Here is a 57,001-nt window from a genome sequence, read left to right as displayed (position 1 = left end):
GCTCACCGCCCGCCGCCAGTGGCACTGCGAGCTGCCCGAGGGCGGCGCGCAGATCTTCTGCGGCGGCACCCACCTGCACCACCTCGGCGAGCTGGCCGAGCTGCGCACCGAGCTGCGGCTGTCCGAGGACGGCACCGAGCTGGTCGCCGTCACCAGCCCCAAGCGGGCCTGAGAACGCCGCGGGCGGCCACCCCTCGTCCGTCCTCGGATGGGGGTGGCCGCCCGTCGTGCGTGCGCTCCGTCGGCCCTGCGGGTCTCGCCGGCCCTGCGGGCCCTGCGGTCAGACCTTCGTCTGGTGGAAGTTCAGGTACGAGCGGGACGGCGTCGGGCCGCGCTGGCCCTGGTAGCGCGAGCCGTAGCGCTCGGAGCCGTAGGGGTGCTCCGAGGGCGAGGAGAGCCGGAACAGGCACAGCTGCCCGATCTTCATCCCCGGGTACAGCTTGATCGGCAGCGTCGCGACGTTCGACAGCTCCAGGGTCACGTGGCCGCTGAAGCCGGGGTCGATGAAGCCGGCCGTGGAGTGGGTGAGCAGGCCCAGCCGGCCCAGGCTCGACTTGCCCTCCAGCCGGGACGCGACGTCGTCCGGCAGCGTGATGACCTCGTACGTCGAGGCCAGCACGAACTCGCCGGGGTGCAGGATGAACGCCTCGTCGCCCTCCGGCTCGACCAGCCGGGTCAGGTCCGGCTGCTCCTCCGAGGGGTCGATGTGCGGGTACTTGTGGTTCTCGAACACGCGGAAGAAGCGGTCGAGGCGCACGTCGATACTCGACGGCTGGATCATCGCCGGGTCGAAGGGGTCGATGACGACCCGGCCCAGGTCGATTTCGGTCCGGATGTCCTTGTCAGAGAGCAGCACGCTTCGAGGTTACGTGCAAGAAAGGGCCCCGGACGAATCCGCCCGGGGCCCGTTCCGTCCTTCCGCGACCGTCAGGCCAGGAACTCGGCGGCCTCCAACCGCATCGCCCGCGCCAGTTGCGGCTCCGACAGCTCCCGCACGTCGGCCAGCACCGAGCTCCGCATCCGTCCGCACTGCGGACAACGGATCAACCGCCCGGGGCCGAGCCGACCCGGACCGAGGTTCTGCATCGGGAACGTGGTGGTGCTGAACAGGTGCCCCTCGGCACAACGAACGACGGCGCGCTGCTCCATCGATCCCCTTCCCATCCCTAACCCAGTACTCACCCGTACTCACCGCCCCGGCGATCGAGCCCCGGGACAGCGTCACATTAGGGGATGTTCCGGACATTCCTCACCATGGCTCGCCGCCTCGGCCCCCACCCACCGGAGCACTCGCACGCGGCCCAAACAGTACGCCTCCGACACCCGCCCCACCCCGCTCCGCCACGTCCCCCGGCCCCCTGTGCAACCACCGTCGCAGATGGGGTATAGTGACACTGGATCGAGCGGTCTCTGACGGCTCATCAGGCGGGCGTAGTTTAATGGTAGAACATGAGCTTCCCAAGCTTAGAGCGCGAGTTCGATTCTCGTCGCCCGCTCCACAGAGAAAACCCCAGGTCAACGGCCTGGGGTTTTCGCATTGTCTAGACCAATCTGACCCCGCCATGCCAGATCCGTGCCAGAAGGTCGATCGGTGCGGTGCGCGGGTGGCGAGTGCCGGCTCGCTGGCCGGGTTTCCGGGGGCGTGAGTGGCGATCGGCGACGCCAAGGGCTCCGGTGGGGTGGGCTGTGATCTCGGGCGGAGAATCGGTGGCCCTGAGTGTGCCGGCGACGGTCGTGGTGGCCCGGTTGGCAGCTTGACATCGCCGAGGGTGCTCGGCGGCCGCAGTGGCCGAGTGTTCTGATCGGCGCTCCCCGGTTCGGGGTCGGGATGCCGGGCGAAGTGCTCCGGTTTGCGTCAGGCGAGCCGGGGTCGAAGCGATGCCCCTCGAAGCTTCCAGTCGTTTCGGATCTTGTGGTCCATCCCGTCCCTGAACTGCGGCATTGCGAAGGCCGCTGCAAATCACGTTTTGGCGGGGCCTGTAGCTTCCGCGGACAGAAGCCTGGCAAGGAAAGCTCATCCGCAGTCGCCCTTATGGCGAGCTCTACTCGGCCGCAGTTTGAGATTTTCCGGCTGCGGTGGAGTCGAGTAGATGGTTCCGCAACCGCAGTTGACTATCTGATGAGGCGTCAACTAGCGTCCTGCGAAACGACGAGACGTCAGAGGGGCGCTCGTGCAGGGGAGGGAACCCGTGTCCATCACCACGTTCACGAAGCCGGTCACCACCGGCTTCCCCATCCAGCTCTCGATCGTCCGCGAGGGCGTCATGGTGAACGCCGTCATCGACGGCGAGAACCTGCTCTACCTCGTCAATGACCCGGCGAAGGTGGAGGAGGACGCCAAGCGTGCCGTGAAGGCCGGCTATGAGATCGACCCTTACGCCCGCTTGCGCGCCGAGGTGCAGCGGCCCATAGGTACGGCAGGCAGCAAGAAGGCCAAGAACGTCGGCGAGTACGCGGACTACATTGCAGCTGGCTTGCGGGGGGACTTCGACAGTGCGTGGTCGGTGCCGCAGATCACCCTCTGGTCCCCGCGCCCGCTGAGCCGGGACGAGAACGGTATGTGGCACCTGCCGATCCGTGACGGCCTCATCGCCCTCGACGCCGAGACCCAGGTCACGGCGCTGCACCGGATCAAGAAGAACCCGGCGGCGTACGACCTGGAGGACTTCGACTTCGGGGAGCTGAAGCTCTCCATCGAGATCTTCCACGGCATCAGCGTCATGGCCGCCCGGCAGATCTTCCACGACCGCAACCTCAAGGGTGTCCCGGTCGACAAGTCCCTGGCCATGTCCATGGACGGCCGCGACTTCGGCACCACGGTGACGCGCAAGCTGATGGAGTCGTTGACCGTGCCGTTCGGTGAGGGCACGGCTCCGCTGTCCAGCCTGATCCTCACCGGCAAGCGCCAGGTGTCGGACAAGGCCGCGGAGTGGATGACGATGTCTGTCTTGAGGACGCTCATTTCCACGGCCATGCTCGGCAAGGCCGGCATCCATGCCGCCTCGACCGGCATCGAGTACGAGGACATCCCCACCGACAGCAACAACGGCCGCCCCGACCAGGCCGTCGTCCAGCGCGAGCTCATGGAGACAGTCGGCGACTTCCTGCAGCAGAACGCTGAGCTGTTCCACGCCAAGACCGCCATCACCGCTCCCGCCATCGTGGCCGGCCTCGGTGCGACCATGAACCGCACCATGTCCTGGTCCACCGACCCGATGCCCGAGGGCGTCACCCTGGATGCCCTCCTGGAGAACGTCCAGTGGGAGCGCGAGGCGAAGTACTGGAGCGGCATCGCCGCCAAGCTGACGCACACGGGCAAGGTCAGCTGGGCGGGTGGTGCCCGCGACTCCGGCCACAAGGTCTATGACGCGCTGAACAACCCGGACAGCGACACCGGCATGCAGATCCGCGGTCGTTTCTAGCTTGCAGGTAGCGGCGGCCCCTCCCCAATCGCAGTGGGGGGAGGGGCCGCTTGGCATCTTCGCAGCTTCTATGCGGATCGTCGGCGGGTGCGGATGTCGACGACGGCGGCGCTGATGCCGTCGGAGATCTTGGTCTGCTGCTCCTCGGTGGAGTGCTGGTAGATCAGCGCGGCACGCGGGGAGTTGTGGCCCATGAAGGCCATGAGGTCCCGCAGGCTGGCGCCGGTGCTGGCGGCGAGGACGTTGCCGGTGTGGCGAAGGTCGTAGAAGCGGAGGTGGCTGAGCCCCAGCTTCTTGCGGGCCTTGCGCCACTTGCGGCCGAAGGTCGAGCGGCGGAACGGAGCGCCGCGCTCGCCGACGAACAACAGGCCGTCCTCCCCGTCCTGCGCGTACCAGCGCAGGTGCCGCTCGAATTCCGGGAGGAGTTCGGTCGGGATGCGGAGCGCGCGCTTGCCGGCCTCGGACTTGGGGTCGCCCACAGCCCGTTCGCCGGTGCAGAGTTCGGGTGCCGCGCGGCGGATCCACACAACTCCCTTCTCCAGGTCGACGTCGCGACGGCGGAGTTCGGCCTGCTCCTCCGCTCTCGCCGATCGCCCTCGGCGGGGCGGTCCACCTCTACATCCTCATTGCCCGGCACATCCCCGACGGTCCGGTTGCTGATGGCGGACCGTCCAGCGGGACTTCTGCCGCCCCCCTGCCGCTGGCCGTCGACGAACCCGGTCCGGTCGTGACCGGACCGGGTTCGGCACCGCGTGATGCCGACCGCCAGCCGTCCGCTGGGACGGACGGTCTCCAGGCGGAGGGGGCGGCGGAACTGCCTGGCCCCGAGATGCCGGCGGACGGTCACCCCTCGGACGACGGCGAGGAGGTCCGGACGCGGCGGACCGGGCGGCCTCCGGGCGCGTCGATGGACCGGCTGCTGGAGGTCAGCCGTCCGGCGGTCCGTGCGCACGGTCGCCCCAGCCGTCCGGTCGTCGAGCGCGCGGTCCGCGAGGCCAACCTGCCGCTCGGCAGTACGCGCTTCACGGCTTTGATGGACGAACTCCGCAAGGAGTTCCCCGACGATCAGGTCCGCCAGCACCCGCCGGTCGACTGACCGGACCGTGGTGACCGACCGGCCCGGTCCGGTCGGTCACCACGACTTCTGCCGATGCGCGGAAGTCCCCCTGCTCGCCGGTTCCGCCTGCGGTCGATTCCTGACCGGACGGGACCGGCCGCTCTCGTCCCGTCGACTGAGCGGTCCCCGACGCCGAGGGACCGCCAGCCCGTACCAGCGATGTCCGGCACCGCCAAGCCGGACCTCGCGCCGACACTGCCTCCGCCCCGCACACCCCGTACCCGAGGACCACCCCCTGACCGACATCCGACCCACAGCGTGCCCGCACCCGGCAGGCGCCATCGACTCCGTCGACCGCAACGCGGCCAACCGCCCCCAGGCCGACAGCGGAGCAAGCGAGTGCATCCGGACCCCTGATGGGGGCCCGGATGCGAACGCCCCCGCCCAGGAGGGCGTGGGCGAGGCGGTGTTGCCGAGCGCGAGGGCGCGCCCTGCAACACCGCAGGAGCACCGCGAGGGCGCGGCACTCCAGGAGAAACCCACCGCTGCTGGCGCTGCCGCCGTCCACCCTGCTGACCGTGCCGACGCGCGCCGCAAGCCCAAGCGCCGCCGCCGTGACGACGAGAACCCGAAGCACACCAAGGTCTCGTTCCGCGTCAGCCCCGCAGCGAAGACCGAGATCGAGAGCCGGGCGAAGGCCGCAGGACTGACCGTCGCGCACTACCTGTTCCGCAAGGCCTTCTCCGAAGACGGCGTCGGCCTCGGCGGCCGGGACGCGAGCCTGGACGCGGCCGTCGACGAACTCAGGGCAATCCGCCGCCAGCAGGCCGGCGCGATGAACAACCTCAACCAGCTCACCCACGTCTACCTCTCGGGCGCCGGCGTGCAGCCCGCCGCGGTCCAGGACGCCGCCACCGCCGTCCAAGGCGCCTTCGAAGCGGGGCTGCGAGCCGTTGCCGGAGTCGACTCCGCCGCGATGCGGCTGGCGAAGGCGAAGCACGGTTGATCAGCAAGGCCGTCCACGGCAACGACACCCGCGGTGCGCTTCGCTACCTGTTCGGGCCCGGCAAGGCGAACGAGCACACCGACCCGCACATCGTCGCCTCCTGGGACGGCTTCGTCCCCGACCCAGGCCGCGACCCGGCAGCCACCCTCGAACAGCTCCGGGACGCCCTCGACCTCCACGTCGTTCAGTACGGCAGGAAGATCAACAACCACGTCTACCACCGCATGGTCCGCGCCGACCCCGGCGACCGCATCCTCGGTGACGACGACTGGGCGGCCATCGCCCGCCGCGTCATGTCCGTCGCCGGCATCGCCCCGGACGGCGACGAGGACGCCTGCCGCTGGGTCGCCGTGCGCCACGCCGACGACCACGTCCACATCCTCGCCACCGTCGTGCGGGCCGACCTCAAGCAGGCCCGCCTGCGCGGTGACCAGTACCGTGTCGAGGCCGAACTCACCAGGATCGAGCGCGAGTACCAGCTCGCCGACTTGTCCGACACCCGCACCCGCGAGTACCGGGACGCGATCCCCAAGCGCGCCAAGGGCTCCGAACTGCGCAAGGCCCAGCGCCTCGGCCGGGAAGGCACCGACCGCGACCGCCTGCGCACCGCCGTCCGCCAGGCCCTGGCCGGGGCCGCGGACGAGGAGGAGTTCACCGCCCGGCTCGCCGCGAAGGGCGTGCTCCTCGGGGTGCGCCGGGCACCGTCCGGCGACGTGACCGGCTACAAGTTTGCTCTCCCCACCGGCGACGAGACCGGGCCGGTCTGGTTCTCCGGCAGCAAGCTCGCCTCCGACCTCACCCAGCCCCAGATCCAGGCGCGCTTCGGCCTCGGCGTCGACCGGCCCGCCCACCCCGCACCCGATCCGCGCGATCGGCCCGCCGCCGGCCGCCACCGGGCCAGCACCACCGTCGAACGCGCCTACCCGGCGTTCGACAACGAGCAGGACGCCGCCCGGGCGGAGGCGGTGATCCGGGGCGGCCTCGAAGTCCTCGACGCGCTCGCCACCACCAGCCCGACCCTCAGCAGGAAGGAGATCCACCAGGCCGCACGGGCCCTGGAGTACACCCGCATCGCCCACACCCGCGCCGCCGGCGCCGACCTGCGCGCGATGCGCTCCGCCGCCCGCGAACTCCTCTACGCCGGACCCGCCACCGGCCGTGGCGAGGACGGCACGGCCGCCGCCACGATCCTGACCAGCCTCGTGCTGCTCGCGATCACGATCGCCAAGTGGCACGCCGCTCAGGGCCACCGGCACCAGGCCGATGCCGCCCGCACGGCGGCCGGTCACCTGCGTGCCGTTTACGACCGGCACGCGGCCAAGCCGCTCGCCCATCTCGACCTTGAAGGCCGGCACCTGCCCGCCGCGGTCCGGGACCGGCAGGCCGAGGCCCTCCGCCGCACCCTGCCCGCCGACCAGGCCGCCCGCCTGCTCGCCGGGGACGGCTGGGCGGCGCTCGCCGTCACCCTCGCCGAAGCCGAAGCAGCGGGCCACGACCCCAACGCCCTGCTCACCCAGGCCTCCGGGCGGCGCGAACTCGTTACCGCCGACTCACCCGCGGCGGTCCTCATCTGGCGCATCCGCCGCGACGCCCGCCTTCCCGCCCCTGTACGGGCGGCCACGCCGGAGGACCGTCGCACCGCCGCGGCCCGCTCCAGGAGTACCACCGGCCACCCCACCGCTCCTGCGGTGATCGTGACCGTGCAGTCGACCAGGCCGCCGACGCCGCCCGCACCCGGCGCGGGCCGCCCCAGGCGGTAACCGCCCGCTCGTGCCGGGCCCTTGCCCACCGCCGCACCGGTGCGGGCACGTCTTCGCGCGCCCGCACCGGCCAACCCACACCTCTACCCCTTCAAGGAGCCATGTGAAGGTCCACCCCCTCACCGCCATGTTCCCGACCATGAGCGAGGCCGAACTGCTCGACCTCGCCCAGGGCATCAAGGAAGACGGCCAGTACGAGCCGATTTTGCTCGACGCGGACGGCGTCCTGCTGGACGGCCGCAACCGCCTCGCCGCCTGCAAGCTCGCCGGCGTCGAACCCCGCTTCGCCACCTACAAGGGCGATGCCCCCGCCGCCGACGTGGCCTGGTCGTCCAACGTCCTACGCCGTCACCTCACCCAGGGCCAGCGCGCCATGATCGTCGCCATGGGGCGTTCAGCCACGAAATCTTCCGCGCGAGCCGACGCCGCCACCTACGGCATCAGCCCTGCCCGTATATCCCTCGCCACCACGGTGATCAAGCACGCCCCGAGCCTCGCCCATCCGGTCGTCGCCGACGCGATGAGCCTGGACGCGGCCTACGAGCAGGCCCGCAGGAACAAGGCCGCCGCCAAGGCCCTGGACACCCAGTGCACCCTCCTGCGTGACCAGGCCCCCGACCTCGCCGAGCGCGTCACCGAGGGCGACCTCGACCTGCCCGCGGCACTCGCCGAACTTGAGCGCCGCCAGGAGGAGGACCGGCTGCGCGCGCAGGTCGAGCAGGCCGACGCCGTCCGCGCCGCCGACGGCGACACCCAACCGGCCTTCGTTCAGCTGGTCGAGGACGGCGTCATCGACTGGCCCGAGGCCGCCCAGCGCGCCGACCACTTCCACACCCAGCGCCAGGACGCCGTCCAGCACTCGCAGCAGGCACTCCACCTGATCGCCGACCACTGGGGCACCATCCGCAGCCTCGCCCTCCGGCCCGACAGCGCCTTCACCCGCGAGGTCCTCGACGGCCTGGTGCCCGAGGCACAGGCCCTCGCCGAGCACCTCCTCGCCCGCGAAGCCGGTGCCTCGCACACCGGTCGAGATTGACCCGCCTCCCCGGCACGAGGCTTGCCGCGGATAACCCGCAGGGGTTTCCCGGGAAAGCCCCTCGGATTGTCCGAGAAAAGACCGCCGGGGTGACCTTCAACCGGCTTGCAGCGGAGTCAGGATGTCGATTCGATGTCGCACGTCACCGCCGCTCGCGGCGCTAGTGAGGACGAGCGGGAGTGGGAGACGTTCGAGCAGATGTACCGCGGACCCGGCTTCGACAGCCTCTTCTGGCACACCTACTCAGCTGACCTAAGCGCCCAGGCGCGAAAGCGATTTGGTGGCGAAGAGCCTGATGGGGGACCGGCATCGAGCCGGTCCCCATCGCTTACCAGTATGCCGTGCTATCAGGTGTTGCTGCTGATCAGCCGAAGTACCGGTCGTTCATTTCGCACTCCAAGCAGCTCGCAGACTCGCTCCGGCTTCCAAGCGAGTTCACGGGCGAGCTTCTCGACCGTGAGGCCGTCTTCCTCGGCCGCGAGTTCGAAGGCCTGGCGCAGGAGGGCTGGCTGCTCGCCGGAGAAGCCGTTGACCGACTCGGACGCGAATCCCGGCTGCCCTTCGAGCGCGCGCAAGCGCTGGTAGGCGCGGCTGGTCGTTGCGTCCGAAGTCAGTCCAAGTTCGCGACAGCGGTAGATCAACGAGTGAATGGAGACGCCCCAGGTGCGTCGGAGTTCGGCCAGACGTGCGAGATCCATGCGACGCGGGAGGATCGGCAGGATGCTGGACTGGGGGGTGAGGAACTCGGCCGCGAAGGCATCAGCTTCCTTCTCCTGCCGGCTGTCACCGGTGGCGTCTCCGTGAAGTACCAGATGGCCCAGCTCGTGCGCGGCGGTGAAGCGGTGCCGGTAGACGTCGTCGGCCCGGTTGGACGTGAGGACGGCGAGGGGTCGTGCGGTCCGGGAAGAGAAAGCGTCGACGGTTGTGGCCGACGTGTCGCCCGCCGGCGGCATGACGACGATGATGCCGTGGGACTCCATCCGCCTCACGAGGTGGGTGACCGGGCCGTCGCCCAGGCCCCACCGGAGCCGCAGCTCCCGCGCTGCCGCTGCGGGCTCTGCCGGTAGCTCTTGCCCGGGGTGGACCTCTCCTCCGGCGAAGCCGGGCAGGTCCACGACTGGCAGTTGCACTCGCAGCTCCAGGGCGTAGGTCAGTTCCCAGACCTGCTCGGCGAAGGCCAGCGCCCGCTCGCGCTGGGCCTTCGGGGTGCTGCGAAGGCTCCGGAAGTGAGCCATCGAGGCGTCGAGACGGCTGCTTGGTCGGCCGGCCAAGAAGAAGGAGGGCGGCACGCTGAGGATGTCCGCAAGGCTGGGAACCAGCTCCGGTCTGGGCTTGGAGACACCTGTCTCGTACTGGCCGACAGCGGCCGGTGTGACACCGAGCCGCTCGGCGACGTCCTTCTTGGTCATCTCTGCCAGTCGGCGGGCCTGGGTGAGCCGGGCTGGATCAAAACCGTCGACGACGGCACGAGGGGTGATTCCTCGTTCTTCCAGTCCGGGGATGAGGTCTTGCCTAGTTCGTCGCATCGTTTTCGTTGATCTGAGGCTTCGTTGGTTCCGCTTCGGTCAGTGGCGTCACGTTGAGCGTTCGATCCATGTTCGAACGGGACGACAGGGTAAGAGTAGGCGTCTCGCCCTGGTCGAAGCTGGTGTGCTCCAAAATCGCGGGTCCGGACTGCGCGGGGATGGACGACAGTCGCTTCCCGTGGAAGGTGACGGTCTCCGGAAGCGGCAGCGCCTCAGGTCCGGCCACCCAGTCCAACAGTCCGCTGGCGCTGGGAGCGGCAATGCCCCATTGCGCCTCCAGTAGCTCCGAGGAGTTGCAGGCGAAGGGCACCAAGACCAGGCAGGTGTCCGGAGGCACGGTGATGAGACCGCCGTGCAGTTCGACTGCGGGTTCCTCGGGCGGTGCAGCGAAGGCGAAGTCGAAGGTGCCCTGGACGGTCGTCGGAGCCGCCGGGGCCGGGGCGAAGGTGAACAGTTCCCGGACCATCCCGGAGTTGCTGGGCATGCGCGCGGTCAGGATGTCGGACCGGGTCTTCGAGTACAGGAATGGGTAGATCAGGCCGCGTCCGACCAGCGTCAGGTCGAAGGGGAAGCGGTACGGCTTCACCGGCTTGGCCCCGGGGAGCTCCCTGAGCTCCTCGTAGATCCGCTCGAACTGGCCGGCCCATCGTGAGCTCCCGAACGGGTGCTTCGTCCGAACATCCGCCTGCTCTTGGACGGCCTGCGCATTGGCCTGCATGTTCCGGAGGGCCTGGCCCAGTCCGGCGCGGACGGCGAGCGCCTGCTCACCGAACAGCTCGGTCATCCAGGGGGAGAGCGGCACGTCCATACGTCAGGGCTCCTTGAGGTCAGCACTTTCCATCGAAGCGGATCACAGCCAAGCGCACTTTAGTTGATGTCGGAGAACTTGCACAAGCGCTTCAGCGCGCGAGGCGGTGTGTGGTGCCGGGGAACCGCCCTGGGCGCTGGATGTGCACTACGGCCTCCGGCCGTCCGGCCGGACCGCAGCCGCTTGCGGCCTGTCGCGATAGGCGACTTGGCGATCACTGAGAGATCGGTTTTGTCTGGTTGATGTGTGATCGTGATCGCTCGCCGATCGCGTCGATCTTCGACCGGGGTGTGTGCTACGTTCCGTGATCCAACCGAAAAAGGCGACCCCGGCAGCGCGCCAACGCTCCGGGGTCCGGCAACAGGAGTCTCAACCTCCCGATGCGAGTCCATCGTAGCGCCCACGTGCGCAACTTCACCGTGCTGCCCAACGCCGTCCTGCAGTATCGACGGCTCTCCTACACCGCCCGCGGCCTGCTCGTGGACCTCCTCTCCCGCCCCGACGGCTGGCGCGAGGACGGTCGGCACATGGCCGACACCAGCCCTCAGGGCCGCGGCGCGATCCGTAAGGCCCTGAAGGAGCTGGCCGAGGCCGGCTTCTACCGGGTCGAGAAGATCCGCATGGCCGACGGCACGATCGTCACCGAGACCCACGTCTATGACACCCCGCAGCTCACGGTGCTGCCGGGTGTCGCCCGTCCGGTCTCCGGTGAAGCGACCACCGGCGATGCTGACGCCCTTATAAAGGACCTGGTGAAAGAACCCTCCCTCCCCGCCGAGCACTCCAGCGAGCCGGTCCTCGTCGACGAGCCGCAGGCGAGGACGGGAAGACGGGTGGAAGACTCTGAGGAGGAGACCGGCGAGCAGCCTGTGACGGCGCCGGAGGAGCAGATTCGCGAGGCGGTTGCCACGCTGTTCCGGGTGATCCGCCCCGAGCCGCGCCTGCGAGTCGGCCAGGCCGAAGCCGAGGAACTCGCGCCCTTGGTCGTGCAGTGGCTGGAGCTCGGCGCGACCCAGGACGACCTCGCCCAGGCTCTGCTTCCGGGCCTGCCTGCCCCACTGCACTCGGCGGTCGCGGTGCTCCGCTACCGCCTGGAGCGCAAGATGCCGCCCGTTCAGCCCGCTGCGCGGCACGCAGCGGCCCGGTACGCCGAGTGCGCCAAGTGTCACGACCCGGTGCCCCAGCCTGGCATCTGCCATCCCTGCGCAGGCCTCGGAGAGAGCGCGATCGGCGCAGAAACCGGAGATGTGGTTACCTGCAGCGGAGCGGCCCGTGCCCGAGCGGCGCTGCGAGCGGCCCGGACCACTGCGCTTGGCCTCGGCCATCTGGCCCCGACTGGGTGACCGACAGGTCCACCCAACGGGGCCGATGTTGGCGTAGGCAGCCTGGTCAATGCGGAAGGCTACTGCTACCCGCCGCCGGTGATAGTGCCCCCACAGTGGAGGTGGACCATAGCTTCGGGGAGGTCGAGGCCGCGGTCTGAGTCGTCAGAAACTGGAATCCCAGCGCGGTGCACGGCGGTCTCCGGCGGCAGCAAACACCACGCTGAGGTAGGGGTCGATCTGGACCTGAAAGGTCCTGCCATCCTTTCCTGGTGCAACTGTCCTGCCGTGAGCAGCTAGCAACTGCAGAGTTTTTCCTATATCAACAGAAACGATGCGCAATTGCGCATTTATCTGCGCCTGGGGGTGCTCGAAGGACGTGTCCTGAGCCAGGACTAGGTTGCCGTAAGCCGCCCATGCGGATCCGTAGCGTTCAGGAAAAAGGCCGAAGACGTCGCCAAGGGCTTGGCGGACCTGCACAATATCAGCAACCTGCAGGTAGGCGCCCTGCAGCTGAGCACTGACGTGATGGGCTTGCACTGGGGCGCGCCCCAGTCCGCCTCGGTAGGTAGTCTCGACTTCGAGATCGAACAGTGCAGGTTGGCGGGCGCCAGCCCGGCGCAGGAAAAGAGTTTGACCATCCTCAGTGACTGCTACGAGCCACTGGTTATCAGCGTCGCCACCAACTCCTGGACTAACCCGAGCGTTGCGACGGTCGGGCAACCTCAACAAACGTGTTCCATCGATGCCGGAAAGCTGCTCCATAAATACAGCACGGGCTCGGCTGGCTTGTTCGCTCGTTGGGGGCCGCATTGGCGCCTGAGTCTGTGTTTGAAGAAGGGCTTCTGCCAGGTTGACCAGCAAATCCCGATCTTGGACGAGCCGTCCATAGGGGCCAAGCCACTCGATGCCGAGAGCCGCCCCCAACAGGGCACCAGTCATTGAGGCCAGGGTATCGGTATCGGCACCGTCTAGACGGGCTGCAGCAGACAGTCCAAGGTCTGGGCTGGCCGCTGAGCGGGCGGCCAGATAAGCAGCCGCGACGGCGCACAGAGTTCCCGACCCGCGTGATTTTGGAGACGTGAGACCCTGCTCCGCGAGGAATACGGTCGGGGCGCTGACGGCGCCGCCCTTCAACTCAAGTTGCGCAGCGATGAGGAGCTGCTCCACCTCCGTAGCCACGACCGACCATGCTTGATCGAAATGGCCATTGAAATGCTTGGAAGCTTGCTCTTGCCACGGGTCGGATAGGATCTGCCAGTAAGGCTTCTGCCAATTCTCTGCATCACTTAGCAAGGTGTCGACCAGCCACCCGTAAGGAAGTGGAGCCGGTTCGCGCAGGCTGATCCACAGGGCATAAGCGTGCACCAAAGCACCGAGAAGCGCGCGAGGGTGGCCATGGGTGGTGGCGGCATCTCGGACAATATCTACGGCAAGTTCGTCGAATCGGAGATCCTGGCTATGGGCAAGGACGTGTGGCGCGATTCGCATCGCTGCGCCGTTAGCTCCGGTGTCAAAATATCGGCTTACTGCTGTAGCGGAGGATTCCCAGGGCGCTCGGCCACGAGCCCAGGCGCGACAAGCTGACTTAACACTGGCGCCTGCGCCCCGTTCGTAATCCAGCAAGAACGGCCATTCAACACGCTCCAGCCAGCTCTGCCAATGCTTGCCGCTGGTAAGACGTGCTCGGGCGACAGCGATAGTCATCTGGGTATCGTCGCTGTATTCACCCGCACCGATGTGCTCGGGAATCAGCTGACGACGGGCGCCGGAAAGCCGTTGCCAAGGAACGAAACCTCTAGCACCAGAGATGTCGCCGAGCGGCCGGGTGCGGTCACGTCGTTCGAAGGGCCAGCCCAGTGCGTCGCCAACCGCCGCCGCCAGCAGCGTGCCAGCGGCGCGATCGTGCCAGGGATGCGGGTTGGGCTGCACAGTCACAGGGTCACTCTGCCAGAGTCGTTCACGGATAAAGGGGATGCTCGGCGGGACGCCTCCCGACCCGTATCTGGTTGCTGAGTTGATACTTATCGAACAACTCGGGGGCCACGAGCATCGTCGGAAGGAGCCCAGCAGTGCCCAGATGGACAGCCAGACGGTACCTTTCCAGTTCGGCCTGCTCCTCGGTTGGGACGATCACCGCACTGATGCGAGTCGCGGATACTGGGCCAGGAAGCAGCACCTCGGCCTGATCATCGGTGGGCCCCCAGGTGGGGTGCCGAGGCTCCCGACGACGGACCGCGTTGCCAATTACCTCGGTTGCAAACATGGCCTCGAATGCGGCAGCACCCTCGGCGACGCCCGCGCCAGCTCGGCGCGCGGCGTTGTAAGGGCAGAAGCCGGCACCAGGAAGGTCAAGGAGCTGAGGATCCAGAGCGAGAACCACCCACTCCTTAAAATGGGGGTCCTGCTCCCGAACCTTGTCCAGGTACCACGTGTTCGGGTACTCAACGCTGCAGTTGATGTGGTGCAGGTAGCCATCCAGGCGCTGCTGATCGGTAGGTCTGAACCCCTCAGTGCTGCTCCTGAGTGCCGCCGCGCCCCGCAGCTCGCCTGTCGCCAGGATGTGGCCCAGATTCACAGCCTTGGTGAAGTGGCACAGTCGCGTTATGCCGCGTTGTCGTGCCTGCTCCCAGATCCCGGTCATGAGGGAAGAGTATGGAACAGGTCTGACATCGCGTCGGGCAGCAGCGGAGTCAACGGCCCGGATCGCAAGATGATCAGTCCGTTGCGCGCACGGGTAACAGCCACGTACAACTGCCGAGCTTCACGGGCCATCGCTTCCTCCAGGCCGTGAGCCGCCACCTCGCTCGGCTTGGGCAACTCATCGGCGTCACAGAGCGGAAGGATCACCGAGTCGAACTCGAGGCCCTTGGCACCCGAGTAGGTTCCGTAGAACACGCCTGGCCCCTGCGGCCACGACGCCAGTTCGCGGTGTATGCGGTAGAGCTGGTGGCGCGGGTCCAAGTGTCGCCGAAGCGCCGCCTCCTGGTCACGTGTACGCAATAGCACTGCGACCCGACTTGAGGCTGCCAGGTTATTGGCGTACATCGCTGCTCTCTGCAGCTGCTCATCCTTGGAAGCCACCGTCACGATCGTGGGCAACGGGCCGTCAGCGATCGGTGTCCTTGGCTGCACCAGATCCACCTCATCGCGAAAGTGCGACATCTCAGACATGGCCTGGGCGAGGCGCGCGACCTGGCGGCTGTTTCGGTAGTTCTGCTCAAACTCAACCTGCTTAGACACCGACAGCCCCAGCGACCGCCAGGACATCCGGCTGCCGTAGATCTGCTGTGCGTAGTCCCCGAAGAACGTTAGCGACCCCTGCTCGGGGATCGCTTCAGCGAGTGAGCGGATCATCTCCGGGGTGAAGTCCTGCCCCTCGTCGATCACGATGTGTCGATACCTACGTACCCGCGCATCGCTTCTCAGCTGGGCCAAGACAAGGCTCGCTGCGTCATCCCAGTCCATGGTGCGCCCGGTGTCGGCGCGGAGCTCGAGGTAGCGCTCGTACACCTGAAACACCACGGCCCTGTCGGCTGGTGCGAGAGCCCTGCCACGACCGATTCGCGGCACGCCATTGAGGTACGTCTCCTTTGCAGTGACTCCATGCCCAGCCATCCAGTGCAGCTCGTCCATGAAGAACTCCAGCGGCCGGGCGGCCACTGCCCGTTGCGTGGTCGCGCGAACCTCCACCAGGGCTTTCTCAACCAGCGCGGCCTTGATCTTGCAGACGAGGGTTCGACGGCCGGTCACCGAACTCAGGTAGCCGAGAGCGAACTTGTGGTAGCTCTCCACGGTCAGACCGGGCGCACTGGCACCGATGGACTTCAGATAGGTCACCAACGCTCGATTGAAGGTGAGCAGGAGCGTGGGCCCACCAATCCTGGGAGCTCCGGCGAGGTACCTGGCCCGGTGAACCGCCATCGTCGTCTTGCCGCTACCCGCTGTGCCGAGCACCACCACGTGTCCCTGCGCGGTCAGATAGACGACCTCTCGCTGCTGCCCTTGTGGCTCCGGAAGCTCAGACCCCATGTGGACAGTATGTCTTGATTACAAGTCAGCGCGGGACGGATTTTCAGCTCTCCCGAACTTCTCGGAGATCGACTGGGTCGACCGGGCACTGATCCCTTGGCTCGAACTACCTAGGCGGAGGGCGCCCAGGCCCGCCGTTGCTGGTGCCGCCGCTCAGGCCGCCATGGCCGGCAGCGCGCGCAGCCGCTCGCGGAACTCGGCGACGGCAGGCTCGGCGGCGTAGGGCTTGAGGTAGCCGTCGAACTTGGTGAGGCGGTTGACGGCGCGGCCGGAGTGGACCTTGGTTTCGAGGAGGCCGAGGCCGCGGTTGGCGGCGTCGAGGGCGCCGTCGAGGTCCTTGCCGGCGAGGCGGGCGGTGGCGAGGCGGCCGGAGCGGACGGCCTGGTCGCGAGGGACGGCGTGGTCGATGGAGGAGGCGAGGGCGCTGGTGGCGCGTTCGACCTGGCCGGCGCGGAGCATGACCTTGCCCTCGGTGGAGCTGAGCTGGGCGTCGCCGTACCAGGAGAGCCAGCTGGGGAGTTGGTCGCCGCCGTTTTTGGACCAGAGGTCGTGGGCCCGGTTGAGCGCGGAGCCGGCCTTCTGGTGCTGGCCGTCGCGGGAGAGGCTCTCGGCGTGGTGGAGTTCGAGGTAGCTGCGGACGCCGGGCTGCATGGTCGAGGGAGTGTTGGCGAGCGCGGTCTCGACCTGCGCGACGCGCTCGGCGGGGTTGCCCGCGTCGGAGAGATGGACGCCCATCTCGGCGAGCAGGAAGGCACCGAGGCCGTCGTCGCCGACGGTCTTCGCGGCGCGGAGGGCGCCGAGGTAGTACTGCTGACCGGCTGAGCGAAGGCCGCTGTCGTAGGCCATCCAGCCGGCGATGTAGTTGACCTGGGCGGCTAGTCCGTACAGGCGGGCCTCGATGGCTTCGGTGTGGCGGCCCTGCTTGAGCAGGGTGGTGATGATCGCGAGGTCGCCGCGGGCCTGTTCGATGAGGCGGGCGCCGCCCATCTGGGCGTCCAGGGTCTGGAGGGTGGCGACACGGGCATCGAGGGTGTCGACCATGGAGTCGGTCACCTGGTCGCCGCCCAGGGCGGAGGCGAGGGCGGGCGAGGCTGAGGCCCAGCTCGCGGCGACGGTGGCCATGGCGGCCCCGGTGATGGTGAGAAAGCCCCGCCGATCCATGTGACCACTCCTGACCAGTTCCACCAGTACGTCCACGGTACCGGTCTTCGTCCACGGCGCCGTGATGCCGGTCACCTCCCAGACAGGAAGCCATCGCGGCCACGGATTGGCTACCAGCGTACGGGGGTTGACGCCAAGGAGGTCGGCCAGAACGTACTGGGCGTCCGGCTCGGGCTCCTGGCCCTGCTCCCACTTCCAGACCAGCGTCCGGTTGGTCGCCAGATGGATCTTCAGCGCGGCGCCGCGATCGCGCATCATGCCCGCGAACTGGTTCTTTCCCCACCCGCGCGACTGCAGCAGGTAGGCGAGCGGGTGGACCGCCAGCGTGCCTTCGACCATCTCAACCCCCGGCGTCTCAAGCCCTGTTGGTGAGCGTACTGCTACCCACAGCGACTGGGATGCTCTCGGAGAGAAACTCCCTGGAAACGTTCCGCGACGCTCCTCCGCGCCTCGAACCTGGACCGGCCGTCGTCCGAGGAGAGCGGAGGGAAGAGGCCATGGACAGAGCAGCGAGTGCACAGCGAGGCCGCCACCGTGGCGCGCACCGAGACCCGCTGGGGGTCACGTTCACGGCGCTGTGGGGGCTGGGCAACCTCGCGGCGCTGGTGCTGCTCGGGTCCGTCGCCCAGCACCAGCTCGGCGCCGAGCACCAGTTCGCGGCGCCGCCGGCACACGCCCTCCCGGATCGGGCACCGACCGCCTGAGGAGCCACGGCTCCGTGCTCGGCCCGCTACCCGCCTACGAGTTGGAGGAGAAGCACCGTGTCTCGTCCGCAATCCCAACCGCCGGCCACGGCAGTGACCAGCGCCTTCGCCCGCCGCACTGCGGTCGTCACCGGGGCCGCCGGTTTCATCGGCTCGCACCTGTGCGAGCGCCTGCTGGACCTGGGCGCGGAGGTGGTCGGCGTCGACAACCTGTTGACCGGCCGCCTCGACAACCTGTCGGACCTGCGCTCGGCCGGCGGCTTCCGCTTCCAGACCGACGACGTGACCCGTCCGTTCGCCGTGGCCGGGCCGGTGGACTTCGTCTTCCACCTGGCCTCGCCCGCGTCGCCGCTCGACTACGCCCGCCACCCGCTGGCGACCCTGAAGGTCGGCGCGATGGGCACGCTCAACGCCCTGGAGCTGGCCGAGGCCAAGCGGGCCCGGTTCCTGCTCGCGTCGACCTCCGAGGTGTACGGCGACCCGCTCGTGCACCCGCAGCCCGAGCGGTACTGGGGCAACGTGAACCCCGTGGGCCCTCGGAGCGTGTACGACGAGGCCAAGCGGTACGCCGAGGCCCTGACCTCCTGTTTCCAGCGCTCCGGCAGTGCCCGCACCCGCATCGTGCGGATCTTCAACACCTACGGGCCGAGGATGCGCGCTGACGACGGTCGCGCGGTGCCCGCCTTCATCCAGCAGGCGCTGGCGGGCGAGCCGATCACCGTGGCCGGCGACGGCAGCCAGACCCGCTCCCTGTGCTTCGTGGCCGACACCGTCGAGGGGCTCCTCGCCGCCGCCACGGCGGAGCACACCGACCCGGTGAACCTGGGCAACCCGCACGAGATCACCATGCTCCAGCTCGCCGAGGAGATCCGGGCGCTGGCCGGTTCCTCGTCCGCGATCACCTTCGTCCCGCTGCCCGCCGACGACCCGAAGCGCCGCTGCCCCGACATCGCCTCGGCCCGCGCCCACCTCGGCTGGGAGCCCGCCACCCACCTGCGCGACGGCCTGCGCCGGACCCTCGACTGGGCCGAGAAGCGCTTCCCCCGCCAGGCCGCCGCCACCGCCACCGGAAGGAGCGCTTCGTGACCACCGCTTCCCACCCGCTGCCCGCGCTCGTCTGCGGGGTCGACGACGGGTACGCCCGCCCGCTGCGGACGCTGATGCACTCGATTGCCGCCGCCCATCCCGGCACCGTCGATGAGCTTCGCCTGATCGTCCTCGACCAGCAGATCAGCGACGCCAACCGCCAGGCGATCCTGCGGGACGCCGACCGCATGGGCCTGCGGACCGAGCTGCGGCCGGCGCCCATCACCGACCCGCGCTACCCCGTTTCCGACTGGGTGAGCGGCGCGGTGTACGTGCGCCTGGCCATCCCGGAGGTCATCCCCGACGAACGCCGGGTGCTCTACCTGGACGCCGACACCCTGGTGCTCGGGGACCTGCGTCCGCTGCTGCGGCAGTCCCTCGTCGGGCGCCCGATCGGCGCGGTGCGAGACTCGCAGAACCCGGTCATCGGCCGCGGCATCCAGCTGCCCAGCTGGGAGAAGCTCGGCGTCCCGTACGGCAGGGACTACTTCAACAGCGGCGTCATGCTCATCGACCTCGGCCGTTGCCAGCGGCTCGGCGTCTTCGAGCGGTCCAGGCAGTTCCTGTCCGAGCACCCGGACAAGGTCCGGTTCTGGGACCAGGACGCGTTGAACTGGGCCGTCGACGACAACTGGCACCGGCTGGATAGGCGTTGGAACACCTTCGCCATGTCCCCGCAGGCCGCCCAGCCCGGGTTCGTCCACTATGCCGAGGCGGACAGCCCGCTCGCCCAGCTCTTGGATGACGAGGCGACCGCCGCGCTGGTGCACTTCGCCGGGCCCGACAAGCCGTGGCAGGACGGATACCCGGAAGGCCAGCTCCGGGACACCTACCGGTTGTTCCACGACTACGTCGGTTCGGGAGGAGTCGCGTGAACGGCCGGAAGCCGTTCTGGCGGCGGCCGTCCTGGTGGGTCGCCGCCGCCGTGGCCGCGCGCAACGTGAACGGGCTGCGGCAGGTCCGCCAGACGGTGGCCAGCGTCGACCGCCCGGCCCCGCTCTCGGTGGTGGAGCCGGTGGTGCTGCACGTCGTCATTCCGGTGCTGCGCGAGCAGCTGCACATCGCTGGTGCGCTGGCTTGGTTCGTGCCGCTCCTCCGCGACTTCCCGGGTTCGACGCTGACCCTGGTGTCCACGGCGCGCGAGGAGCGCGAACGCACTCACCTCGTCGGCCGGCTCGCCGGGGCGACGGCGACCGACCTCACGGTGCAGCGCTTCCCCCAGCTGACCGTCGACGAGCTGTCCGCCCTCGCCGAAGCCCTGGCCAAGACCGGCGAACGCACGCTCACCCTAGCGACGGCCGCCAAGGTCCTGTCGGCCTTCCCCACGACGGCGGACGTCATCGCGAGCGAGATCGCGCGCCTCCGGGAGCCGGTGGTCCGGCACGTCCACTACGAGGGCTACGGGCGGAAGGCCGCGCAGGTCAACGCCGTCGTCGAACAGCTCGCGGCCGACTCCGCCGAGGAGTACGTCGCCGTCTACGACGTGGACTCGCGCCCCAGCCGTGCGCTGCTGCAACGCACCGCCGAGTTCCTGGCCCGCCGACGAGCGGAGGACGGCGAACTGCCCTGCGTCGTCCAGCAGTCCGCCCGCTTCACCACCCAGGACGCCGCCGACACCTGGTGGGAGCGAACCCTCTGCCGAGGCGCCGCCCGAGCCCAGACCCTGTGGACTCTCCGCCGCGAGATCTCCAACCTCCGCCGGTACGCCGAGTCCGTCCGCCACACACGGCCCGGCCTTCGGGGCCTCGCCCAGACCGTCGGCCACGGCCTGCTCATCCGCACCGACGTCTTCCGGCAGGTCGGCGGGCTACCCGACTTCACTGTCCTCGATGACGTCGCCTTCGGCTACCGGCTCACCGTGGACGGCATCCCGGTCGACAGCCTCCCCTTCACCACCACCGTGCCGGCGGCCGAGTACCTGCCGGAGCTGCTGTCCCAGAGTGAGCGCTGGTTCCAGAACTACCTCGACTATCCGCAGTGCGCCGCCCGTTGGCACGCCCAGGACCACGGCAGCTGCCTCGACCACGCAGCGGCGCTCACCATCGGCGCCTACCGGGGCATGGCCTGGCTGCTGGTCTCGCCCGCGACGGCAGCCTGCCTGGCCCTCGCGCTCGGACCACACACGCGCCCGCAGGTACGGGCAACGGCCGTGGCCGCGCTCTGGGCCGCCACCGTCGCACCGGTCCGCCTACTCGCGGAGGCCGAAGGCCGTCCACTGACCGTACGGGAGACCGCCACGCAGAGCGTGGAAACCCTGGCCGGACTGTTGCTCAAAAGCATCGGCCCGATGGCCGCCCTCGGCCGCTGGGCCGCGACCGGCACCAGGCGCTCGGCGCTCGCCCCCAAGAGCAACCGCCGCACGGACCAGCCCGCCACCACGGACAGGGAGACACCGTGATCCTCGGTATCGAGGGGGTCAGCTGCGTCGGCAAGACCACGCTGGCCGCCATGCTCGCCCCTCACCTCAACCAGCCCGCCGTCATCCCCTGCTACTTCCACGCCAGCCCCGACCCCACCCGGCTGCCGGCCCCGGAGCCCTTCACCGCGGACCACCAACTGGTCAACATCGCCCAGTTCCTGGAAGTCGAGGACCTCCGGCTCGCCCAGGCCAGGCTGGCCCTCGCCGAGGGCCGGGACGTGATCCTCGATCGCACCGTGGACACCCTCCTCGCCCACGCGCACGCCGTCGGCCGGATGAACGGCTTCGACTGCGACGACCAGGCCCAACACACGGTCACCAGCAGGGCCGTGGCGATGCCCGATCTGACGATCGTGCTCACCGCCGACCCGGACGTGCTCGCCCGCCGGGCCCGCTTGCGCAAGGGCATGCCGACGATCTTCTACGACCGCCACTTCAGCGAGCACTTCAACGCCTACTTCGACCACCCGCTCGCCCCGGCCGTCGTCCGCTTCGACACCACCGCCGGCTCACCCGAGGATCTCGCCGCCCGCGCCCTCGACCACATCAGCCGCCACCAGGCCGGCGAGCACCCACTCCAGGAGGCATCGTGAAGGCCGCACTGATCGGCTGCGGCGCCATCGCCAGCCGCTGGGTCCGATCCCTACTCGGGGACGGCCGCATCGAGATCGCCGCGCTCGTCGACCCCGACCAGCAGGCGGCGCTGGCTCTCGCCGACCGGTACGAGCTGAGCCCGGCGTTCGCCACGACGCTCGACGAGGCGCTCGCGGTGGCCAAGGTCGACGTCGTCGTCAACCTCACCCCGCCCGACCACCACTACCGCGTCAGCCGAGAAGCCCTCGCCCACGGCCTCCACGTCCTGACCGAGAAGCCCTTGGCCCTGAATCTCCCCGATGCCCTCGACCTCGTCCACCTCGCCCGCGAGCGCGGCCTGCTGCTGGCCGTCATGCAAAACCGCGGCGCCGACCCCGGCTTCCTCGCCTTCCGCGACACGGTCCACCTCGGCGGCCGGCCGCCCTTCGCCGTCGCCGCCGACACCCTCGTCACCCTGCCCGGCCCCGGCTTCCGCAGGAGCCAGCACCTGCCCGTCACCACCGACCTCGCGGTGCACGCCTTCGACCAGGTCCGCACCCTGATCACCGCACCGCCGACCGAGGTCACCTGCACCGAGACGCCGACAGGCTTCCTCGCCCCGCACACCTCGATCGCCACGATCACCGTTCGCTTCGCCGACGGCTCCCTGTTCACCTACCGAGGCGGCTACATCGTCGACCCGCTCCTACGAACCGACTCCAACGGCAACTGGCGCGTGGAGGCCCGAGGCTTCGCCGCGCGCTGGGCCCCGGACCTCGCCGACAGGCACAGGACGACCGAGGCCGGGCCTCCGGCCTACCAGCGGTGCATCACCGCCATGGTGGACGCCCTCCACCAGCCCGGCACCGTGCCGGTCCCCGCCGTCGGCAACCTCGGCTCCATCGCCCTGTTGGACGCTGCCCTCCAGTCCGCCGTCAGTCGCCGCTCCGTCCCGGTGCCGGAGGTGCCCGATGTCCGCCCGTGACGCCGTGATCGACCGCCCGCACCCGCTGCTGCTCGATGCGCTCACCGGGGCCGGTTTCGACGCCACCGACGCGCGCTTCACGTCCCTGCGCTCCGGAACGGACAGCCTCCCCTTCGCGGCCACCACCCGCGACGGCGACGAACTGGTCGTCAAGGTCCGTCGCGCAGGCAGCCGCTCGCGCTACCCGACCGCGGCCTGGGCCTCCACCCGGATGCGAGAAGCGGGAATCCCCGCCGCCCGTGTCCTCTGGTACAGCCGAGAGGCGTGCGTCGAGACCTGCTGCCCGGGCCGACCGATCGAAGCGGAACCGCCACAGCCACAGGACCGGGACGCCGCCGCCCGAGCCGGGGAGGTCCTTCGCCGCCTGCACACCATCGAGGTCGGCAGCTTCGGTCAGCTCGACGGGCACGGCATCGGTCAACACTCCACCATCCAGGGCTGGTTCCTCGCCCTACCCGCCCGCCGCACCCCCAGCCTCGACGGCCTCGACCTGCCCGGACTGTTGAACCGCACCCGCCTCGTTCTCGAAGCCGGAGCCGACCGCCTTCCGGCGACGGCGCCCAAGCTCCTGCACGGCGACTGGGTCGGACGCCACCTCTTCACCGACGGCCGCCACATCACCGGAGTCGTCGACCTGGAGAGCGTTCGCGGTGGCGACCCGCTGGCCGAACTCGCCGGCTGGTCCCTGCGCGAGCCCGCCCCGATGACCGAGGCCCTCCTCGACGGCTACTTCGACGGGCCGTTGCCCGCCGAGAGCCTGCTGCCGCTCGTCCTGTTCCGCCTGCGCATCGCGGTCTCGCTCCTGCACTTCCACGTCTCCTGCGATGACGAGGACATGGTCCGGTTCCGGGCCGCCCAGATCCAGGCCGACCTCGACGACCTCGACCACGGCCGCCTCACCGCCGTCCCCCGCATCGCCCCGAGCCCGCACTCCTCCGGACGGCGCCGCCCGTAGGCAGCCCCGCCCCGACTGGAAGGACGCCATGAACGACCCCAAGGTCACCCTCCCTTTCCCCCGCGAGCCCAAGTACGGGCAGGCCGAGAAGGACGCCGTCCTCAAGCTCCTCGACGACGGGCACCTCTCCGAGATCAACCGCGGCCCGGCCACCAACGCCCTCGAAGCCGCCTTCTCCCGCCTCACCGGCACCCGCCACGCGCTGTCGTTCAACTCCGGCACGGCCTCCCTGCACGCCGCGCTCCACGCTGTCGGTGCCAACCCCGAAGCCGGTGTCGCCGTCTCCCCGATGACCTGGATCTCCGCCATCACCGCCGTCTTCCAGGCCGGCAGCTACCCCGTCTTCTGCGACATCGAGTCGGACAGCCCCAACATCGCCGCCAGCGCGGTCTCCCAGGTCGCCGACGAATGCTCCGCCGTCCTCGCCACCCACACCTGGGGCATCCCCGCCCGCATGGACGAGCTCGCCGCCGCCACCGACCTGCCGATCGTCGAGGACTGCTCGCACGCCCACGGAGCCCTCTACCAGGGCCGGGCCGTCGGCTCCTGGGGCGCCGCCGGGTGCTTCAGCCTCCAGGAATCCAAGTCCGTCTCCGGCGGCGAAGGAGGCGTCCTCACCACCTCCGACCGGGAGATCTACGAGCGCGCCCTCACCCTCGGCCACCACCCCGCCCGCCTCGCCGACGAACTCACCCTCCCCGAACTGAAGCCGCTCGCCGACACCGGGGCCGCCTACAAGTACCGGATGCCCGCCCTCTCCGCCGTCATTGCCCGCCAGCAACTCCGCTCGCTGCCCGACCGGATGCGGGCCGCCGAACAGAACCTGGCCACCCTTCGCCAGGCCCTGGAGGAGTACGACGCGCCCATCGCCTGGCCGGAGATCGGCGAACTCTCCGTCCGCGGCTGGTACGGCACCCCGCTGACGATCAACGTCCACGTGCCCGACCCGAAGACGCTGCACGAGAAGTGCCGGGCCGCCGGCATCCCCGTCCGCGCCCAGTACGAGGACTGGACCCAGACCTCGCTGCTGCAACGCCTCGACCTGGCCGCCCGCTACTGGCCTCACCTCGCCGACAGCCCGTACGAGCCGCCGAGCAGGGACGCGCTGCCGAACTACTACAAGGCCCTGCGCCAGATGATCGTGCTCAAGGTGCCGCAGATCCCCGCTCCGGACTACATGGAGCAGGTGGCCGAGGCCCTCGCCACCGTCCTGTCCCGCACGGTGCTCACGGCATAACCGCGAACGCCTCCTGCACGGCCTCGCGCCGCTCCGTCCACCAGGCCAGGAAGCGCTCGGCGGGCAGGAAGAGGTGGTCGCAGGAGTGATCGTCGCGGTCGTAGTGGAAGACCAGCTGCCAGTAGTCCGACATGCGCTTCCACCACAGCCGCTCCACCGCGTCCGCCAGGGCCGGCACCGGGAGCGGCACCACCGACCGGTAGCCGGCCACGAATGCAGAGGTCCGCTCCAGGTCGAGGAAGCCGTCCTCGCCGCCGAACTGCACCGTGGCGGTGCGGGCGACCTCCTCGCCGAACGGCCGCACCCGGATCCGATCCCAGTCGATCACGCCGACGATCCCGCCGTCCCGCCACAGCACGTTCCGGTGCTGCACGTCACCGTGCGTCCACCCCACCGGGCCGACCGCCACCTCGCTGGCAGGGCGCTCGTGCCCATACTTCTCCAGCAGCACCTTGTGCTCAGCCAAAGCCACGGCCGCCTCGGCATCGAACGCCGTCCGGCTCTCCAACCCCGCGATCACGGCGAGGAAACGGTCCGCCTCCTGGTGAGCCTCAGCGGGCGTGGTCACCGAGACCGTCACCTGCTTCGGCCCCGGCGGCGGCAGCAGGCCGGCCATCCGCTCGTCGTTCAAGCTCCGGTGGATCCGACCAAGCAGAACTCCGAGGTCACCAGCCTGCTCGATCGAGAGCGTCGTACCCGGCAGATGGCTCCCCTCCATCCACGGGATCAGGCAGTACCCACGGCCAGCGACCTCGACCACCGCGTCCCCGGCCGAGGAGACCCTCGCCCTGCCCACCGGCAGGCCGTCGTCGGCCAGCGCCGACAGCACCGCCAGGTTTCGGCGCGCCAACGACAACGGCACGTCCATGATCCGCTTCAACGCGAACGAGCCCTCGGTCGTATCCAGCCGCCAGTTCCCGTTCATCAAGCCGTCCGACAGGAAGCGGCACTCCCGAACCTCACCCAGCCCGAAAGCCCGGCCGAGAACCGCCAGATCCTCTGCGATCTCGCTGTAGCGAGTGCCACTTGGGGTGTCGAAGGTCGAGTCCGTCACCCCAAGCAGGCTAGCGGAGTCAGGGCACTGGTGCGGTCGGGGCGGAGAGCGGCGCGGCGGCGAAGAGCAGATTGACAGTGACGAATAGAAGGCGAGTTCGAAGACAGTGCTTGTCGCGCAGGTCGGCCTGGTAGCGCCGGAGGGGGTTCATTCGGCGGCTCGCTCAGCCGATCGACTCAGAGACTTGCAGCCATGCGTGGGAACGGCAGCGGACCAAGAGCTCCGAATGGAATCGGCCATGTCTTTACCATCGGCGGTCTATCACGATGGCGCCTGCCAAACTCGGTTTCGGCGGCGGATGGTCTGCCGTCGGTACCGGGGGTGTTGGATGGCTGGGCGTTCCGGCAGGTACTACCGCGCAGGTCACTGGGTGAACCGCCCGACGGGTGGGCGCAAGCCAGCGGTGAAGCCGCTGACAGGCGCAGGCGTTGTGGGCCTGATCGCAATGGTTGTCGTACTGATGTTGATCTCGGATGGCTCCGGAAACCCGGGGACCACGACCGTCCAGAGCCCGGGGGCTTCGCCCTCGTCCGTCAGCGCCAGCCCGTCTGCACCCGGCCAATGAGCGTACGCTGCGGCTGCTAGTGGCGATTCTGTCGGCGTGGACTGAACCAGGTACGCCATCCTTGGTCCGACTGCGGCGTTCTCTCCCCGGATTTCTGGATCGTCCTGTCAGGCTGCGTTGCGGCAGCCACTCTGATTCGCTCCCAGACAACCTGCCAGCGTTGTACCTGGTCGGCCGGCAGCCCGCATGCGTGAAGGTAGATCTCCGTGCTCTTCCATGACCGTGGCAGCGTCCTACGGTTCAACAACGCGCTGACAGCGCTGGGGGAGAGCGATGGTCGGGCATTGTCGCTGACGGCTTGAATGCTGCGTCCGCTGATCGCCCGGACGTGTCCGAGCGCCTCGATGAACTCCTGGGCGGTGTCGAGCACATCAGGGTCAGGCCAGCGGGCGCCGCTCCCCGCCGCCGCTACCGCCGTTGAGGTCCAGGGCCGGTAGGCGTTGTTGCGCCCCAGGAGTAGGCCGCCCGCGGTGTTGCGGTCGCGCTTCTGCGGAAGCGGTCGACTCTTGGCCGCGAGCACGGACCGCAGCCGCCGGTAGACCGACTCCAGGTCCAACCATGCTTCGCCGCCCTCGATCCCGCTCTTCAGGACATCGAGCAACTCGCCGGTGAATGCGGTGTACTGCTCCCCAGGCGGTGCCAGCGCCACTCCGGTCTCCGGAGCGGCAGCCAGCAGATAGCTGCCGTCGATCTGTGCCTGATCAGCGACTGAGCCGCCCATCGTCCCCAGCGCCCGGCCGCTGAAGCAGCAGTCAAGAATGATCACATGGCGTTGCGCACGACCAGACATGATCGCGCTGCGCAACATCGCATACGGAACCCCCGTGTGACCGTGGCCCGGCCTTGACCGAGGGAGGCCGAGGAACAACTCGCCGCGGTCATCGGTCAGGCCGTGGCCGGCGAAGTACACCAACAGCGTGTCCCGTGCCGCCCGAGCCGCCTCCTCCACTGGTTCCAGCACCTCGTGCAGGCCGGACGGTTCTGCGACCACGGCACAGTGCTCTCGTGCCAGCCCCCAGGATCCGGGGCTCGTCAACGCGTCCGCCAGGGCGGGCAGGTTGTTCGACACGGCGGGCAGCGTTTCCAACCCCGTGTACCGCGCCACCCCGATCAGCACTGCACGTGAGGTCTCTGCTTCGGGAAGCCCCTTCACACCTCGTCGTCCTCGATGCCGTCCGGAGTCTGTTGTGACAGCAGCTCAATCACCTGCTGCACCTCCGCATCCGTCCCCTCAGTCAGTACCACTTCGATGCCGCCGTGGCGGACGATCACCTTGCGCGGCCGCGGTCGGGTCTGCCGCCAGGTGACCACGGTCATGACGAACGAGGCAGCACTCCACCCGTTCTCCGTCACGATCTGCAGAGTGTCCAGCCAGCCGCCCATCGCACCCGCGCCTGCGGGCCGTTCCACGAGCGATAGCGTCGCCGAACTGCGTACCTGAGGATCTTGACCCAACCATGTATGTAGGGAACGGAGCTCGGTCTCCTGGCCATCTCCGCTGACCTTCACCTCGACCTGCACTGGTGCCTCCTCAGATCTTGAATCGTCGAGATTTACTGTCTGAAGCCATAAGGAATCTGCGTTTTCGAACAATGGCAGTGAGATTTGCGAAATCATGAAGGGCGCTTCAGCGCTTGCTCAGAACGTCATTGCTGAGCTTGACCGCAGCCCCGGCGCGCTCGAAGATAGTGGGGTCCAAGAATCCAGCTAGTACAGTTGCGCAGAGCATCAGAGGGAGTGCTGCGGCCGGATTTGCCAAGCTGTGGGTCCAGCTAAAAGGTTGTAGAAATACCAGCAACACCGCAGAAGAGAAGACCGAAATTGCGGCCGCACGTCGCACGCTTCGCAAGACTCTCTTCCCGAGAGCCTCGCGTGCCGAGATCTCGCGAGTTAGCTCTAGCCATCGCCCGTTGACAGCGTCGACCAGGCCTTCGCTGAATGCGTCACGCATTTCGCCGAGCTTTTCTCCTCCGATCGCAGCGGTAGGCTTCCATGAGCGGACGCTTGCTGCGATTCCATCGGCGACTCGCCGAATTTCTGCTCCACCTGCGGGGTCCTTGGGGCGGAGCCTCCGCTCCCAAGGTCCCTCCAGGTATCGAGCAAGAGACTCCAGCTTTTCGACCACTTTGGCCCGCTGGTCGCTAGCTATATATGGCTGAAATGCTGGTGGAATCTCTTCGCCAGAGAAAATGAAAGTTAGAGCCGGCGGCTTGGGGCGCGTTGCTGCTTCTAGCAAAAGGGCAATCTCGAGCAGAGAGTCGATAACAACTGCACAGGCAATGGCTTTCGAATCCTCTAGCTCTATGGTTACCCGCCTGAGGGGTAGGGAGATCTCAAATATGAGCAGTAGGACCGCGAATGAGGTCAGCATCGCCGTAGATCCGGTTGCTACGTCATGCCAGTTTGCTTCACTCCAGTCAAACTGATGTACCTTCTGCGGGGTGTTGTGCGTTGAAGGATTGTTTGAAGTGTGGCGCCTCCAATAGTCATCGGCAGTGCTCGCAGCCAATCCTATCGAAAGTAGCGAAGCAGCGGAAAAGATAGGTGACGATCGAAAATTAAGGCGCGACATTCTTCGATGCAGGGGTAGGAAGAGCAGGCATACCCCGCCCCCCGTGTACATTGCAATAGTGCTGGCTGGATTATCGGTTCCCAATTTTTTGATGGGTTGAAAAAGAATGATCCCTAGGAGGAAAAGGAGGCCCCCAAAGCGAAGTGCGCCGGCGGATTTTCGCAGCCACCCGTGATCTCTCAGAAGGGATTCCAGTGCTGCATACTGGTGCCGCACCTTGTGTGCAAGCAGGGAGGCCTCGCGCACGGCTGGGCCGATACGAATGCGGGTCACGCTGTCCAAAGCTGGTAGCAGTGTCAAGGCAGCTTGCTGATCATGGCCATACCGTTCCGCAAGGACTTTTTGATCGTCTGGCATGGCCTTGATGCGTGCCCGGACCTGAGCCAATTTCCTGCGGGTGGTCTCCGCTTCGGCGTGCGCCATGATCTGCCCACTCCCTGCTTGGTCAGCCTCTCGACGGTCACTCTGTGTGTCGCACAGTTACAGAATGCCCGAGTGTGCCCCTCGTGTGGGCGGAAACTGGGAACTCACCCTCGCTCCAGTTGGGGATCGCATGTGGAGCCCTACCTGGCTGCAGGGGTTCGGCGGGCTTCAGGACCGTGCAAGGTGTGGTCAAGTCAGGACCAGCACACAGTACGCAACGCTGGCACGGCTCTGGCTGTGCCAGAGCCGTGCCAGAACAGGTGGAGAACGGCAGACAGCAGCGGTCTGCGACGAGCCTCAGAAGAGCCAGTACTATTGTTATCAGTGCAGGTCAGGGGCCATTTGCGGCCCGAAGGCCCAAAGATTCCCAAGCTTAGAGCGCGAGTTCGATTCTCGTCGCCCGCTCCAGCAGTGAAGGCCCAGGTCGGCGACCTGGGCCTTTCGCATTGTCTCCACCGCTGACCGGCAGGCCGCCGCCAGGCGCGTCCGGGCGATCATGTTCGGAGCCGGATGACGCGGGTGGACCAGGTCCGTATGCAAGAGGTGTGCCGGTGTTCTTTCTCCACCTCGGACGTTGAAGCGGGCGGGCGTCGTGCGGACGCCGTTTCCGGCAGCCGTCACCGCACCGCTTACCGGTCCGGTGGCCGAGTAAGGAGAAGGCCATGGCCACGTACAACACGGAGATCAACACGGGCGGCGGGGGCTGACAGGAGGACTCGCCCCTCACTCTCGGTATCGGCAGTCGCGGGGACGTCGTCGGCGGCAGTGCTCCGGCAACGGGGACGTTCGTCACGTGGAACAGCCCCGAGGCGGGGGCGGGCAGCGTCACCTTCTTCGACAACGGCACCAGGTTCGAGGGCACGGCCCAGTTCCCGAGCGAGGGGCCCGTCGGCTACCGGGGCACCCTGGCCGATTGATCGGCGGCCGCAACGTGTAGACCTGGGCCCGAACAGGCCCTCGCGTCAACGAACACGAGGGCCCGTTCGTCGTGCTCCGGTTGGCTGGCCAGGGGGGCCTGGAGGTGCCTGGGGGTGTTGGGTCCGACTTCTCCGTGCATGGAGGTTCGGCGATGCCGATCACTCGTTCGAATGATCGGTGCGAGATGTTTCCTCGGGATGCTCGCGGCGCGGCGAGCATGTCCTCGACACCTCGTCAGTATCACTGCCCCGGAAGGCGGGCACAGCCATGTCCGTTGACGGAGCCCCGGAGACCCCGTTCGCGCTCGGCGCCGACGACCTCGCCAAGCTGGACGCGATCCGCGAGGGGATGTTGGACCCGTCGCCGCGTCGGATCGGCCGCCTCGACCAGTGGGGTCTGGCCGACACCTATGAGGTGTACGCGGAGACCGCCCGGTCCGCGGAGGTCTCGATCACCATGGTGGACGGGACGGTGCTCGACGCGGCCTTGAACGTTCCGCGCAGCCTCGCGCCCGGACAGGCCTGTCCGGCGGTCGTCCTGCCCGCCCCGCTGATCAACATCGGGCACCGGGCCTACCTCGGCATGTTCCCGCGCTGGGCCCAGGGCGGCTACGTCGTCCTGGCCTACAGCCAGCGCGGCCTGGCCGCCTCCGGGGGCGAGATCCAGGTCGCCGGACCGCAGGACGTGGCCGACGCCACCGAGATCATCAACTGGCTGGTCGGGCAGGACGGCGTCGACCCCGCCCGGATCGGGTTCTTCGGCTCCTCCTACGGCGCCGGGACGAGCCTGCTTGCGGCCGGCAGGGACCCGCGGGTCAAGGCCGTGGCCGGCACCAGTGCATGGGGCGACCTGTTCGCCTCGCTGTACGAGAACGGCACCCGTCACCTGAAGGCCTTCGAGGCGCTCGTGCAGCTCTTCGGCGAGGAGCGGTGCTCGGAGGAGTTCCGCGAGGTCATCAAGAAGATCCGCGACAACACCATCGACGACGAGGTCAGGGAGTTCGCGGCGGTGCGCTCGCCCCGTACATACCTGAACGCGTACAACGACGCCAACACGCCGATCCTGCTGACCGCCGCCTGGCACGAGACGATCTTCTCGGTGCCCGCCGTCGTCGACCTGTTCACCAACCTGACGGGGCCCAAGTCACTGCTCGTCCAGGTCGGTGACCACGGCAACGGAGAGCTCTCCGGCCTGGCCGGCCTCCTCTCCAAGCCCACCGAGACGGCCTACCGCCGGATGGACTACTTCCTTGGCGGCAGCGCCGGTGACGGCAGGGCGCCCCGGTTCGGCGTCCGCTCGGAGTACATGCACAACCTCCTGTCCGACCTCTTCCACGACAGTTGGCAGGACTACGTCCTGCCCCGCAAGCGCTTCCACCTGGCCGGTGCGGCTGCGGGCCAGGCCGATGCCCAACTGGCCGACGGGCAACCGCAGTCGGGCTGGACCCGATCGGTCAAGGCCACCGGCCGGGACACCGGGGTCTTCGTCGCCCCGAAGCTGGTCCAGACCGGTCTGGCCGAGCGCATGGGCCTGCCGCACGTCTACAAGACCGCCGACATCGACCGCGACGTCGCCGCGATCTGGACCACCGCGCCGCTGGAGCAGCCCATGGGCGTCCAGGGCGACCTGGAGCTGCGGGTGACGGTGAAGCCGCGGGCGATGGACGCCACGATCGTGGCCTACCTGCTGGACTGCGACCCGGCCACTGGCAAGGCCTACATCATCACCCACGCCCCCTACACCCTCACCAACGAGCAGGCCGGGCAGGCCACCACCCTGACCTTCCCCCTGCAGCCCGCCCACTACGTCCTGAGCAAGGGCCGCGTGCTCCAGTTGGTCATCGGCACCCACGACCAGTTCTTCGCCGACGCCAACTCCACCCCGACCAGCGTCGAGATCACTTCTCCCGAGGGCGCCGAGTCCTACCTCGACATCCCGCTTCACCCCCTGGACTGACACCCGCGCCCCACGGGGCGTCCGCAGCCGGTACGGCCGGTCCGCCCACGAGCAGACCGGCCGTACCGGCACTCGTGGGCTGGCAGTCGGGCTGAGCCACCGACGGCGTCACGGAGCCGGCGCGGCGGCGAGGAGGCCGGTGGCGCGGTCCGCAGTGAGCACGCCGAGGATGTAGCCGTCCTCGTCGACGACGGGCCAGACCGCCAGGTGCTTGATCCGCATGACTATCGCGGCCAGGGCCAGGCCCATGGTCGGCCAGGCGAACGGGCCGCGCTGGCGGATGGCCGCGCTGATCGCGGTCCGCTCGGTGTCCCAGGAGCGGGTGAGGAACGGGTGGAGTCCGGTGCGGGTGACCAGCCCCTCACACCGGCCGTCGTGGCCGCGGACGAGCAGGTAGTCGAGGCGGGCGCCGCGGAGGACGTCGTCGGCCTGGTCGACGGTGCTGTCGTCGGCTATCTGGTAGTCGCAGGGTTCCATGGCGTCGGCGACCGTGAGGCCGTGGCCGGGCCGTGCGGGCTGAGTCGAGTGAGTGGTCACGGTGTTCACCGTTCCCGTCTCCGGCTGCCCGCCGGAGCGGGATCTGCCGGGCTGTGCTTCACCCAGAACGAAGCCGGAACGGGGACCGGGATGCGGGATGCCCTGGATGTCTCCGAGACTACTCCTGCGGTGGGCAGCTCGGGGGAGGCCGTGGGGGAGTAGCGTGGAACACAACCGAGGACATTCCGCACACCGGCATCAGCGTCGACGTCGCCCCGGGTTATGACGGGTCCCTCGTGGACCGGACGGGCGGCTTCGCATGATGCCGATTCCTTTCCCGACTTCTTCCTCTTCCGGCCCGTGGACAGTGTCCGGTGCGCCGCTGCTGCCGCGCTTGGAGCTGGAGCCGACGATGGCGCGGGAGGGCGTCTTCGACGGGGCCTGGTGGCCCCGCTCGAACCACGTCCTCGCCGAACTGCCGGACCTGATCACCGCGCTCGGCGCCCACTTCGGGCGCATCGTCCGGGTCGGCCTCGACACCGCGGCCTGGGACAGTGTGCCCCGGTCCGTCGCGGCGAACGGCCTGACGATCAGGATCAACTGGTTCGCCGGCAGCGACGCGACGATCAGCGTCACCCGGGGATTCCAGGACCACTTCCTGCTGCTGGTGGTGCCGCCCGGCACCGCCCCGGACATGGCCGCCTCGGCGATGGCCGGCGCCTCCGTGACCGGTAACCACACCCCGGCGGCAGAACTCCTGCTCGCCTGAACGGCCGTTCCCGCGGCGGTCCGCGTCGGCATGCCGAGCAGGAGGAGGACGGCCGAGGCGGTGGGGCGGGGAGGAATCCGTCGCGAACGCCCGCCTCGGCGCGCACCAGGCGCGGTCGCCCGCCCGGCGAGCGACCACGCCGGAGCCGATCGATGATGGAAGTCCAGGGGCACGCGACGTTCGAGAGCGGCGTATGCGAGAGCGGCGTATGGCTGTGTGGCATGTCCGGGACTTCACACCGGACGACCTCGAAGCGATGGTCCGGCTCGACGCCGAGAGCGCCACCACGGATCACGCCGCCGTCTTCCGCCTCTCCGACGTGGTCGCCGCGTTGCAGGCACGGAATCCGAGCGTCGTCGTGGTGGCCGACGGACATCTCGTGGGCGCGGCGGTGGGCCGGGTGGACGGGGACCGGGCATGGGTGCTGCGCATCGCCCTGCACCCCGCCTGGCGGAACCTGGGCATGGGCACCGCCCTGCTGTCCGCGCTGGAGCATCGTCTGCGGGACGCCGGCGCCAGGATCGTCGCGGCGCTTCTGCCCGATGAGGAGACCGGCGCCACCGCACTGGTCAACTCCGGATTCCAACCCCACCGGGGGCTCACGTACTTCGAGAAGTCGGAGGCCGTCAGTGCCCAGGGCGCGACGGTCCTGGCGATGCTGGGCGCGGTCATGCCCGAAGCCCGTCTCTGGGAGCGGCTCACGGGCATGGCCGACGAGAAGCGGCTCATCGAACGGCGACTGGTGCTGCCCCTGGCGAACCCCGAGCTGGCGGACGCCCATGGAGTGGAACCGCCCCGCGCGGTCGTGCTGTTCGGTCCGCCGGGCACGGGCAAGAGCACGTTCGCCAAGGCCGTGGCCGGTCGGCTCGGCTGGCCGTTCATCGAGATCTTCCCCTCCCGGCTCGCCTCCGAGGACGGGCTGGCCACCGGACTCAGCCGCCGCTTCGAAGAGGTGGTGCAGCTCGACCATGTGCTGCTCTTCATCGACGAGGTCGAGGAGGTCGCCGGTACGCGCAGCCTCGCCGCCCCAGCGTCGGTCGGCGTGGTCAACGAACTCCTCAAGTCGATCGTGCGGTTCCGTGAGCGCGACGGCCGGCTCCTCGTCTGCGCCACCAACTCGGTGGCCGCCCTGGACCCGGCGTTCCTGCGCCACGGCCGGTTCGACTACGTCCTGCCGGTCGGGCCGCCCGATGTCACGGCCCGCGACGCGCTGTGGGCCGGCTACACCGCGAAAACGGGTACCGCCGCCGACACGGCGGTCCTCGCCGAAGCCAGCGAGGGCTTCACTCCCGCCGACATCAGGCAGGTCGCCATGGCGGTCGCCCAGAGCGCGTTCGAGCACACGCTGGACACGGGGGAGCGGACCCAACCCAGTACTCAGGACTATCTGGACGCCATCCACCGCACCCGTCCGACCGTTTCCGAGGAGATGGCCCGGGAGTTCGCCGACCAGGCGGTCCGTTACGGGCGCGTCTGAGGGGCCGCCCTCGTCGTCGCTCGGTGTCCGTCCGAAGGCGCCGGGCGGAAACCCGACGGGGCAACCGTCGTCGGGGCCTGCGGTTCGCCCGGAGCGGATCGCCGCCAGTACGTCCGTCAGTACTCGGAGCCGCTTCGCAGGTAGGTGCCCACGACCTGGAGCCACGCCCCGGAGCTGAAGCACGCCTCGATCCGGTGCGGCGTGTCCTCGAAGACCCGCAGGACGCGCAGCGCGCCGCTCGGGTGCAGGTCGTACTCGAAGGTGACGCCGTCGTCCGTGCCGTCCTCGTACTGCAGGTCCAGCGGTCCCTTCGACGGCTCCGCCGGGGCGCGGGCGTCGGCCGAGAGTTTCACGTAGACGGACATCTCTGCGTCCTGCCTTTCCTGTCCGCTGGAGGAGCCGGGCCCACGAGGCCGTTCCTCAGGTCTCTTCGCCCGGCGGTTCGGAGCCGATGCCGAGGGCGACGAGGATCTGCCGTGCCGAGTCGCTTCCGCCTGCCTCGACCGCGCGGGCCATCGCGGCCAGGGCCGCCTCCTGGCTCGCCTGCGGGGGGACGACGAGCAGGCTGAAGTGATCGCGGTCGCCCCGCGTGACGATCACCGTGTCGTCACCGACCGGGTACCGGTCGATGTGCACCGACCGGCCGTCGACGACCAGCCGGGCCGGTACGTCGTCCCAGGCTTCCGTGTCCAGGCCGACGCTCGCGACGGGGCCGAGGTGTTCGGTCAACGCGCGGACCAGACCAGGCAGTTCGGCGCCGACGTCCCGTGAACGCGGCCACCATGCACCGTCGAGCACACCCTCGCGCGACTGGGTGGTCTCCAGGCGCAACAGGACCGTCCCGGGCTTCGCGGCCTGCCGGAACCGGTCCGGCAGAAGTCCCGGGAACGCAGCACCGGCTTCGTCCGACATGGCCCGCCACCTATCCGCGGACGCGGCCCAGCCCCCGCTGAGCGAGGGCCGACCCTCGGGGGAGCGGCGGCTCCGGCCGCTCCGATATCCCCACGGTACTCCGCCCGCACCGGGCCGGCCCGGCCGGTCACGAAAGCCCTGGTCGGGGCCGGTGCGTCAGTGCCACTCGATCAGGAAGAGGGTGGCGTCGTCGCTCGTGCGCCCGCCCCGCTTCTCCTTCAGGACGTGGGAGAGCGCGCGGACCACGGCCCGCACCCCGTCCTGCGAGCGCTCGACGCGGTTGACCCAGTCGATGAGCTGCTCCTCCCCGAACTGCTCCCCGCCGGCCTCGCGCTCCTCGACCAGGCCGTCGGTGAAGCACAGCACCCGGTCACCGTGCCGCAGCACCCGCTCGCTGATCACCGGCTCCTCACCGCCGAACCCGACCGGCAGGGTGGTGGCGCTCTCCAACCGTTCGACGACGACGTGGTCGCGGATCAGCAGCGGCTGGGGATGGCCGGCGTTGACCCGCTGCAGGTGGCCGGTCCCGGTGTCCAGGCGCATCATCTGCGCGGTGACGAAGTGGTCCGGCCCGAACTGCTCGGCGATGGCCCGGTCCATGAACGCGTAGATCTCGGCCAGCCCGATGTCGGCGCGCCGGGCGTGCCGGTACGCGCCGATGGCCACGGTCGCCATGGTCGCGGCGTCCAGCCCGTGGCCCATCGCGTCGATCGTGGCGACGTGCAGGAGGCCGTCGTTGAGCGCGTAGTCGAAGCTGTCCCCGGCCACCTGGTAGGCCGGTTCGAGGATGCCGGCCACGGCGACCCGGGGAACGGCCATCGACAGCGGTGGCAGCAGCGACCACTGGATCTCGGCGGCCACGCTCATCGGTTCGAGGCGCCGGGCCTGGAAGATCCGGTCGGTGTAGCCGCTCTTGGTGACCAGCAGATCGGCGACCAGGGCGGCGAGGCGCCGCAGCCGCCGCCGGTCGTCCTCGTCGACGGCATCCAGGGTGAGGGCCAGTACCCCCACCTCGTCGCCGCCGTCCAGCAACGGCAGGTACACCCGCACCCCGTCGGCCTGCGGTTCCTCGACGGCGGCACCGCGCAGGAAGGCCGCACCCGCGGGGGAGCCGTCGATCGGCACCGGCTCCCCGGCGGCCAACCCCCGCCCCGGCAACGGCGCCAGCACCACTTGGCCGTAGTCCTGCAGCAGCAGCGCCGGGTCACGGCCGCCGAACCTGCGCACCGCGTCGGCGACCAGCGGGGCGATCAGCCGGGGCGGCAGCTCGTGGGCCTGATCGAGCAGTGCCCCCAGCAGGTGTTCGCCGTGCCCCTCCGACCGGTCCGGTTGCGCTGCGCCGGACAGCTGCTCGCCGCTCATCCTTGCTCACCGCCGTCCTACTCCCGCCGCGGGCACTCGACACCGGCTTGATCAACCCCGACACCCGGGTGCAGTTCGCCGGGGCAGGTCCTTCCATTACGCCCGACGGCGGTGCATTGCGCCCTTCGGCCACGTCTCGCGGACGCGGGCCTCCGAGCGGACGACTCCGGCGCGTGCCAGATGCGTGCCAGAACGGGCGGTGGTCGACGGGCAGCAGTGGTCTGCGCCGGGTGTCCGAAGGGGTCGACCGCGGCTGTATTCTCGCAGGTCATGGGCCATTTTCGGCCCGGAGGCCCAGAGATTCCCAAGCTTAGAGCGCGAGTTCGATTCTCGTCGCACGCTCCACTACCGAAAGCCGCAGGTCACATGACCTGCGGCTTTCGCGTTGTCGGGGCCGGGGCGGCCCGGGCGGGGTCAGTGGGGGTGGACCCAGGTGGGGGTCCAGGTGTCCGGGGTGGCGGGGGCGGTGGCGAGGTGGGCGCGGAGGGTGGGGAGGGCGGGGTGGGGGTTGTCGCGGTGCCAGAGGAGTGAGTGGGGGTAGACGGGGGTCGGGTCGGTCACCGGGATGCGGCGCAGGCCGTGGCCGGCGGGCCAGACGAGGCGGGTCCGCTCGCTCATGAAGGTGGCCAGGGCCGGGGTGTCGGCGACGGTGTCGAGGAGGGCGTCGGAGCCGAAGTTGGGGCCAGTGGACTCGATGGTGAGGCCGAACTCGGCGACGAGGTCGTCGTAGTAGGCGCCCCACTCGCTGCCGGGGACGATGCCGGGCATCCAGATCCGGTGGCCGACCAGGTCGGCGACGGTCACCGCCCTGGCGTCCGCCAGGGCGTGGGCGGGGCCGGTGAGGAGCTGGAGGGGTTCGTCGAGGACCCGGACGGACTCGATGTCCTCGGGGAGCGGCCGGCCGGGCATGGCGACGGCGCGGAAGGAGGCGTCGATGGTGCCGGAGCGGATGGCGGCGACGGCGGTCTCGATGTCGAGCAGCATCAGCACGTCGAGCTCGATCCCGGGGTGGGCGCGGTGGAAGTCGCGCATCAGGCCCGAGGCCGCGCCGCGCGAGTTGATCACGTCGACGCGCAGCGGGCGGCGGCCGGCGCGCACGGACGCGACCGCGCGCTCGGCGGCGCGCAGCAGCTCGCGCGCGTGGGGCAGGAAGGCCTGTCCGTCGATGGTGAGTTCGGCGCCGCGCGGGGTGCGGGTGAACAGTCGGACGCCGAGGTCGCGCTCCAGTGCGGCGACGCGCTTGGAGACGGCCTGCTGGGTGACGGCCAGGTCGACGGCGGCCTTCTGGAACTGGCCGGCTTCGGCGATGGCGGCGAAGGTGCGCACTGCTTCGAGGTCCACGCCGACCCACCCTAGGGAACAACCACTGGTTGTGCAGGAGGGGTGAGGCGGTTGTTTGACCCCTTGTCCTGGCGTCGGATTGGCTCTCCCCGGTCAACCGCGGTTTGTGCAGTCGGACGTCGAGTCGAGGGGAGCGCACCGCGGATGAGGGGCGGGAGACGGTTGGGCCGGCCGTTCGGCCGGCTGTGGGCGGCGTACGCGGTGAGCGCGTACGGGTCCGGGCTGGGGTTCGGGGCGCTGCCGCTGATCGCGGTCCTGGTGCTGCACGCCGGGCCGGCCGAGGTGTCCGCGTTGTCGGCGGTGGGGCCCGCGGTGGGCGCGCTGGTCGCGGTGCCGCTCGCGCCGTGGGTGGAGTTCCGGCGCAAGCGCCCGGTCATGATCGCGATGGACCTGGTCCGGTTCGCGGCCATGGCGACGATCCCGGTCGCCTACGCCTTCGGCCTGCTCGGCTTCGTCCAGCTGCTCGTGGTGTCGGTGGTGGTCGCCGCGGCCAGGATCGCGTTCGGCGCGGCCAGTGGCGCGTACCTCAAGGCCATCGTCCGGCCGGACGACCTGCTGGTGGCCAACGCCCGCCTGGAGTCCACGAACTGGAGCTCCATCGCGGTCGGGCCGCCGCTGGGCGGGGCGGCGGTCGGCCGGTTCGGGCCGGTCACCACGGTGGTGGCCGACGCGCTCAGCTACCTGCTCTCCGCGCTGTGGATCACCGCGATCCGTGGCCGGGAGGAGGCGCCGCGGCGGGCCGGCGGGAGTTCGGTCCGAGCCGGAACGGTGCTCGACGGCTGGCGGCACATCACGGGTGACCCCGGGCTGCGGGCGCTCTACCTCAACAACCTGCTCGTCGCCGGTCTGATCATGGCCACCGAGCCGGTGCTCGCGGTGCTCCTGCTGCGCCAACTCCACTTCGCCCCGTGGCAGTACGGCCTCGCCTTCGCGGCGCCCTGCCTCGGCGGGCTGATCGGCTCCCGGCTGGCCCGGCGGGTGGTGGAGCGGTACGGCCGGGACCGGGTGCTCCGGACCGTCGGCACCCTGCGCGCCGTCTGGCTGATCGGCCTGGTCTTCGTCCGGCCCGGCGTGGTCGGCCTCGTCACCGTGATGGCCGTCGAGCTGGCGATCATCGTCAACATGAGCCTGTTCAACCCGGTGCTCGCCACCTACCGGCTCGAACGCACGCCCGAGCACCTCCTCGCCCGCACCCTGTCCGCCTGGTCGATCGGGCAGCAGGCGTCCGTCGCCGTCTGCACCGCGCTCGGCGGGCTGCTCGCCGACGCCACCGGCCCGCGCACCGCCCTCACGGTCGCGGGACTGCTCATCCTGGCCACCCCGTTCCTGCTGCCCCGGGCCGACCGGACGCGGTCGGAAGCCGTGCCGGACGACCCGGCGGCACGGAGGTCACCCGTCTGAGCGTCGACCGGCCGCGCTGCCAGAGGGACGGTACGGCGGCAGCCGCGGGTCGGTGGACCCGCGGCTGCCGCGGGCTCGGGCGCAGGAGCGCCCGAGCGGGGATCAGTGGCGGGCGGCGAGCTCCTCCAGCGTGGCGACCAGGGCGGCCGGGGCGGGCAGGGCGGTGTTGACGGACTGCAGACGCTGGGCGGCGTCGCGGAGCGCGGGGTCGGTGAGGACGCGTTCGAGCAGCGGGGTGTCGACGGCGTCGGAGGCGGAGCTCAGCGCGGCGCCGGTGGCGGTGAGGGCCTCGGCGTTGAGGAAGTGGTCCGCGCCCTGCGGGAGCAGCAGCTGGGGCAGGCCGGCCTGGACGGCGGTCAGCATGGTGCCCGAGCCGCCGTGGTGGATCAGCGCGTCGGCCTGGCTGAGCAGTTCGTTGAGCGGGACCCAGGGCAGGCCGCGGACGTTGTCGGGCAGGGTGCCGAGCGGAGCGAGGTCGGCGCCGCCGACCGCGAGCAGGAAGTCGGCGTCGACCTCGGCCGCCGCCTGGACCATGCGGACCACCGCGCGGACGCCGTCGAGCTCGGAGAGCACGGTGCCCAGGGTGACGACCGCCCGCGGACGGTCGGGCTTGCGGAGGAACTCGGCGGGGACGACGCCGCCGCCGTTGTACGGGACGTAGCGCATCGCGAGGCCGTCCGGGTCGCCGCCGAGCGGGCCGACGTTGAGCGTCGCGGCGATCGACGGCCCGGCCAGGCCCCACTCCTGGTACAGGTCGGGCACGTGCGAGGCCACCAGTTCGGCCATGGAACGGCCGGGACTGGCACCGAAGTTGTGCACGACCGACGGGATCCTGAGCCGGGTGGCGACCAGCGGGGCGGCGGAGTGGAAGGCATCGTGGACGATCAGGTCGGCGCCCCAGTCGGTGGCGGCCGCCAGCAGGCCGTCGACGTCGGGGCGGGAGGCGTACGCGAACATCGCGGCCGCCATGTCGAAGATCTCTTCCTGGGTCTTGTCCTGGTTGACGTACTGGACCCGGCCGCCGAGACGCTCCTCGACGATCTCCCGCAGGGTCCGGCCGTCGCCGATCTCCACGACCGGGAAGCCCGAGGGCCGGATCATGTCGAGCGGCTGTGCGCCGGCGAACAGCACCTCGTGCCCTGCGGCGCGCAGCGCCTGGGCGGTGGGCACCATCGGGTAGAGGTGACCGGCCGCGGCGGGGCCGGTGAAGAGTATGCGCATGGTCTTCTCCTTGCGAATGTTTCCGACAAGGCAGTCTCACCTTTCAAGTTGACGTTCAGTCAATTCGATATGAATCACCATGCGTGGTAATCGGCCGTTCTGGGACGGGGCTTGCCTCTCGGGTGTCGGTGTGCTCCTCGCGTCGGTCGCCCGGTGCGGGCGGGCGGGTCGGATTGCTCGGGCGGGTCGGATTGCTCGGGCGGCCGGATCGTTCAGGCGGCGGCGAGGAACTCCCGGACGGCGCCGGTGAACGCCCCGGTCTCCTCGGCGAGCACGATGTGGCCGGTGTCGAACTCGGCGTAGGCGCTGCCGGGCAGGGCGGCGTGCAGCCGGCGGGCGTTCTCCACCGGGACGGTGGCGTCCCGGGTGCAGCCGATCACCAGGGTGGGGGCCTGGACGCGCGGGAGCAGCGGGCCGAGGTCGAGGGCCAGGTTGAGGGCGATGTGCCGCAGGGTGCCCGGAGTCGGCCGCAGGTAGGCGGTGTTGGCCTGGACGGCGGCGCGCCCGATCCGGTCGAGGAAGCCGCGGCTGAAGGCGGTGAGGGTGGCGTAGCCGCCGAACGCGGCGGGGTGGTCGGCGAGCGAGAGCCAGGTGGCCATGGAGAGCCGCAGGTACTCGTCCTGCTCCGCGCTGATCCAGCCGGCCGCGGCGACCAGGCGGCGGACCCGCCCGGGGTGCAGGGCGGCGGTCGCGGTGGCGACGACGGCGCCGAGCGAGAAGCCGAGGACGTCGGCGGGACCGCGGCCGGCGTCCTCGATCACGGCGGCGACCTGGGCGGCCAGGGTCTCCAGGGTGAGCGGAGCGCCGTCGTCCTCGGCGGCCTCGCTGCCGGAGAGGTCGGGCAGCAGCACGGTGTAGCGGTCGGTGAAGGCGTCCAGCAGGCCGTCCCACATGGCGGAGCCGGGGCCGGTGCCGTGCACCAGGACGAGGGTGTCGGGGCCGTCGCCGACGACGCGGTAGGGGATGCGGGCGGTGTCGACGGTGATGACGGGCATGGCGGGTCCTCTCGATGGCCGGTCAGAAGGCTTGCCTGGGAGGCCGGTCGGCGGTTCGGGCCGCCCGGCCGGCGATAAGTAAACTACACAGTGCAGAGCAGTGATTCAACTGCACCGTGCAGTGCACTATGAACGTGTGGGAACGGTGAGGGACGGGACCGGGAGGGGAACTGCCCGTACCCGTCCGCCGTCCAAGCAGTGACGGAATGCCTGCCCGGGTTGAACACCGGGAGGAGTACGGAGGGCCCTGTGCAGTCAGGTGGTGCCGAACTGAACCTCGGACGCCCGGGTGGCGGCCCCGGAGGGGCGCGGATCGCGCCGGTTCGCCGACCGGGGTCGAACCCCGGGGTGACGGCCGATCAACTCGACGCCGCCGAACGCTGCGAGACGCTGCTCCAGGACACCCTGGACGCCGTCCGTCCGGCACCGGTCTGGCAGGGGGCGCCCGCGCGGGCCGGAGCGCGGCTGCCGCTGCCGGGGCGCGAGTCGGAACTGCTCTGGTACGTCACCCGCGGCCGGGACCTCCTCACCGTCGTCTCGCTGCCCCGGCGGGCGGTGCTGGCGGACGTGGTGGAGCGGCACTGGCGCCGGCGCGGCTGGACGATCACCTCGCTGAACGCCGACCGGGACCGCCCGGGTGTCGCCGCGACCACCCCGGACGGATACCGGCTGGCGCTGCGCTTCGGGGAGTCGGGCGAGGCCGGGCTGACCGCGAGTTCGCCCGGTGTGGCCCGCTCGGAGCGCGGCCCGGTGCTGTCCGGTGGTGTCGACCGCTGTGCGCCACCGCTGCCGTACGTCCGCTGTCCGCACTGGAGCGCACTGGGCTAGTCGCCCTGGTTGTTCCGGCCGCCCCGGTTGTTCTGACGGTTCCGCCCCGACTGTTCCGGCTGCTCGGGGCCGCTCTCCGGGTGGCGGGCCGGAGCCCGGCCGCAGGGCCGTGGGTGCCGACCGGGGGAGGCGTGGAGCGAGTCCCCCCGGACCCGCTCCACGCCGCCTCACCGCGCGGCTTCGGCGCTGCCGCTCCCCCCGACACCCCGGCAAACCCGCCGATCCCCCCTGGCCACACCCTCCGGCGAGAGTGGTCCGCACAGGCCCCGGCGAGCCCCCACCCGGGGACGTCGTGATCTCACGCTAACAAACCGCGTGGTTGGTTTGTCAATAGTGAAATCCATGAAACATCCACATTGTGACGAAGGGCTCGGCAGTGGCCGGATAGGCCTCGTACCAGGGATTTGTGGCCGTGCCGGGGTGGTCCGCCCGCCCACCCCCGCCCGCGCCGGGCGGGGGTGGGCGGGGGCGCGCACCGGACGGAATCCGACATTCCGAGCATCATGGCAGCACGCAGTGACACCGGACGGGCGCCCAGCGCAGCCGGGGGAGGGGCGGAGCGGGCGGGCTCAGCGGAGCAGCCGGCGCTCCTTCGCCACCGCCACCGCGCCCGCCCGGGTGTCCACGCCCAACTTGTCGTAGATCCGGCCGAGGTGAGTCTTCACGGTGGCCTCGCTGATGAACAGCGCCCGGGCGATCTCCCGGTTTCCCAGCCCCTGAGCCAGCTGTTCGAGGATGTCCTGCTCGCGCTCGGTCAGCTGCGGCGAGGGAGCCCGCATCTGTGCCATCACCCGCGAGGCGACCGGCGGGGAGAGCACCGTCCGGCCCTGTGCGGCCGCGTGCACGGCGGCGAAGAGTTCCTCCGGGCGCTCGGCCTTCAGCAGGTAGCCGGTGGCACCGGCGGCGATGGCCCGGGTGATGTCGGCGTCGGTGTCGTAGGTGGTGAGCACCAGGACGTGCGGCCCGCCCGGGGCGGCGGTGATCCGCCGGGTGGCCTCCACCCCGTCGATGCCGTCGCCGAGTTGGAGGTCCATCAGCACGACCTGGGGCGCCAGCCGGGCGGCCAGCGCGACGGCCTCCTCGCCGGTGCTCGCCTCGCCGACCACCTCGATGTCGCCGGCGCTCGCCAGCAGTGCCAACAGGCCGGCCCGCACCACGGCGTGGTCGTCGCAGACCAGCAGTCGGACGGGAGCCGTCCGGGCGGGAGTCGTGCGGGCGGGGCTCGTGCTCATGGCTGCTCCAGGGTCATCGCTGTTTCTGACCGGTCGGTGCTCCTGCTGATCGCCGCTCCGGGCTGATCGTCGCTCCGGGTTGATCGTCGCTCCGGGCTCACCGCTGCTCCAGGGGCACCGCGGCGGAGACGACGGTGCCCTCACCGGGCGCGCTCTCCACGGTCAGCCTGCCACCCAACTGCCGCAGCCGGGCACGCATGGCCGGCAGGCCGTACCCGCGCCGGCTCCCGCTCTCGCCCCCGCCCCCGCTCTCGCCCCCACCCCCGCTTTCGCCCCCACCCCCGGTGCCGACCGCGTCCGGGTCGAAGCCCCGCCCGTCGTCGGCGACGTCCAGCACGGCCTGGTCGCCGAGGAAGGACAGCGTGATCGCGGCGGCCGACGCCCCGGCGTGCTCGCGGACGTTGGCCAGCGCGCCCTGGGCGATCCGCAGCAGCGCGGACTGTGCGGCGGTGGGCAGCGGCACCGGCGTGCCGTCCAGGTGGAAGCGGACCGGCAGCCCGCTCTCGGTGGACTCCCGTTCGGCCAGCGCCCGCAGCGCCCGGTCGAGGGTGCGGCCGTCGGACAGCTCCACCGGGGCGAGGTCGTGGACGAAGCGGCGGGCCTCGGCCAGGTTCCGGGCGGCCACCTCGGCGGCGGTGCGGACGTGGGTGCGGGCGGTCGCCGGGTGGGTGTCCCAGGTGCGCTTGGCGGCTTGGAGCAGCATCTGCTGGCTGGACAGGCCCTGCGCCAGGGTGTCGTGGATCTCCATCGCCAGTCGCGCGCGCTCGGCCAGGGTGCCCTCCCGCCGCTCGGTGGCGGCGAGTTCGCGCCGGGTGCGGACCAGGTCGGCGATCAGCGCGCGCTGCCGGGCGGCCTGCCGGGCCATGAAGAGGAAGACGCCGGTGGCGAGCGCGGCCACCGCGGGCGGCAGCAGGACGAGGGTGGCGTCGACGCCGCCGGGCAGCCGGATCTCGGCGATCACCACCAGCAGGGTCAGCGCGCCGACCAGCGGGATGGCCGCCTTCGCGGGCAGCGCCCGCAGCGCGGTGTAGATCAGCGGGACGGCGCACCAGGCGAAGCTCGGCGCGAGCAGCACCAGCACCACCCAGAGCGCCACCACCAGGGCCAGCGGCCACCGGCGGCGCCGGCCCGGGGAGGTCGGCCGGTGGTGGTCGAGCCAGGACCCGGCCGGTCGGGCGACCGCGAGGGCCGCGCTCAGCCCGATCACCCAGGGCGCCTGGGCGTTGCCGGAGTGGTGGCTGAGGTAGCGGTTGAGCGAGGCGGCGAGCAGCAGCAGGAAGGCGGAGTCCAGCAGCAGCGCGAGCCGGCCCGCGTCCGGATCGCCGGCGTCGGGCCCGAGGACGCCGCGAAATCCGGCACCGGTACGGTCCGCAGCGCGGCGGCCGACGGTCGGGCGGGGCTGCTGCACGGGTGGCTCCTGGCTGAACGGGTGGTGCGTGCGCGGCCGGTGGGTCCGCACCGACCGAGGGGCGGCGTGCCGGTCGGCGCCGGCCCGTGCCGGTCGGCGCCGGCCCGTGCCGGTCGGCGCCGGCCCGTACCGCTCGGCGCCGGCCCGTACCGCTCGGCGCCGGCCCGGACCGCTCGGAGCAGGCCCGGACCGGCCCGTCCGGAACCGCACTGACCTGCGTCGATCCCTCGATGGTGACCCGTCCGGCCCGGGTCCGCATCAGCCGATCGGTTGACGCCGCCGTCCACCATCATGCCGGGACGCCCGCGCCGGACCGTTGATGTGGCGGCCCCTGCCCCGGCCGGAGGATCGAAGCACGCCGCCGGACGATCCCCCCGACGGTCCGGCGGCCCCCGAACCCCCACCCGACCCCGCAGATCCGCTGAGGAGCTGGACCATGAAGAAGACCTCCGTGCGCACCCGGGTGCTGACCGGCACCGTCGTCGCCGCCGCGGTCGCCGCCGCCACCATCGGCGCCGTCTCGGCCAGCGCCGAGTCCACCGACACCCCGGCCGTCCCGGCCGCGGCGAAGGCCGACACCCAGAACAAGAACCTGGCCCCGAGCAGCGGTCTGACCATCGACGCCGCCACCCGCGCCGCCCAGGCCGCACTGGACGCGGCCACCAAGGCCGGCCAGCACGTGTCGGTCGCGGTCGTCGACCGTGACGGTGTCACCCGGGTGCTGCTGAAGGGCGACGGCGCCGGCCCGCAGGCCCCGGTCTCGGCCGAGCGCAAGGCCTTCACCGCGGTGTCCTGGAACGCCCCGACCTCGGAGCTGGCCAAGCGCCTGGCCCAGGCCCCGAACCTGAAGGACATCCCGGGCACCCTGTTCCTGGCCGGCGGTGCCCCGATCCAGTCGAAGGGCGCTCCGATCGCGGCCGTCGGTGTCGCGGGCGCGCCCAGCGGGGACCTGGACGAGCAGTTCGCGCAGGCGGGCGTCGCCGAGCTGGCGAAGTGACGCGAGCCCGGCCGGTGGCCCGCCCCGCGCGGGGGCAGGGGCCGCCCGGCCGGGCCGGGGTCTCGTTCGGGTGAACACAGGGAGGGTCGCCGCAGAACACGGGATGACCCTTCGAAAAGCCGGTGCCACTGTCAGTGGCGCGTGGCAGGCTTCCCGGTATGACGGCGTGGACCCTCAACGACATCGAACGTGCGATCCGCTCCTCCTGGGGTGTCGACACCTGTGCGCCCGAGGATCTGGCCCACTGGCGTCCCGACAATCCCGCCCGCGGCCAGTGCGGGGTGACGGCGATGGTGGTGCACGACCTGCTCGGCGGCGAGCTCATGATGGGCGAGGTGTACGTCGACGGGGTGCGGACGGATCTCCACTGGTGGAACCGTTTCGCCACCGGCTTCGAGATCGACCTCACCCGCGAGCAGTTCGGGCCGGACGAGCTGGTCGGCCCCGGCCGTCCGGTCGCCCGCCCGGCCCGCCCCGGCCGCCTCCAGGCCCAGTACGAGCTGCTGCGCGGCCGGGTGGTCGCCGAGCTGGAGCGCGGCGCCGCCGCCGACCGCACGCGGGTGCCGGCCCGGGCCGCCCGGGCCGCCGCCACCCGGGCCCGTGCCTGCGCCTGAGCCGCACCCCGGCCACGGGTGCGCCGAGGGGTTCGGCAGCCGGTGTCGTCCGGCCCGCAAGGCCCCCTGACGTACAGTCGGTCGCATACGAGCAGTGGCGACCAGGGGAGTGCGCGGATGAGCGGGCGGACGATCGGCTTCGTCGGGCTGGGCGGGATGGGGCGCGGCATGGCCGGCAGCCTGCTGCGGGCCGGCCACACGGTACGGGTCTGGAACCGCTCGCCCGAGCCGGTGGCCGCGATGGTGGCCGAGGGCGCGCAGGCGGCCGACTCGCTCGCCGAGGTGTTCGCCGCCGACACGGTGGTCTCCATGCTCGCCAACGACGCGGCGGTCGAGCAGCTGCTGCTCGACCCCGCGCTGCTGGCCGGCGCCGAGGCGACCCTGCACGTCAACATGGCCACCGTCTCGCTCGCCCTCGCCGAACGGGCCGAGGCGCTGCACGGCGAGCACGGCATCGGCTACGTCGCCGCCCCGGTGCTCGGCCGTCCGCCGGTGGCGGCGGCCGGACGGCTGAACATCCTGGCCGCGGGCGCGCCCGACCTGCTGGAGCGGGCCGAGCCGCTGTTCGCCGCGATGGGCGAGCGCATCTGGTACTTCGGGGACAGCCCCCGGCAGGCCAACACGGCCAAGATCAGCACCAACTTCCTGATCGCCTGCGCGATCGAGTCGATGGCCGAGGCGTGCAGCCTGGCCGACGCGAACGGCGTCCGGCCGACCGAGCTGGTCGAGATGCTCACCGCCACGCTCTTCCCCGGGCCGATCTACGGCGGCTACGGCGCGATGGTGGCCGAACGCCGCTACGAGCCGGCCGGGTTCCGGCTGCCGCTCGGGCTCAAGGACGTCGGCCTCGCGCTGGAGGCGGGCGCCGCGCGCAACGTCCCGCTCCCGTTCGGCAGCATCCTGCGGGACGCCTTCCTGGACGCGCTCGCCCACGGCGACGGGGAGAAGGACTGGGCGGCCGTCGCCGCCGTCGCCCGCCGCCGGGCCGGACTGCCCGCCTGACCGCCGTCCGGTCTTCCGCGCCAACCCCAGTGCTTTGCAAGGGGGTTGGCGCGGGCGCGGAATAAACGGACCTTCGATGGCCGCTCTCTCCTCCGTCTGTTACCGCATTCACGACGGGGGAGTCATGATGGTCGATCAGCCGTCCGGCGCCGCGGCGCCGCGTCGTTTCCTGTTCCTCGACGCCAGTGCGCGCACCGACGGTAACTCCGTCCGGCTGGCCCGGCTGGCCGCCGGGTCGAGCCTGCCGCCCGGCGCCGAGCAGCACTGGCTGCGGCTGGAGGACCACCCGCTGCCGCCCTTCCGGGACCTGCGGCATACCGGCGACGGCCGCTACCCCGAGCCGGTCGGCCACGAGCGGGCCCTGCTGGACGCCACGCTCGCGGCCACCGACCTGGTCTTCGTCGCGCCGCTGTACTGGTACTCGCTGCCGACCAGCGCCAAGCTCTACCTCGACCACTGGTCGGCCTGGCTGCGGCTGCCCGGGGTGGACTTCCGCGCCCGGATGCGCGGCCGCACGCTCTGGGGCGTCACCGCACTCGCCGCCGCCGAGGAGGGCAAGGCCGAACCGCTGGTCGGCACCCTCCGGCTGACCGCCGAGTACATGGCGATGCGCTGGGGCGGAGCGCTGATCGGCAGCGGCAACCGCCCGGGCGAGGTGCTGGACGACGAGCGGGCGGTGATCGCGGCCAAGTCCTTCTTCGCGGGCTGAGTCGGGGCTCGGCCCGGCCCGAGCCCCGGGCATACACCGCGGGCCGACCTACGACGGGCCGACCGCCGGCGGGCCGACCGCCGGCGGGCCGGCACGGCCGGCCCCGGCCGGACGTCCACGCGCGTTCGCCCCCCCGCCGGAGGAGGCCCTGCGACACTGTCCCACGGGCGTGTACCCGTCACCGCGGGTCGACTTCAGGTGAGGCGCAAAAGCCTTACAGGTGGCCAGAGTTGGGCGATTCGGGCATCGATTTCCCCGGTCCTGGGCGCAGCGTGCCACCCGCCTTCCGGACCGGTCGGATCGTTCGGTACTCTCCGTCGGACTTTCAGCTTCGCGGGGGTACTGCGGCGTCTGCGGCCGCCCCCTCGCGCCCGGGCCTCGCCCGGACACTTCCGTGAGGTCTCCTTGTCCATACGTCGCAGTCTTGCCCTTGCCGGAGCCGCCGCGCTCGCGTCCTCGCTCGTGCTGGCGGGCGCCCAGGGCGCCATGGCCGTCGGCACCCCCGGCACCCCGTCCGCCGTCGCCTCCCAGGCCGACAAGGCGTCGCACGCGAGCCTCGACCTCTCGCTGAACAACGTGCCCGGCACCTTCATCGCCGGCGGTGACGCCCGCGAGTTCACCTTCAAGGTCGACAACCGGACGAAGCACGACTTCGTCTTCATCCCGCTGCTCAAGTTCAAGAGCAAGGCGGGGTCGCTCCAGGCGAAGGACCTCAAGGTCCAGTACCGGCTCCCCGGGGGCGAGTGGCAGACCGCCGTGGTCGCCCCCGACAAGAGCGGGGAGAAGAAGAACGACTCCGTCCTGATGATGCTCGGCACCCTCGACGCCGACGGCAACCCGGTCGGCGACGACCTGCTCGGGGTGAACCGCGGCAAGAACGTCCCGATCAAGGTCCGGGCGTCCTTCGCCGACGGCTCCCCGCTCGGCCGGGCCGGCGTCGTCCCGGTCGTCTTCGCCGCCCAGCTCGACGACTCCAGCCACCAGCCGGTCGACAACGGCCACCTCAGCTGCGACGGCGGCGTGGGCTTCGTCATCAAGGCGCCGGGCGGCAAGCCGACCCCGACGCCCACCTCGTCGCACACCGGCAAGCCCAGCCCGACGCCGACCCAGACGGGCAAGCCCAGCCCGACCGCGAGCAGCTCCCCGTCGGCCACCGCGACCACCACGCCGACCGAGAAGCCGACCGAGAAGCCCACCGGCAAGCCGACCGAGACCCCGACCGAGAAGCCCACCGAGCAGCCGACCACCCCGGCCACCGGTACGCCCTCCGGTTCGGCCACCGCCCCGGCCCCGGCCGAGAGCACCGGCGACACCGCAGGCCCGATCGACTTCCCGGTGGAGCCCCCGGTCATCACCCCGCCGCCGCTGACCCCGGCCGTGGTCGACAAGGCCAAGGCCGCCGCCGACGGCGCCGACAAGGCCCTGGCCCAGACCGGTGGCGGCGACAACACCACGGTCATCGCGGCCACCGGTGGTGCCGTCCTGGTCGCCGGCATCGGCACCCTCGTGGTGCTGCGCCGCCGCAAGTCCGCGCAGCAGGGCTGACCCGAAGCGCTGACCGGGGCGCTGCCCCGAAGCGCTGACCCGAGGCGCTGACCGAGGCGCCGCCCCGAAGCGCTGACCCGGGCGCGCCGCCGAGAGCGCGCAGGCCCGGTCCCGTGCCGCCCGTGCCGCCCGCACCGTCCCGTCGGACGGATCCGCGGGCGGCACGGGCGGTTCTCCTCCGTCACATAGGATGTCCGGCCGGAGGGGGGCGGAACGGCGGGGAGAGGACAGGTGCGGGTAGTACGCACGGCACGGACCACCACCGACTACGAGGCGACCACCGGGCGGATCGCCGGACTGCCGCTCCGCAGGCACCATGTCCTGCTGGCCGCCTGGACGGTGCTCTGGTTCCTCCTGGTCGAGCCCAGCGGCGGCTTCTCGTGGCACTACCTGCGCCAGGGCGAGCAGCTGCTCTTCAGTGACCAGCCCGACGGCGGCCTGTCGCTCTACGCCCGCCACCCGGAGCTCCAGATCGGCCCGGTCAGTCTGGCCGCGGCCAGGCTCACCGCCCCGTTCGCGCCGCACACCGGCGAGCTGATCGCCGAGGCGGTGAGTGCCGGGCTGGGCCTGGTGATGCTGGTCCTGGTCGGCCGCACCGCCGCCCTGTACTACCTCGGCACCGGGACCAACCACCGGCGTCTCCAGCAGCGGCTGCTGATCGCCGGGCTGGCGTTCATCCCGATGTGGGTCGAGGTCTCGGTCCGCTTCGCGCACCTGGACGACGTCCTGGCGCTGTTCTTCACCACCCTCGCTGCGCACGCCCTGGCCCGCGGCAAGCCCGTCCAGGTCGCGGTGTTCCTGGCGCTGGCGGTCGATTCCAAGCCCTGGGCGATCGCCTTCGCCCCGCTGATCCTGGCGCTGCCCAGGCCCGCCTGGCTGCGCACCGCGCTCTGGTTCTGCGCCCTGGTGGCGATCGCCTGGCTGCCGTTCTACCTGGGCAACCTGGACACCATGGCGGCCGCCAAGTTCACCATCCCGAACCAGCCCGCCTCCGCGCTGCGCTGGTTCGGGGTCACCGACCCGGCCACCCCCTGGTGGGACCGTCCGACCCAGTTCGCGCTCGGCATCGGGCTCGGCTGCGTCGCCGTCTGGCGCGGCCGCTGGCCCGCCGTGGTGCTGCTGGGCGCGGACGCCCGCATCCTGCTCGACCCGAGCGTCTACACGTACTACACGGCCTCGATCCTGCTCGGCACCCTGCTCTGGGACGCGGTCGGGCAGAAGCGGCTCGTCCCGTGGTGGAGCTGGATAGCGCTGGCCTCGCTGTACGGCGGCACGCTGTTCCTGCCGTCCGACGCGGCCCGCGGCTTCGTCCGGCTCGCCTTCGTGGTGGTCTCCGCCTCGTACGTGCTGCTCTGGCCCACCCAGCGGTCCCGCCGGCAGCGGCCCGGCGCACCGGGAGACGGCGGCGGCCGCAGGGGTGGTCGGCGGCGCGAGCGGGTGCCGGTCGGCGCCGGGGTCCGAGAGGGGCGCGCCCGCGCCGGCGCCACGGCTTGACCCTCACGCGACGTGAGAGCCGAGGGTGGTGGTCAGCACCAGGGAGGAACTCCGATGACCAGTGAGGGCTACTCGGTCGGCGCCGTGGCGAAGATCGCCAAGGTGACGGTCCGCACCCTGCACCACTACGACGAGATCGGCCTGCTGTCCCCGGCCGGCCGTACCCGCTCCGGCTACCGCCGCTACGGGGACGCCGACCTCGACCGGCTGCAGCAGATCCTCTTCTACCGAGAACTCGGGTTCCCCCTGGAGGAGATCGCGGCGATCCTGGACGACGACTCGGTCAGCCCGACCGAACACCTCCGGCGGCAGCACCGGCTGCTCACCGACCGGATCAGTCACCTCCAGGAACTCGCCTCAGCCGTCGAACACGCCATGGAGGCACGGAGAATGGGCATTCAGCTGACCCCGGAGGAGAAGTTCGAGATCTTCGGCGAGGGCTACCAGGAGGAGTGGGAGCAGGAGGCCGAGCAGCGCTGGGGCGACACCGAGGCCTGGGCCGAGTCGCAGCGCCGCACCGGCGGCTACTCCAAGGCCGACTGGCAGCGCATCCAGGCCGAGATGACCGGGATCAACGACCGCCTGGCCGAGGCGGTCACCGCCGGCGAGCCCGCCGACGGCCTGGTGGCCACGGACCTCGCCGAGGAGCACCGCCAGCACATCTGCCGGAACTTCTACGACTGCACGTTCACCATCCACCGCGGCCTGGCCGAGCTGTACGTCTCCGACTCGCGCTGGACCGACACCTACGAGAAGCTCGCGCCGGGCCTGGCCCAGTGGCTGCACGACGCCATCCTGGCCAACGCGGACCTGCGCGAGGCCGACCTCGAGGCGAAGCGCGAGGCGTGACAGCGGGCGCGCTCAGGCCACCCCGCATGCTCAGGCCACCCCGCGCGCTCGGGCCGCACCGCACGCAGGCCACCCCGCGCGCTCAGGCCGCCCCGCGCCCGAAGGAGCGCCGGTAGGAGGTCGGGGAGGTGCGCATCACCCGACCGAAGTGGTGGCGGAACGTCGCGGCGCTCTCGAAGCCGACCGCCGCGGCGATCTCCTCCACCGTCCCCTCCGGCGACTCCAGTAGCGCCAGACTGGCCGCGATGCGCTGGGTGACGACCCAGCGCATCGGGCTGGTCCCGGTGCGGGCGGTGAAGTGCCGCAGGTACGAGCGGTCCGACATCCGGGCGGCGCGGGCCAGTCGGGAGATGGTCAGCGGGGAGGACAGGTGGTCCAGCGCCCACTGCATGCTGCGGGCTATGCCGTCCTCCTCGTCCTCGACCGGGCGGACCGCCGCCTCGACGAACTGGGCCTGACCGCCGTCCCGGTGCGGCGCCACCACGAAGCGCCTGGCCACCGTGTTCGCCACCTTGGCGCCGTGGTCCCGGCGGACCAGGTGCAGGCAGAGGTCGATGCCGGCCGCGCTGCCCGCGCTGGTCAGCACGTCGCCGTTGTCCACGTACAGCACGTCCGGGTTGACCCGCACCGCCGGGTGGCGCTGCTGGAGCAGCTCGGCGTACCGCCAGTGGGTGGTCGCCTCCCGGCCGTCCAGCAGCCCGGCGGCGGCCAGCGCGAAGGCGCCCCCGCAGATCGACACGATCCGGGCGCCGCGACCGTGCGCGGTGCGCAGCGCCTCGACCAGGGCGGGGGAGACGCCCCCGGCACCGCGGCCGGGAGGTGCCCCGACGCCGCCGAACACGTTGGGCACCCCGGGGACGATCACGGTGTCGGCGGCCGCCAGCTCGTCCAGCCCGTACGGGGCGGTCAGCGTGAAGCCGCCCACCGCGTCCAGCGGCGTCCCGGGCTGCTCGGCGCACACCTTCAGCCCGTACCAGGGCGCCGCCAGCAGGCCCGCCAGCTCGGGCCGCGCGAGCCCGAACACCTCGACCACCACGCCGAGTTCGAAGGTCGCCATGCCCGGGAAGGCGTACACCGCGACGTCGTGCACGGGCTCCGGGCGCCGGCCGATGGTGACGGACACCGGCCGCGACGCGGTGGCGGCGGCCGCGGCCGCACCCACGGCCGTACCGGTTCCGGCACCGACCGGGCCGTCGATGTTCTGCTCGGCCATGCGAACCCCCTGCTCACGGGTGGCGGAATGCCGGTGAGTGTAGCCGTCCGGACCCCCTCGGAACTTTCTTCGAACCCACCTGCAACCTCCGCTCCCGTCACACGTCCTTGACTACGGGGGGTGGAGGGAACCCGGCCGAGGGCGGGCTGGGATGATCCCCCCGATCACGATCTTGATCAGGTGACCTGACGGAACGGCGGCCGCCGTCACCGTCCCGGGGGAAAGCGGAAACGCAGATGTCCATGGCCATCGGGCCGACCGCCGTGCAGTCGGGGGGACGCGGCTTCTCCGTCCGAGGAGTGGTCGCCGCGCTGTTCGGGGCGCAGGAGGTCGGCGAGCCGCTCGCCGACGTCGTCACCGAACAGGACGCGAAGCAGCGCCGTTCCGGCTTCCGCCTGTTGCGCGGCGGCCGCAAGCCCGCCGAGGACCGGCCCACCCTGACCGACCTCTACCACGCCCACCGGCTCGGTCTGGTCCGGATGGCGGTCCTGCTGGTCGACCACCAGGACCTGGCCGAGGACGTCGTCCAGGAGGCCTTCACCCAGCTCTACCAGCGCTACGGCGAGGAACTGGACGACCTCGACAACGCGCTCGGCTACCTGCGCACGTCGGTGGTCAACGGTGCCCGTTCGATGCTGCGCCGCCGCAAGACCGCTCGCGAGTACGTGCCGCCGCACGTGGCCGACGCCCCGTCCGCCGAGGACCACGCGGTGCTCAACGACGAGCACCGCCGGGTGCTGGTGGCCCTGCAGGAGTTGACTCCCCGCCAGCGCGAGGTGCTGGTGCTGCGCTACTGGTCCGACATGTCGGAAGCGCAGATTGCCGAGACCCTGGGGCTGTCCCGGGGTGCCGTGAAGTCCACCGCCAGCCGCGCTCTGGACGCCTTGGAAAAGCACCTGGAGAAGGTTCGATGACCGACAAGCTCCCCCGCCGCGCCGGCGGCGACGGCGACGGGCCGGCCGAGACACCCACGGAACGGCTGCTCCGCGAGGCGTTGACGGCCCGCGCCTCCATGGTCACGGCGACCGGCCTGCGCCCGGCCGCTCCCCCGAAGAGCCGGATCCGCCGACTGCGCCCGGTGTACGCCGTCACCCTGCCGCTCGGCCTGGCCGCCGCCATGGCGATCGGCGTGCTCACCTTCCACGGCGAGCCGGTCGCCCAGGACCAGGTCCCGCCGCCGGCCGCCACGCTGACCTCCGTGCCGAGTCCGACGCCCGAGCCGACCGGCGCCCCCAGCCCCGCGCCCGACCCCACCGACCCGGGCACCCCCGCCGGCGATGCCGAGACCGGCGTCCCGCTCGCCGACGGTGCCTCGTCCACGACCCCCGCCCCCAACGCCGCGACCGGTGCGGCGAGTTCGTACACCCTTCGAGGCGTCAAGTTCAAGGTCCCGGGAGGCTGGAAGGTCGTGCCGCGCTCGGCCGACCGGGTCTGCGTGCTGAGCCCCGGAGCGCCGACCGAGCCGCAGCAGGGCTGGACGCAGGCGGACTGTGAGCCCTACGGCGTCATGGTCGTGGTCTACAGCACCCCGGACGAGACCGACATCGGTGCCTGGCCGACGATGAACGACCTCGCCGCCCCCGACGGCTGGGGCCACCAGCCGAACTGCCCGGTCTGGGGCCGGCCCTACTTCCCCGACAGCGGCTACTCCTCGATGGGCGCCCCGGTGCGGACCAAGTCCACGGTGGGCGGCAAGTCGATCGACAAGACCCAGTGGAACGTCACCTGCAAGCCCGGGGACAGCTTCACCGCCCAGCTGTGGGGCATGGGTTCGGACCAGGTCTTCGTGGTGGCGAACGGGCTCAGGAGCGACTACCAGGCGGGCCTGACGTCGATCGTCAACAGCCTGGACGTGAGCGGCCACAAGCCGCCGATCGGGGTCGCGCAGAGCGGCAAGGACATCGCCATCACCGTCGACGGCGGCATCGGCGCGGGGCAGAAGGTGTCCAACGGCGGCACTCCGGTGACCTTCTCGGTGACCTACCGGAACACCGGCCAGAAGAGCTTCGCGAAGGTCCAGCCGCTGGTCTACACGAAGGAGTACGCCGGGACGCCGCCCAGCGAGATGGTCATGATGAACCAGGGCAAGCTGGAGCGCCAGGACGGCGGTGGCTGGACGGCGCTCCCGCTGTCGATGGGCGGCGGCATGGACTACGCGAAGACGGGCGAGAGCGCCGCGTTCTCGCTCGCTCCGGGTGAGAGCAAGAAGGTGACGTACCGGATGACCCTCGACCCGGTGGACGGGCCCGGGACGATGCCGGTGGCCGTCCAGGTGACGCTGCCGTACACCGGCACCTCGCTGAACGTCCTGAACGAGTTGACCGTCCCGGTGACGGTCGTGAAGCAGTAGTCCCAAGCGGGCCGTCGAGGCGCCGTGGCCGGGGTTCTCCCCTGGTCACGGCGCCTTTCGGCGTTCCGGGGCGGGTCGCGGGAAATTTCTTCGAACCCGGGTGCAACCCCCCGGCGGGATGGACGTCTATCAAGGTGAGAGGCGGGGAGAGCGAGCCGGCGAAGCCGGGGGGCTCGGGCCGGCTCCTCGGGGCGCGACAGTAGGCGCCCGCTCATCCGATCAAAACCA

Annotated in this window: 51 protein-coding genes, 1 tRNA gene and 2 pseudogenes (1 of these 54 cut by a window edge); 31 read left to right on the top strand and 23 right to left on the bottom strand. The window is 70.6% G+C overall.

What is annotated here, in order from left to right; all coding sequences use genetic code 11:
- Positions 1-172: the final stretch of a metal-dependent hydrolase gene (locus tag ACWDBB_RS02145; protein WP_449787820.1), read on the top strand. It extends 719 nt beyond the left edge of the window; 172 of the gene's 891 nt are visible here — the last part of the coding sequence; its start codon lies off the left edge, out of view; its stop codon occupies positions 170-172.
- A 108-nt stretch (positions 173-280) separates the two neighbouring features.
- Here the strand turns inward: ACWDBB_RS02145 and dcd are convergent, their stop codons facing one another.
- Both dcd and ACWDBB_RS02135 read right to left on the bottom strand, forming a co-directional pair.
- Complete coding sequence (gene dcd, locus ACWDBB_RS02140) at positions 281-856, bottom strand: dCTP deaminase (protein WP_449787819.1); 576 nt, start codon at positions 854-856, stop codon at positions 281-283.
- A 71-nt stretch (positions 857-927) separates the two neighbouring features.
- The gene (locus ACWDBB_RS02135; RefSeq protein WP_074001850.1) at positions 928-1,149 is read right to left on the bottom strand and encodes a hypothetical protein; all 222 of its coding nucleotides are present in this window, start codon (positions 1,147-1,149) and stop codon (positions 928-930) included.
- 276 nt (positions 1,150-1,425) lie between these two features.
- On the opposite strand from ACWDBB_RS02135, the gene ACWDBB_RS02130 reads away from it, so the two are divergent.
- Together ACWDBB_RS02130 and ACWDBB_RS02125 are read left to right on the top strand one after the other, a co-directional pair.
- A tRNA-Gly gene (locus ACWDBB_RS02130) sits at positions 1,426-1,499 on the top strand.
- A gap of 690 nt (positions 1,500-2,189) precedes the next feature.
- Entirely contained in the window at positions 2,190-3,422 is a 1,233-nt protein-coding gene (locus tag ACWDBB_RS02125) for a DNA sulfur modification protein DndB (protein WP_449787818.1), read from the top strand.
- Between the two features lie 68 nt (positions 3,423-3,490).
- On the opposite strand, the pseudogene ACWDBB_RS02120 reads toward ACWDBB_RS02125, so the two are convergent.
- Positions 3,491-3,994 (bottom strand): annotated as a pseudogene (locus ACWDBB_RS02120) (tyrosine-type recombinase/integrase); the annotation flags it as partial.
- Positions 3,995-4,329: 335 nt separating this feature from the next.
- Here ACWDBB_RS02120 and ACWDBB_RS02115 point away from each other — a divergent pair.
- The 4 genes from ACWDBB_RS02115 to ACWDBB_RS02100 all read left to right on the top strand — a co-directional run bounded on the left by ACWDBB_RS02115 (position 4,330) and on the right by ACWDBB_RS02100 (position 8,281).
- Entirely contained in the window at positions 4,330-4,518 is a 189-nt protein-coding gene (locus ACWDBB_RS02115) for a hypothetical protein (RefSeq protein ID WP_449787817.1), read from the top strand.
- A 415-nt stretch (positions 4,519-4,933) separates the two neighbouring features.
- Positions 4,934-5,485, top strand: a complete 552-nt coding sequence (locus ACWDBB_RS02110; RefSeq protein ID WP_449787816.1) for a plasmid mobilization protein — start codon at positions 4,934-4,936, stop codon at positions 5,483-5,485.
- On the top strand, positions 5,482-7,245 hold the full coding sequence (locus ACWDBB_RS02105) for a relaxase/mobilization nuclease domain-containing protein (protein WP_449787815.1): 1,764 nt from the start codon (positions 5,482-5,484) through the stop codon (positions 7,243-7,245). The genes ACWDBB_RS02110 and ACWDBB_RS02105 overlap by 4 nt, the downstream gene beginning before the upstream one ends.
- A 103-nt stretch (positions 7,246-7,348) precedes the next feature.
- A complete protein-coding gene (locus ACWDBB_RS02100) occupies positions 7,349-8,281 on the top strand; it encodes a hypothetical protein (RefSeq protein WP_449787814.1) in 933 nt (310 codons plus the stop codon).
- Between the two features lie 347 nt (positions 8,282-8,628).
- Here the strand turns inward: ACWDBB_RS02100 and ACWDBB_RS02095 are convergent, their stop codons facing one another.
- Positions 8,629-9,807, bottom strand: coding sequence for a helix-turn-helix domain-containing protein (locus ACWDBB_RS02095; protein WP_449787813.1), 1,179 nt, complete (start codon positions 9,805-9,807; stop codon positions 8,629-8,631).
- Entirely contained in the window at positions 9,794-10,615 is an 822-nt protein-coding gene (locus tag ACWDBB_RS02090; protein ID WP_449787812.1) for a hypothetical protein, read from the bottom strand. The genes ACWDBB_RS02095 and ACWDBB_RS02090 overlap by 14 nt, the downstream gene beginning before the upstream one ends.
- 404 nt (positions 10,616-11,019) lie before the next feature.
- On the opposite strand from ACWDBB_RS02090, the gene ACWDBB_RS02085 reads away from it, so the two are divergent.
- Positions 11,020-11,958, top strand: coding sequence for a hypothetical protein (locus tag ACWDBB_RS02085; protein ID WP_449787811.1), 939 nt, complete (start codon positions 11,020-11,022; stop codon positions 11,956-11,958).
- A 144-nt stretch (positions 11,959-12,102) separates the two neighbouring features.
- On the opposite strand, the gene ACWDBB_RS02080 is transcribed toward ACWDBB_RS02085, so the two are convergent.
- The 4 genes from ACWDBB_RS02080 to ACWDBB_RS02065 all read right to left on the bottom strand — a co-directional run bounded on the left by ACWDBB_RS02080 (position 12,103) and on the right by ACWDBB_RS02065 (position 17,469).
- Positions 12,103-13,875 (bottom strand): ADP-ribosylglycohydrolase family protein, encoded by a 1,773-nt coding sequence (locus tag ACWDBB_RS02080; RefSeq protein WP_449787810.1) that lies wholly within the window; start codon positions 13,873-13,875, stop codon positions 12,103-12,105.
- A 22-nt stretch (positions 13,876-13,897) separates the two neighbouring features.
- Positions 13,898-14,581 carry a DarT ssDNA thymidine ADP-ribosyltransferase family protein gene (locus ACWDBB_RS02075; protein WP_449787809.1) on the bottom strand — a complete coding sequence of 228 codons (684 nt, stop codon included), beginning with the start codon at positions 14,579-14,581 and terminating at the stop codon, positions 13,898-13,900.
- Complete coding sequence (locus ACWDBB_RS02070) at positions 14,578-15,969, bottom strand: 3'-5' exonuclease (RefSeq protein ID WP_449787808.1); 1,392 nt, start codon at positions 15,967-15,969, stop codon at positions 14,578-14,580. Before ACWDBB_RS02070 ends, ACWDBB_RS02075 begins: the two co-directional genes overlap by 4 nt.
- A 153-nt stretch (positions 15,970-16,122) precedes the next feature.
- Positions 16,123-17,469: a transcriptional regulator gene (locus ACWDBB_RS02065; RefSeq protein WP_449787807.1), complete on the bottom strand. Its 1,347-nt coding sequence runs from the start codon at positions 17,467-17,469 to the stop codon at positions 16,123-16,125.
- A 158-nt stretch (positions 17,470-17,627) separates the two neighbouring features.
- Here ACWDBB_RS02065 and ACWDBB_RS02060 point away from each other — a divergent pair, with 158 nt between their 5' ends.
- From ACWDBB_RS02060 to ACWDBB_RS02025, 8 genes are read left to right on the top strand one after another with little or no spacing between them, the layout of a single operon-like run.
- The gene (locus tag ACWDBB_RS02060) at positions 17,628-17,834 is read left to right on the top strand and encodes a hypothetical protein (protein WP_449787806.1); all 207 of its coding nucleotides are present in this window, start codon (positions 17,628-17,630) and stop codon (positions 17,832-17,834) included.
- A 57-nt stretch (positions 17,835-17,891) separates the two neighbouring features.
- The gene (locus ACWDBB_RS02055; RefSeq protein ID WP_449787805.1) at positions 17,892-18,920 is read left to right on the top strand and encodes a UDP-glucuronic acid decarboxylase family protein; all 1,029 of its coding nucleotides are present in this window, start codon (positions 17,892-17,894) and stop codon (positions 18,918-18,920) included.
- Positions 18,917-19,795 (top strand): glycosyltransferase family 8 protein, encoded by an 879-nt coding sequence (locus ACWDBB_RS02050; RefSeq protein WP_449787804.1) that lies wholly within the window; start codon positions 18,917-18,919, stop codon positions 19,793-19,795. Before ACWDBB_RS02055 ends, ACWDBB_RS02050 begins: the two co-directional genes overlap by 4 nt.
- Positions 19,792-21,318, top strand: coding sequence for a glycosyltransferase family 2 protein (locus ACWDBB_RS02045; RefSeq protein WP_449787803.1), 1,527 nt, complete (start codon positions 19,792-19,794; stop codon positions 21,316-21,318). The genes ACWDBB_RS02050 and ACWDBB_RS02045 overlap by 4 nt, the downstream gene beginning before the upstream one ends.
- Complete coding sequence (locus ACWDBB_RS02040) at positions 21,315-21,932, top strand: hypothetical protein (protein WP_449787802.1); 618 nt, start codon at positions 21,315-21,317, stop codon at positions 21,930-21,932. The genes ACWDBB_RS02045 and ACWDBB_RS02040 overlap by 4 nt, the downstream gene beginning before the upstream one ends.
- Positions 21,929-22,897 carry a Gfo/Idh/MocA family protein gene (locus ACWDBB_RS02035; RefSeq protein ID WP_449787801.1) on the top strand — a complete coding sequence of 323 codons (969 nt, stop codon included), beginning with the start codon at positions 21,929-21,931 and terminating at the stop codon, positions 22,895-22,897. Before ACWDBB_RS02040 ends, ACWDBB_RS02035 begins: the two co-directional genes overlap by 4 nt.
- On the top strand, positions 22,884-23,852 hold the full coding sequence (locus ACWDBB_RS02030; RefSeq protein WP_449787800.1) for a phosphotransferase family protein: 969 nt from the start codon (positions 22,884-22,886) through the stop codon (positions 23,850-23,852). Before ACWDBB_RS02035 ends, ACWDBB_RS02030 begins: the two co-directional genes overlap by 14 nt.
- A gap of 28 nt (positions 23,853-23,880) precedes the next feature.
- A complete protein-coding gene (locus tag ACWDBB_RS02025; protein ID WP_449787799.1) occupies positions 23,881-25,089 on the top strand; it encodes a DegT/DnrJ/EryC1/StrS family aminotransferase in 1,209 nt (402 codons plus the stop codon).
- On the opposite strand, the gene ACWDBB_RS02020 is transcribed toward ACWDBB_RS02025, so the two are convergent.
- From ACWDBB_RS02020 to ACWDBB_RS02005, 4 genes are all read right to left on the bottom strand, one after another.
- Positions 25,079-26,143: a phosphotransferase gene (locus ACWDBB_RS02020; protein ID WP_449787798.1), complete on the bottom strand. Its 1,065-nt coding sequence runs from the start codon at positions 26,141-26,143 to the stop codon at positions 25,079-25,081. The two genes, ACWDBB_RS02025 and ACWDBB_RS02020, sit on opposite strands and share 11 nt — an antisense overlap.
- Positions 26,144-26,724: 581 nt before the next feature.
- Positions 26,725-27,861, bottom strand: coding sequence for a caspase family protein (locus ACWDBB_RS02015; protein ID WP_449787797.1), 1,137 nt, complete (start codon positions 27,859-27,861; stop codon positions 26,725-26,727).
- Entirely contained in the window at positions 27,858-28,229 is a 372-nt protein-coding gene (locus tag ACWDBB_RS02010) for an effector-associated constant component EACC1 (protein ID WP_380702989.1), read from the bottom strand. Before ACWDBB_RS02010 ends, ACWDBB_RS02015 begins: the two co-directional genes overlap by 4 nt.
- Before the next feature lie 106 nt (positions 28,230-28,335).
- Positions 28,336-29,703, bottom strand: coding sequence for a hypothetical protein (locus ACWDBB_RS02005; RefSeq protein ID WP_449787796.1), 1,368 nt, complete (start codon positions 29,701-29,703; stop codon positions 28,336-28,338).
- A 719-nt stretch (positions 29,704-30,422) separates the two neighbouring features.
- On the opposite strand from ACWDBB_RS02005, the pseudogene ACWDBB_RS02000 reads away from it, so the two are divergent.
- A pseudogene (locus ACWDBB_RS02000) lies at positions 30,423-30,620 on the top strand (hypothetical protein); the annotation flags it as partial.
- A gap of 268 nt (positions 30,621-30,888) precedes the next feature.
- Positions 30,889-32,577 (top strand): CocE/NonD family hydrolase, encoded by a 1,689-nt coding sequence (locus tag ACWDBB_RS01995; protein ID WP_449787795.1) that lies wholly within the window; start codon positions 30,889-30,891, stop codon positions 32,575-32,577.
- A 108-nt stretch (positions 32,578-32,685) separates the two neighbouring features.
- On the opposite strand, the gene ACWDBB_RS01990 is transcribed toward ACWDBB_RS01995, so the two are convergent.
- The gene (locus ACWDBB_RS01990; protein ID WP_449787794.1) at positions 32,686-33,114 is read right to left on the bottom strand and encodes a CBS domain-containing protein; all 429 of its coding nucleotides are present in this window, start codon (positions 33,112-33,114) and stop codon (positions 32,686-32,688) included.
- Between the two features lie 307 nt (positions 33,115-33,421).
- On the opposite strand from ACWDBB_RS01990, the gene ACWDBB_RS01985 reads away from it, so the two are divergent.
- Both ACWDBB_RS01985 and ACWDBB_RS01980 read left to right on the top strand, forming a co-directional pair.
- Entirely contained in the window at positions 33,422-33,823 is a 402-nt protein-coding gene (locus tag ACWDBB_RS01985; RefSeq protein WP_449787793.1) for a DUF5994 family protein, read from the top strand.
- A 208-nt stretch (positions 33,824-34,031) separates the two neighbouring features.
- Positions 34,032-35,300 (top strand): ATP-binding protein, encoded by a 1,269-nt coding sequence (locus ACWDBB_RS01980; RefSeq protein WP_449787792.1) that lies wholly within the window; start codon positions 34,032-34,034, stop codon positions 35,298-35,300.
- Between the two features lie 116 nt (positions 35,301-35,416).
- Here ACWDBB_RS01980 and ACWDBB_RS01975 read toward each other — a convergent pair whose 3' ends face one another.
- The 4 genes from ACWDBB_RS01975 to ACWDBB_RS01960 form a co-directional block, all read right to left on the bottom strand.
- On the bottom strand, positions 35,417-35,665 hold the full coding sequence (locus ACWDBB_RS01975; RefSeq protein WP_449787791.1) for a hypothetical protein: 249 nt from the start codon (positions 35,663-35,665) through the stop codon (positions 35,417-35,419).
- A gap of 55 nt (positions 35,666-35,720) precedes the next feature.
- On the bottom strand, positions 35,721-36,212 hold the full coding sequence (locus ACWDBB_RS01970) for a DUF5994 family protein (protein ID WP_449787790.1): 492 nt from the start codon (positions 36,210-36,212) through the stop codon (positions 35,721-35,723).
- 156 nt (positions 36,213-36,368) lie between these two features.
- The gene (locus ACWDBB_RS01965; RefSeq protein WP_449787789.1) at positions 36,369-37,574 is read right to left on the bottom strand and encodes a PP2C family protein-serine/threonine phosphatase; all 1,206 of its coding nucleotides are present in this window, start codon (positions 37,572-37,574) and stop codon (positions 36,369-36,371) included.
- A gap of 414 nt (positions 37,575-37,988) precedes the next feature.
- Entirely contained in the window at positions 37,989-38,915 is a 927-nt protein-coding gene (locus ACWDBB_RS01960) for a LysR family transcriptional regulator (RefSeq protein ID WP_449787788.1), read from the bottom strand.
- A 144-nt stretch (positions 38,916-39,059) separates the two neighbouring features.
- Here ACWDBB_RS01960 and ACWDBB_RS01955 point away from each other — a divergent pair, with 144 nt between their 5' ends.
- The gene (locus ACWDBB_RS01955; protein WP_449787787.1) at positions 39,060-40,316 is read left to right on the top strand and encodes an MFS transporter; all 1,257 of its coding nucleotides are present in this window, start codon (positions 39,060-39,062) and stop codon (positions 40,314-40,316) included.
- Positions 40,317-40,418: 102 nt separating this feature from the next.
- Here the strand turns inward: ACWDBB_RS01955 and ACWDBB_RS01950 are convergent, their stop codons facing one another.
- Positions 40,419-41,537, bottom strand: coding sequence for a nucleotide disphospho-sugar-binding domain-containing protein (locus ACWDBB_RS01950; protein ID WP_449787786.1), 1,119 nt, complete (start codon positions 41,535-41,537; stop codon positions 40,419-40,421).
- 212 nt (positions 41,538-41,749) lie between these two features.
- Complete coding sequence (locus ACWDBB_RS01945) at positions 41,750-42,532, bottom strand: alpha/beta fold hydrolase (protein WP_449787785.1); 783 nt, start codon at positions 42,530-42,532, stop codon at positions 41,750-41,752.
- 348 nt (positions 42,533-42,880) lie between these two features.
- Between ACWDBB_RS01945 and ACWDBB_RS01940 the strand changes: the two genes are divergently transcribed.
- Complete coding sequence (locus tag ACWDBB_RS01940; protein ID WP_449787784.1) at positions 42,881-43,360, top strand: hypothetical protein; 480 nt, start codon at positions 42,881-42,883, stop codon at positions 43,358-43,360.
- A gap of 569 nt (positions 43,361-43,929) precedes the next feature.
- On the opposite strand, the gene ACWDBB_RS01935 is transcribed toward ACWDBB_RS01940, so the two are convergent.
- Together ACWDBB_RS01935 and ACWDBB_RS01930 are read right to left on the bottom strand one after the other, a co-directional pair.
- On the bottom strand, positions 43,930-44,592 hold the full coding sequence (locus ACWDBB_RS01935) for a response regulator (protein WP_449787783.1): 663 nt from the start codon (positions 44,590-44,592) through the stop codon (positions 43,930-43,932).
- Between the two features lie 97 nt (positions 44,593-44,689).
- Complete coding sequence (locus tag ACWDBB_RS01930; protein ID WP_449787782.1) at positions 44,690-46,000, bottom strand: sensor histidine kinase; 1,311 nt, start codon at positions 45,998-46,000, stop codon at positions 44,690-44,692.
- Positions 46,001-46,436: 436 nt separating this feature from the next.
- Between ACWDBB_RS01930 and ACWDBB_RS01925 the strand changes: the two genes are divergently transcribed.
- The 7 genes from ACWDBB_RS01925 to ACWDBB_RS01895 all read left to right on the top strand — a co-directional run bounded on the left by ACWDBB_RS01925 (position 46,437) and on the right by ACWDBB_RS01895 (position 53,210).
- Complete coding sequence (locus ACWDBB_RS01925) at positions 46,437-46,997, top strand: GlcG/HbpS family heme-binding protein (protein WP_449787781.1); 561 nt, start codon at positions 46,437-46,439, stop codon at positions 46,995-46,997.
- A gap of 158 nt (positions 46,998-47,155) precedes the next feature.
- On the top strand, positions 47,156-47,611 hold the full coding sequence (locus ACWDBB_RS01920) for a YunG family protein (protein ID WP_449787780.1): 456 nt from the start codon (positions 47,156-47,158) through the stop codon (positions 47,609-47,611).
- An 18-nt stretch (positions 47,612-47,629) separates the two neighbouring features.
- Positions 47,630-48,613, top strand: a complete 984-nt coding sequence (locus ACWDBB_RS01915; protein ID WP_449787779.1) for an NAD(P)-dependent oxidoreductase — start codon at positions 47,630-47,632, stop codon at positions 48,611-48,613.
- A 124-nt stretch (positions 48,614-48,737) separates the two neighbouring features.
- Positions 48,738-49,322, top strand: a complete 585-nt coding sequence (locus tag ACWDBB_RS01910) for a flavodoxin family protein (protein ID WP_449787778.1) — start codon at positions 48,738-48,740, stop codon at positions 49,320-49,322.
- 405 nt (positions 49,323-49,727) lie between these two features.
- Positions 49,728-50,867: an LPXTG cell wall anchor domain-containing protein gene (locus ACWDBB_RS01905; protein WP_449787777.1), complete on the top strand. Its 1,140-nt coding sequence runs from the start codon at positions 49,728-49,730 to the stop codon at positions 50,865-50,867.
- Between the two features lie 231 nt (positions 50,868-51,098).
- Positions 51,099-52,361, top strand: coding sequence for a hypothetical protein (locus ACWDBB_RS01900; RefSeq protein WP_449787776.1), 1,263 nt, complete (start codon positions 51,099-51,101; stop codon positions 52,359-52,361).
- A 54-nt stretch (positions 52,362-52,415) separates the two neighbouring features.
- Positions 52,416-53,210, top strand: coding sequence for a MerR family transcriptional regulator (locus ACWDBB_RS01895; RefSeq protein WP_449787775.1), 795 nt, complete (start codon positions 52,416-52,418; stop codon positions 53,208-53,210).
- 82 nt (positions 53,211-53,292) lie between these two features.
- Here ACWDBB_RS01895 and ACWDBB_RS01890 read toward each other — a convergent pair whose 3' ends face one another.
- Positions 53,293-54,300: a helix-turn-helix domain-containing protein gene (locus ACWDBB_RS01890; RefSeq protein ID WP_449788094.1), complete on the bottom strand. Its 1,008-nt coding sequence runs from the start codon at positions 54,298-54,300 to the stop codon at positions 53,293-53,295.
- A 359-nt stretch (positions 54,301-54,659) separates the two neighbouring features.
- Here ACWDBB_RS01890 and ACWDBB_RS01885 point away from each other — a divergent pair, with 359 nt between their 5' ends.
- Positions 54,660-55,337 carry an RNA polymerase sigma factor gene (locus ACWDBB_RS01885; RefSeq protein ID WP_449787774.1) on the top strand — a complete coding sequence of 226 codons (678 nt, stop codon included), beginning with the start codon at positions 54,660-54,662 and terminating at the stop codon, positions 55,335-55,337.
- Entirely contained in the window at positions 55,334-56,773 is a 1,440-nt protein-coding gene (locus ACWDBB_RS01880) for a hypothetical protein (RefSeq protein WP_449787773.1), read from the top strand. Before ACWDBB_RS01885 ends, ACWDBB_RS01880 begins: the two co-directional genes overlap by 4 nt.
- Positions 56,774-57,001 lie beyond the last annotated feature (228 nt).

It is taken from the genome of Kitasatospora sp. NPDC001095, from assembly GCF_053598615.1.
Note: the sequence above shows the minus strand (reverse complement) of the source record. Positions and strands in the feature narration are given on the sequence as shown.

Coding starts and splice junctions, on each gene's coding strand:
- ACWDBB_RS02135 (WP_074001850.1), bottom strand. CDS start 1,149: ATGGAGCAGCGCGCCGTCGTTCGTTGTGCCGAGGGGCACCTGTTCAGC.
- ACWDBB_RS02115 (WP_449787817.1), top strand. CDS start 4,330: ATGGACCGGCTGCTGGAGGTCAGCCGTCCGGCGGTCCGTGCGCACGGT.
- ACWDBB_RS02095 (WP_449787813.1), bottom strand. CDS start 9,807: ATGCGACGAACTAGGCAAGACCTCATCCCCGGACTGGAAGAACGAGGA.
- ACWDBB_RS02090 (WP_449787812.1), bottom strand. CDS start 10,615: ATGGACGTGCCGCTCTCCCCCTGGATGACCGAGCTGTTCGGTGAGCAG.
- ACWDBB_RS02075 (WP_449787809.1), bottom strand. CDS start 14,581: ATGACCGGGATCTGGGAGCAGGCACGACAACGCGGCATAACGCGACTG.
- ACWDBB_RS02070 (WP_449787808.1), bottom strand. CDS start 15,969: ATGGGGTCTGAGCTTCCGGAGCCACAAGGGCAGCAGCGAGAGGTCGTC.
- ACWDBB_RS02065 (WP_449787807.1), bottom strand. CDS start 17,469: ATGGTCGAAGGCACGCTGGCGGTCCACCCGCTCGCCTACCTGCTGCAG.
- ACWDBB_RS02060 (WP_449787806.1), top strand. CDS start 17,628: ATGGACAGAGCAGCGAGTGCACAGCGAGGCCGCCACCGTGGCGCGCAC.
- ACWDBB_RS02030 (WP_449787800.1), top strand. CDS start 22,884: ATGTCCGCCCGTGACGCCGTGATCGACCGCCCGCACCCGCTGCTGCTC.
- ACWDBB_RS02025 (WP_449787799.1), top strand. CDS start 23,881: ATGAACGACCCCAAGGTCACCCTCCCTTTCCCCCGCGAGCCCAAGTAC.
- ACWDBB_RS02005 (WP_449787796.1), bottom strand. CDS start 29,703: ATGGCGCACGCCGAAGCGGAGACCACCCGCAGGAAATTGGCTCAGGTC.
- ACWDBB_RS01995 (WP_449787795.1), top strand. CDS start 30,889: ATGTCCGTTGACGGAGCCCCGGAGACCCCGTTCGCGCTCGGCGCCGAC.
- ACWDBB_RS01980 (WP_449787792.1), top strand. CDS start 34,032: ATGGCTGTGTGGCATGTCCGGGACTTCACACCGGACGACCTCGAAGCG.
- ACWDBB_RS01975 (WP_449787791.1), bottom strand. CDS start 35,665: ATGTCCGTCTACGTGAAACTCTCGGCCGACGCCCGCGCCCCGGCGGAG.
- ACWDBB_RS01970 (WP_449787790.1), bottom strand. CDS start 36,212: ATGTCGGACGAAGCCGGTGCTGCGTTCCCGGGACTTCTGCCGGACCGG.
- ACWDBB_RS01965 (WP_449787789.1), bottom strand. CDS start 37,574: ATGAGCGGCGAGCAGCTGTCCGGCGCAGCGCAACCGGACCGGTCGGAG.
- ACWDBB_RS01955 (WP_449787787.1), top strand. CDS start 39,060: ATGAGGGGCGGGAGACGGTTGGGCCGGCCGTTCGGCCGGCTGTGGGCG.
- ACWDBB_RS01950 (WP_449787786.1), bottom strand. CDS start 41,537: ATGCGCATACTCTTCACCGGCCCCGCCGCGGCCGGTCACCTCTACCCG.
- ACWDBB_RS01945 (WP_449787785.1), bottom strand. CDS start 42,532: ATGCCCGTCATCACCGTCGACACCGCCCGCATCCCCTACCGCGTCGTC.
- ACWDBB_RS01935 (WP_449787783.1), bottom strand. CDS start 44,592: ATGAGCACGAGCCCCGCCCGCACGACTCCCGCCCGGACGGCTCCCGTC.
- ACWDBB_RS01925 (WP_449787781.1), top strand. CDS start 46,437: ATGAAGAAGACCTCCGTGCGCACCCGGGTGCTGACCGGCACCGTCGTC.
- ACWDBB_RS01920 (WP_449787780.1), top strand. CDS start 47,156: ATGACGGCGTGGACCCTCAACGACATCGAACGTGCGATCCGCTCCTCC.
- ACWDBB_RS01910 (WP_449787778.1), top strand. CDS start 48,738: ATGATGGTCGATCAGCCGTCCGGCGCCGCGGCGCCGCGTCGTTTCCTG.
- ACWDBB_RS01895 (WP_449787775.1), top strand. CDS start 52,416: ATGACCAGTGAGGGCTACTCGGTCGGCGCCGTGGCGAAGATCGCCAAG.
- ACWDBB_RS01885 (WP_449787774.1), top strand. CDS start 54,660: ATGTCCATGGCCATCGGGCCGACCGCCGTGCAGTCGGGGGGACGCGGC.
- ACWDBB_RS01880 (WP_449787773.1), top strand. CDS start 55,334: ATGACCGACAAGCTCCCCCGCCGCGCCGGCGGCGACGGCGACGGGCCG.